This window comes from Intrasporangium sp. (assembly GCF_035280925.1).
Lineage (GTDB): Bacteria > Actinomycetota > Actinomycetes > Actinomycetales > Dermatophilaceae > Intrasporangium.
This window is the reverse complement of record NZ_DATEEY010000015.1, coordinates 1-55,843: the sequence shown is the minus strand read 5'-3', so window position 1 is coordinate 55,843 and position 55,843 is coordinate 1. Positions and strand designations below refer to the sequence as shown.

48 protein-coding genes and 1 riboswitch are annotated in these 55,843 nt (G+C 71.1%); of the genes, 19 read left to right on the top strand and 29 right to left on the bottom strand.

Annotated elements, in window-relative coordinates; genetic code table 11:
• A partial coding sequence (locus VJN29_RS01725; RefSeq protein ID WP_324141736.1) for a bilirubin oxidase occupies nt 1-1,429 on the bottom strand: 1,429 nt, incomplete at its 3' end.
• A 176-nt stretch (nt 1,430-1,605) separates the two neighbouring features.
• Here VJN29_RS01725 and VJN29_RS01720 point away from each other — a divergent pair.
• Genes VJN29_RS01720 through VJN29_RS01710 form a run of 3 tightly spaced genes read left to right on the top strand, consistent with a single transcriptional unit; the run spans nt 1,606 to nt 3,613 of the window.
• Nucleotides 1,606-2,331 (top strand): DsbA family oxidoreductase, encoded by a 726-nt coding sequence (locus VJN29_RS01720; RefSeq protein ID WP_324141735.1) that lies wholly within the window; start codon nt 1,606-1,608, stop codon nt 2,329-2,331.
• Between the two features lie 21 nt (nt 2,332-2,352).
• Nucleotides 2,353-2,787, top strand: a complete 435-nt coding sequence (locus VJN29_RS01715) for an MmcQ/YjbR family DNA-binding protein (RefSeq protein WP_324141734.1) — start codon at nt 2,353-2,355, stop codon at nt 2,785-2,787.
• Complete coding sequence (locus tag VJN29_RS01710) at nt 2,780-3,613, top strand: 2-phosphosulfolactate phosphatase (RefSeq protein WP_324141733.1); 834 nt, start codon at nt 2,780-2,782, stop codon at nt 3,611-3,613. Before VJN29_RS01715 ends, VJN29_RS01710 begins: the two co-directional genes overlap by 8 nt.
• Before the next feature lie 152 nt (nt 3,614-3,765).
• Here the strand turns inward: VJN29_RS01710 and VJN29_RS01705 are convergent, their stop codons facing one another.
• Nucleotides 3,766-5,160, bottom strand: coding sequence for an FAD-dependent oxidoreductase (locus VJN29_RS01705; RefSeq protein ID WP_324141732.1), 1,395 nt, complete (start codon nt 5,158-5,160; stop codon nt 3,766-3,768).
• Nucleotides 5,161-5,310: 150 nt separating this feature from the next.
• Between VJN29_RS01705 and VJN29_RS01700 the strand changes: the two genes are divergently transcribed.
• Nucleotides 5,311-6,696 (top strand): aspartate aminotransferase family protein, encoded by a 1,386-nt coding sequence (locus VJN29_RS01700; protein WP_324141731.1) that lies wholly within the window; start codon nt 5,311-5,313, stop codon nt 6,694-6,696.
• Nucleotides 6,697-6,808: 112 nt separating this feature from the next.
• The gene (locus VJN29_RS01695; RefSeq protein ID WP_324141730.1) at nt 6,809-7,183 is read left to right on the top strand and encodes a nuclear transport factor 2 family protein; all 375 of its coding nucleotides are present in this window, start codon (nt 6,809-6,811) and stop codon (nt 7,181-7,183) included.
• Nucleotides 7,184-7,285: 102 nt separating this feature from the next.
• Here VJN29_RS01695 and VJN29_RS01690 read toward each other — a convergent pair whose 3' ends face one another.
• From VJN29_RS01690 to VJN29_RS01680, 3 genes are all read right to left on the bottom strand, one after another.
• A complete protein-coding gene (locus VJN29_RS01690) occupies nt 7,286-8,767 on the bottom strand; it encodes a nitronate monooxygenase (RefSeq protein WP_324141729.1) in 1,482 nt (493 codons plus the stop codon).
• Between the two features lie 231 nt (nt 8,768-8,998).
• Complete coding sequence (locus VJN29_RS01685; protein WP_324141728.1) at nt 8,999-9,760, bottom strand: NAD-dependent deacylase; 762 nt, start codon at nt 9,758-9,760, stop codon at nt 8,999-9,001.
• A gap of 153 nt (nt 9,761-9,913) precedes the next feature.
• Entirely contained in the window at nt 9,914-11,923 is a 2,010-nt protein-coding gene (locus VJN29_RS01680) for an ABC1 kinase family protein (RefSeq protein ID WP_324141727.1), read from the bottom strand.
• A gap of 148 nt (nt 11,924-12,071) precedes the next feature.
• Here VJN29_RS01680 and VJN29_RS01675 point away from each other — a divergent pair, with 148 nt between their 5' ends.
• Complete coding sequence (locus VJN29_RS01675) at nt 12,072-12,722, top strand: TetR/AcrR family transcriptional regulator (protein ID WP_324141726.1); 651 nt, start codon at nt 12,072-12,074, stop codon at nt 12,720-12,722.
• A gap of 70 nt (nt 12,723-12,792) precedes the next feature.
• Here VJN29_RS01675 and VJN29_RS01670 read toward each other — a convergent pair whose 3' ends face one another.
• Nucleotides 12,793-13,092: an antibiotic biosynthesis monooxygenase family protein gene (locus VJN29_RS01670; RefSeq protein WP_324141725.1), complete on the bottom strand. Its 300-nt coding sequence runs from the start codon at nt 13,090-13,092 to the stop codon at nt 12,793-12,795.
• Nucleotides 13,093-13,151: 59 nt separating this feature from the next.
• Between VJN29_RS01670 and VJN29_RS01665 the strand changes: the two genes are divergently transcribed.
• Entirely contained in the window at nt 13,152-13,988 is an 837-nt protein-coding gene (locus VJN29_RS01665; RefSeq protein ID WP_324141724.1) for a thioesterase family protein, read from the top strand.
• Nucleotides 13,989-14,021: 33 nt separating this feature from the next.
• Here the strand turns inward: VJN29_RS01665 and VJN29_RS01660 are convergent, their stop codons facing one another.
• From VJN29_RS01660 to VJN29_RS01650, 3 genes are all read right to left on the bottom strand, one after another.
• Nucleotides 14,022-14,498 carry an OsmC family protein gene (locus VJN29_RS01660; RefSeq protein ID WP_324141723.1) on the bottom strand — a complete coding sequence of 159 codons (477 nt, stop codon included), beginning with the start codon at nt 14,496-14,498 and terminating at the stop codon, nt 14,022-14,024.
• 31 nt (nt 14,499-14,529) lie between these two features.
• A complete protein-coding gene (locus VJN29_RS01655) occupies nt 14,530-15,546 on the bottom strand; it encodes an LLM class flavin-dependent oxidoreductase (protein ID WP_324141722.1) in 1,017 nt (338 codons plus the stop codon).
• 81 nt (nt 15,547-15,627) lie between these two features.
• Nucleotides 15,628-16,086, bottom strand: a complete 459-nt coding sequence (locus VJN29_RS01650; RefSeq protein ID WP_324141721.1) for a hypothetical protein — start codon at nt 16,084-16,086, stop codon at nt 15,628-15,630.
• A 27-nt stretch (nt 16,087-16,113) separates the two neighbouring features.
• On the opposite strand from VJN29_RS01650, the gene VJN29_RS01645 reads away from it, so the two are divergent.
• Nucleotides 16,114-16,377 carry a hypothetical protein gene (locus VJN29_RS01645; RefSeq protein WP_324141720.1) on the top strand — a complete coding sequence of 88 codons (264 nt, stop codon included), beginning with the start codon at nt 16,114-16,116 and terminating at the stop codon, nt 16,375-16,377.
• Between the two features lie 91 nt (nt 16,378-16,468).
• Here the strand turns inward: VJN29_RS01645 and VJN29_RS01640 are convergent, their stop codons facing one another.
• From VJN29_RS01640 to VJN29_RS01615, 6 genes are all read right to left on the bottom strand, one after another.
• Nucleotides 16,469-17,683 (bottom strand): pyridoxal phosphate-dependent aminotransferase, encoded by a 1,215-nt coding sequence (locus VJN29_RS01640; protein ID WP_324141719.1) that lies wholly within the window; start codon nt 17,681-17,683, stop codon nt 16,469-16,471.
• A 113-nt stretch (nt 17,684-17,796) separates the two neighbouring features.
• On the bottom strand, nt 17,797-19,932 hold the full coding sequence (mptB, locus tag VJN29_RS01635) for a polyprenol phosphomannose-dependent alpha 1,6 mannosyltransferase MptB (RefSeq protein ID WP_324141718.1): 2,136 nt from the start codon (nt 19,930-19,932) through the stop codon (nt 17,797-17,799).
• The gene (locus VJN29_RS01630; RefSeq protein ID WP_324141717.1) at nt 19,910-20,506 is read right to left on the bottom strand and encodes a histidine phosphatase family protein; all 597 of its coding nucleotides are present in this window, start codon (nt 20,504-20,506) and stop codon (nt 19,910-19,912) included. The genes mptB and VJN29_RS01630 overlap by 23 nt, the downstream gene beginning before the upstream one ends.
• A 2-nt stretch (nt 20,507-20,508) precedes the next feature.
• A complete protein-coding gene (locus VJN29_RS01625) occupies nt 20,509-20,988 on the bottom strand; it encodes a hypothetical protein (protein ID WP_324141716.1) in 480 nt (159 codons plus the stop codon).
• Between the two features lie 41 nt (nt 20,989-21,029).
• On the bottom strand, nt 21,030-23,414 hold the full coding sequence (locus tag VJN29_RS01620; RefSeq protein WP_324141715.1) for an ATP-binding cassette domain-containing protein: 2,385 nt from the start codon (nt 23,412-23,414) through the stop codon (nt 21,030-21,032).
• A gap of 6 nt (nt 23,415-23,420) precedes the next feature.
• Complete coding sequence (locus VJN29_RS01615; protein WP_324141714.1) at nt 23,421-24,068, bottom strand: ECF transporter S component; 648 nt, start codon at nt 24,066-24,068, stop codon at nt 23,421-23,423.
• A gap of 92 nt (nt 24,069-24,160) precedes the next feature.
• Nucleotides 24,161-24,278: riboswitch (TPP riboswitch) on the bottom strand.
• Between the two features lie 61 nt (nt 24,279-24,339).
• Here VJN29_RS01615 and VJN29_RS01610 point away from each other — a divergent pair.
• A complete protein-coding gene (locus VJN29_RS01610) occupies nt 24,340-24,756 on the top strand; it encodes a DUF4235 domain-containing protein (RefSeq protein WP_324141713.1) in 417 nt (138 codons plus the stop codon).
• 50 nt (nt 24,757-24,806) lie between these two features.
• Here VJN29_RS01610 and VJN29_RS01605 read toward each other — a convergent pair whose 3' ends face one another.
• Both VJN29_RS01605 and VJN29_RS01600 read right to left on the bottom strand, forming a co-directional pair.
• Nucleotides 24,807-25,493 carry a response regulator gene (locus VJN29_RS01605; RefSeq protein ID WP_414654308.1) on the bottom strand — a complete coding sequence of 229 codons (687 nt, stop codon included), beginning with the start codon at nt 25,491-25,493 and terminating at the stop codon, nt 24,807-24,809.
• Entirely contained in the window at nt 25,490-26,731 is a 1,242-nt protein-coding gene (locus VJN29_RS01600; RefSeq protein WP_324141712.1) for a sensor histidine kinase, read from the bottom strand. Before VJN29_RS01600 ends, VJN29_RS01605 begins: the two co-directional genes overlap by 4 nt.
• Nucleotides 26,732-26,874: 143 nt before the next feature.
• Here VJN29_RS01600 and VJN29_RS01595 point away from each other — a divergent pair, with 143 nt between their 5' ends.
• Both VJN29_RS01595 and ppdK read left to right on the top strand, forming a co-directional pair.
• Nucleotides 26,875-27,084, top strand: a complete 210-nt coding sequence (locus VJN29_RS01595; protein WP_324141711.1) for a DUF1918 domain-containing protein — start codon at nt 26,875-26,877, stop codon at nt 27,082-27,084.
• A 125-nt stretch (nt 27,085-27,209) separates the two neighbouring features.
• Nucleotides 27,210-29,957: a pyruvate, phosphate dikinase gene (ppdK, locus tag VJN29_RS01590; RefSeq protein WP_324141710.1), complete on the top strand. Its 2,748-nt coding sequence runs from the start codon at nt 27,210-27,212 to the stop codon at nt 29,955-29,957.
• A 78-nt stretch (nt 29,958-30,035) separates the two neighbouring features.
• On the opposite strand, the gene VJN29_RS01585 is transcribed toward ppdK, so the two are convergent.
• A complete protein-coding gene (locus VJN29_RS01585; protein WP_324141709.1) occupies nt 30,036-30,713 on the bottom strand; it encodes a response regulator transcription factor in 678 nt (225 codons plus the stop codon).
• Nucleotides 30,710-32,491 (bottom strand): GAF domain-containing sensor histidine kinase, encoded by a 1,782-nt coding sequence (locus VJN29_RS01580; RefSeq protein WP_324141708.1) that lies wholly within the window; start codon nt 32,489-32,491, stop codon nt 30,710-30,712. Before VJN29_RS01580 ends, VJN29_RS01585 begins: the two co-directional genes overlap by 4 nt.
• Nucleotides 32,492-32,625: 134 nt before the next feature.
• Between VJN29_RS01580 and VJN29_RS01575 the strand changes: the two genes are divergently transcribed.
• Nucleotides 32,626-33,198: a dsRBD fold-containing protein gene (locus VJN29_RS01575; RefSeq protein WP_324141707.1), complete on the top strand. Its 573-nt coding sequence runs from the start codon at nt 32,626-32,628 to the stop codon at nt 33,196-33,198.
• A 33-nt stretch (nt 33,199-33,231) separates the two neighbouring features.
• Here VJN29_RS01575 and hutI read toward each other — a convergent pair whose 3' ends face one another.
• Genes hutI through VJN29_RS01560 form a run of 3 tightly spaced genes read right to left on the bottom strand, consistent with a single transcriptional unit; the run spans nt 33,232 to nt 37,033 of the window.
• On the bottom strand, nt 33,232-34,428 hold the full coding sequence (gene hutI / locus VJN29_RS01570) for an imidazolonepropionase (RefSeq protein WP_324141706.1): 1,197 nt from the start codon (nt 34,426-34,428) through the stop codon (nt 33,232-33,234).
• Nucleotides 34,425-35,762 carry a formimidoylglutamate deiminase gene (locus VJN29_RS01565; protein WP_324141705.1) on the bottom strand — a complete coding sequence of 446 codons (1,338 nt, stop codon included), beginning with the start codon at nt 35,760-35,762 and terminating at the stop codon, nt 34,425-34,427. Before VJN29_RS01565 ends, hutI begins: the two co-directional genes overlap by 4 nt.
• Nucleotides 35,759-37,033, bottom strand: coding sequence for an allantoate amidohydrolase (locus VJN29_RS01560; RefSeq protein ID WP_324141704.1), 1,275 nt, complete (start codon nt 37,031-37,033; stop codon nt 35,759-35,761). Before VJN29_RS01560 ends, VJN29_RS01565 begins: the two co-directional genes overlap by 4 nt.
• A 32-nt stretch (nt 37,034-37,065) precedes the next feature.
• Here VJN29_RS01560 and VJN29_RS01555 point away from each other — a divergent pair, with 32 nt between their 5' ends.
• Nucleotides 37,066-37,554: a YbaK/EbsC family protein gene (locus tag VJN29_RS01555; RefSeq protein WP_324141703.1), complete on the top strand. Its 489-nt coding sequence runs from the start codon at nt 37,066-37,068 to the stop codon at nt 37,552-37,554.
• Nucleotides 37,555-37,639: 85 nt separating this feature from the next.
• Here VJN29_RS01555 and hutU read toward each other — a convergent pair whose 3' ends face one another.
• Together hutU and hutH are read right to left on the bottom strand one after the other, a co-directional pair.
• Nucleotides 37,640-39,295 (bottom strand): urocanate hydratase, encoded by a 1,656-nt coding sequence (hutU, locus tag VJN29_RS01550; RefSeq protein ID WP_324141702.1) that lies wholly within the window; start codon nt 39,293-39,295, stop codon nt 37,640-37,642.
• 170 nt (nt 39,296-39,465) lie between these two features.
• Entirely contained in the window at nt 39,466-41,037 is a 1,572-nt protein-coding gene (gene hutH, locus VJN29_RS01545; RefSeq protein WP_324141701.1) for a histidine ammonia-lyase, read from the bottom strand.
• Between the two features lie 91 nt (nt 41,038-41,128).
• On the opposite strand from hutH, the gene VJN29_RS01540 reads away from it, so the two are divergent.
• Together VJN29_RS01540 and VJN29_RS01535 are read left to right on the top strand one after the other, a co-directional pair.
• Nucleotides 41,129-41,890, top strand: coding sequence for an IclR family transcriptional regulator (locus VJN29_RS01540; RefSeq protein WP_324141700.1), 762 nt, complete (start codon nt 41,129-41,131; stop codon nt 41,888-41,890).
• 63 nt (nt 41,891-41,953) lie between these two features.
• Nucleotides 41,954-42,931 carry an NAD(P)H-quinone oxidoreductase gene (locus VJN29_RS01535; RefSeq protein ID WP_324141699.1) on the top strand — a complete coding sequence of 326 codons (978 nt, stop codon included), beginning with the start codon at nt 41,954-41,956 and terminating at the stop codon, nt 42,929-42,931.
• 71 nt (nt 42,932-43,002) lie between these two features.
• On the opposite strand, the gene VJN29_RS01530 is transcribed toward VJN29_RS01535, so the two are convergent.
• Nucleotides 43,003-44,469 carry a PhoX family protein gene (locus VJN29_RS01530; RefSeq protein WP_324141698.1) on the bottom strand — a complete coding sequence of 489 codons (1,467 nt, stop codon included), beginning with the start codon at nt 44,467-44,469 and terminating at the stop codon, nt 43,003-43,005.
• A gap of 256 nt (nt 44,470-44,725) precedes the next feature.
• Between VJN29_RS01530 and VJN29_RS01525 the strand changes: the two genes are divergently transcribed.
• The 3 genes from VJN29_RS01525 (at nt 44,726) to VJN29_RS01515 (ending at nt 48,052) form a co-directional block, all read left to right on the top strand.
• On the top strand, nt 44,726-45,325 hold the full coding sequence (locus tag VJN29_RS01525; protein WP_324141697.1) for a hypothetical protein: 600 nt from the start codon (nt 44,726-44,728) through the stop codon (nt 45,323-45,325).
• A 147-nt stretch (nt 45,326-45,472) separates the two neighbouring features.
• Nucleotides 45,473-46,111, top strand: a complete 639-nt coding sequence (locus tag VJN29_RS01520; protein ID WP_324141696.1) for a proteasome activator — start codon at nt 45,473-45,475, stop codon at nt 46,109-46,111.
• 141 nt (nt 46,112-46,252) lie between these two features.
• Nucleotides 46,253-48,052, top strand: coding sequence for a metallophosphoesterase (locus VJN29_RS01515; RefSeq protein ID WP_324141695.1), 1,800 nt, complete (start codon nt 46,253-46,255; stop codon nt 48,050-48,052).
• Here the strand turns inward: VJN29_RS01515 and VJN29_RS01510 are convergent.
• Entirely contained in the window at nt 48,042-49,826 is a 1,785-nt protein-coding gene (locus VJN29_RS01510) for an AMP-binding protein (RefSeq protein ID WP_324141694.1), read from the bottom strand. The two genes, VJN29_RS01515 and VJN29_RS01510, sit on opposite strands and share 11 nt — an antisense overlap.
• Nucleotides 49,827-49,916: 90 nt before the next feature.
• On the opposite strand from VJN29_RS01510, the gene VJN29_RS01505 reads away from it, so the two are divergent.
• Nucleotides 49,917-50,324 (top strand): VOC family protein, encoded by a 408-nt coding sequence (locus tag VJN29_RS01505; protein ID WP_324141693.1) that lies wholly within the window; start codon nt 49,917-49,919, stop codon nt 50,322-50,324.
• A gap of 19 nt (nt 50,325-50,343) precedes the next feature.
• Here the strand turns inward: VJN29_RS01505 and hcaB are convergent, their stop codons facing one another.
• The 3 genes from hcaB to VJN29_RS01490 all read right to left on the bottom strand — a co-directional run bounded on the left by hcaB (nt 50,344) and on the right by VJN29_RS01490 (nt 55,800).
• Nucleotides 50,344-51,150 (bottom strand): 3-(cis-5,6-dihydroxycyclohexa-1,3-dien-1-yl)propanoate dehydrogenase, encoded by an 807-nt coding sequence (hcaB, locus tag VJN29_RS01500; protein ID WP_324141692.1) that lies wholly within the window; start codon nt 51,148-51,150, stop codon nt 50,344-50,346.
• Nucleotides 51,151-51,167: 17 nt separating this feature from the next.
• Complete coding sequence (locus tag VJN29_RS01495) at nt 51,168-54,413, bottom strand: adenylate/guanylate cyclase domain-containing protein (RefSeq protein ID WP_324141691.1); 3,246 nt, start codon at nt 54,411-54,413, stop codon at nt 51,168-51,170.
• 808 nt (nt 54,414-55,221) lie between these two features.
• Complete coding sequence (locus tag VJN29_RS01490; RefSeq protein WP_324141690.1) at nt 55,222-55,800, bottom strand: GNAT family protein; 579 nt, start codon at nt 55,798-55,800, stop codon at nt 55,222-55,224.
• Between the last annotated feature and the right edge of the window lie 43 nt (nt 55,801-55,843).

The window sequence follows — 55,843 nt, the reverse complement described above, 5'->3', positions numbered from 1 at the left end:
CCAGGACATGGCTGCCCACGGGGACATCGGTGAAGTCGACGATGAGGTCCGCCCGCTCCGCGAGCCCCATGAGGAGTTGGTTGCGGTTGTCCGCCGTGAGGTTGACCGGTGCGGCCAGGAAGCCGCCCTCGTTCCCGATGGTCCAGACCTGCACGCCCGGGATCGAGCTGAAGTCGAGGATGAGGAACCGGGACTGGCAGCCGTTGAGGAACCGGAGACGGTACCGCCGCTGCTCGACCGTCTGGTACGGCCAGGTGTTGCCGTTGACCATGATCGTGTTGCCGAAGAACTCGGGGTTCCACATCGGCGACAGGTCGGTGTCGGGAATGAACCCGGGGTCCTCGGCGGTGGCGCCGTCGAAGTACTCACGACTGTCGGGGTAGAACAGCGACCCGTCGTCGTTGAAGGCCCGGTCCTGGATGGCGATCGGGATCTCGTGGTACGTCTTGTTGGAGGGGAAGGCATCTCCCTCCATCGGCGCCGGGCCGGGCAGCACCGCGGTGGCGCCGGAGCGGCTGTCGAGGATGGCCTTGTCGCCCTCGGGGCCACCCCGGACGAGGAAGAAGCCCGCCGGGCCGGCATACACGTTGAGGCGAGTCATGCCCAGCGTGTGGTCGTGGTACCAGAGGGTCGACTCGCGCTGGTTGTTCGGGTACTGGAAGATGGCGAACCCCGGACCCCAGGTAGCGCCGTAGCTGGCCGCGGCCTTGCCCTTGAAGAAGTCGTACCACGTGCCTTCCGTCGCATACCCCGAGGAGAGGTTGTTCGCCGCCGGCAGGTACCACGCCTCCGCGTAGCCGTCGCTCTCGTCACCGACCCCGACAGCACCGTGGACGTGCGTGATGATCGGCACCGGCCCGGTGTACGCATCGGGTGTCGAGTCGAAAGTGGGCCGTGAGTCACGACCGGTCGTGCCGCCGGGCGGGTTCGCCCAGTGCAGGGTCGGGTCCACGGGCAGCAGGTGGGGTAGATACCCACCCGACTGGTCCACCAGGTCGTTGATCCACTTGATCCGCACGGGCCGGTTCCACGTCGTCTCGATGGTCAACGACGGCGCGTTGTGGACCAGCAGACCCCTCTTGCTCGCTGACGCGATGGCGCCGTAGCCCCAGACCGTGGTGGCGGGCATCCCGGCCGGGAGGATCTGCTGCGAGAACTGCTTCACCGAGATCTCGTAGTAGTCGATCGGCTTGCCGCCCTTCGCCCTGATCGTCCCCGCCCGTGGCATGACGGGCGGGATGAGCAGCGGCGTGACGAACTTCTGCACACCGGCCGGGTCGAGCGTGTCGCCGGGTATGGCGGCAACCGCCCGTTTCGTGCCTCCCGGCGCGTAGGCGTAGAGGACGAAACCGGCCCCCGCCACACCCGCTGCCTTGATGAATGCTCGCCGGCCCAGCGGTCGACGCACCTCATTGCGGAACTCTTTCATCTCGGTCACCACCCAGTGCGATTGACCGATGGCTCGCGTGGCCCGGCGCCCCACGTGCCTCCATCGTGACGGAACTCTTCGACGTGCCGCGACCCCTGACGTTCGCCTGCGTCAACAGCGTCTCACCGGTGGTCCCGGCGTGTGGGTGGATCGCGAAAACGCTACGTTGTCGAGTTGTGAGGATCGACATCTGGACCGACATCGTGTGCCCGTACTGCTACCTCGGGCGCCGCCGCTTCGAGGAGGCGCTCGAGCGGTTCGAGCACCGCGACGAGGTGGAGGTCCAGTGGCACAGCTTCGAGCTGGACCGCACCGCGGACCCGGTCTCCGAGCACGACCTGCCCGGGCTCATCGCGGCCAAGTACGGCACGTCGCGAAAGGAGGCAGTGGCCCAGCACGAGGGCCTCGCCGCGCAGGCCGCCGAGGTGGGTCTCGAGCTCAACTGGCAGGCCGCCCGATCCGGCAACACCTTCGACGCGCACCGGCTCGTCCACCTGGCTGCCGATGTGGGCGGCCAGGCCCTCGCCGGCCGCACCCACGAGCGCCTCCTGCGCGCCTACTTCAGCGAGGGCCGCGCCATCGGCGACCGCGACACCCTCGTGGCCCTCGCCGCCGAGGTCGGACTCGACCCCGAGGCCGTCCGGGACGTGCTCGAGTCGGACGACTACGGCAACCACGTCCGCAGCGACGAGGCGACCGCCAAGATGCTCGGCATCACGAGCGTGCCGTTCTTCGTCCTCGACCGCCGCTACGGGGTCCCCGGCGCCCAGCCCATGGAGGTCTTCGAGCAGGCCCTCGCGCAGGCATGGGCGAGCAAGGACGAGGACCGCGAGCCGGCCATGGCGGCGGGAGGCTGTGGCGGATGCGGTCCGGGCGGCTGTGGCGGCGTCTGCAGCGCCTGAGCCTCACATAGCGTTGGGGCCATGTCGCATCCACTGATGTTCGACGAGAGGGATCCCTACCTCGCTCGCGTTCGGGAGATCTGTCTTGCCTTCCCGGGCGCCGACGAGAAGATCTCGCACGGTCGCCCGAACTTCTTCACCCGCAAGGTCTTCGCCACCTTCGGCGGCTCGCTGAAGGGCGACCACTTCTCTCCCCTCGCGCGCAGCTCGCTGCTCTTCCTGCCCGACGCCAGCGAGCGGGAGGCGCTGCTCGAGCGGGAGCCCTTCTTCGTGCCGGCCTACTTCGGACCCTCCGGCTGGCTGGGTTTGAGCTTCCACGTCGTGGGCGCTGTGGACCGGGTCGACTGGGACGAGGTCGGCGAGCTCGTCGACGCCTCCTACCGGCTCACCGCGCCCGCCCGCCTGGTCAAGGAGCTGGACGCCCGCCTGGTCAAGGAGCTGGACGCCCGTGCGTGACTGCTGGAGTCAGGACGACGGCACGATCCGTGTCGAGTGGGGTCCCGTCGGGGCCGAGTCGTTGGTGTCGTATGCCGCTGAGCGCGGTCCCGTCGTCGCGGTCGTCGTCGACGTGCTGAGCTTCACGACTGCCGTGTCCGTCGCCGTCGACGGGGGGATGACGGTGTGGCCGTACCGGTGGCAGGACGACTCGGTGGCGGAGTTCGCTCGCGGACACGACGCCGTGCTCGCACTTGGTCGCCGGGCAGCGGCCGCGCAGGGCGGGATGAGCCTGTCCCCGAGGTCGATCCGGGAGTCGGGCGGGTCGGTGCAGCGCCTCGTCCTGCCGTCTCCCAACGGGTCGACGATCAGCGCCCTGCTCGACCGCGCCGGTGCTGTCGTCGCGGCTGGGTCGCTCCGGAACCGCACCGCGGTGGCAGGCTGGGTGATCAAGCGGCTCGATGCCCTGGCGGCCGCGGCCGGCCGTGAAGGGCCGCTCGGCGATCCGGCGGTCGTCATCGTGCCGGCCGGGGAACGGTGGCCGGACGGCACGCTGCGGCCCGCGGTCGAGGACCTCTGGGGCGCCGGCGCCGTGGTCGACGCCATCGTCTCGAGGCTCGAGCACCGGGCCGGGCCCATGCTGCTCAGCGCGGAGGCGGCCGTTGCGCTGGCTGCGTGGTCGTGGGTCGCGGACCGGGTTGGCCCGTCGCTCGAGGCCTGCGCGAGCGGACGCGAGCTGATCGACGGGGGCTTCGGCGACGACGTCCGCATCGCCGCGGAGGTGGACGAGAGCGACCACGTGCCCGTTCTCGTGGCGGGCGCCTTCGTCAATGCCGTGATCGGGTGAACAGCTTCGGGGCCCACCACGTGATCGAGTGAACAGCTTCGGGGCCCACCACGCGATCGAGTGAACAGCTTCGGGGCGCACCACGCGATCGAGTGAACAGCTTCGGGGTCGTTCTCTCCCCAAAAGCTGTTCACTCGATCGGTCGGTGGTGGCTACTGGCCCATCGCGCTCCAGAACGCGGCGGCCGCGCGAGACGGTCGCCCGGAGCGGCGCTCCGATCGATCGGCGGAGCCCATGAGCGCGGTGACGGCATTGACGCCGAGCCACCGCAGCGGCTCCGGCTCCCACTGTCGGGACGTCCGTCCCGCCCACGGGAGCGACGTGAGGTCCTCGGGGTCGTCGTCGCGGATCATCGCGGCGAGCGTGCGGCCGGCGAGCGCGGCGGTTGCGACGCCGTCCCCGACGTAGCCGCCGGCGAAGGCGAGTCCCGTGCGTCGGTCATGGCGCACGGCTGGGTACCAGTCACGCGGCACACCGAGGTTGCCACCCCAGCAGTGCGTGAACTCCACGTCGCGAAGCATCGGGAAGAGCTCGACGAGGATCCGGCGGAGCATCGTGTGGACGCGCTCGTCCCGTTCGTAGGCCGGCGACACCTTGGACGCGTAGTGGTAGGGCGCGCCGCGGCCCCCGAACGCGATGCGACCGTCGCGGGTGCGCTGGCCGTAGATGACCAGGTGCCGGTTGTCGGCGAAGGTCGACCGCTCCCGGAGCCCGATCTGCTCCCACACGTCGTCAGCCAGCGGCTCGGTTGCCGTCATGAGGGAGTAGACCGGAGCCAGGCTCCTGCGTCGTCCGGCGACGGTCGCGGTGTACCCCTCCGTCGCGAGTACGACGTGCTCGGCGCGAACCGTCCCGTGCGGCGTGATCACCCGGCGGCTGTGCACGTCCACGGCCTCTGTCTGCTCGTAGATCGTCGCCCCCCGTCTCTCGACGGCGTCCGCGAGCCCGCGCACGAGCCGAGCAGGGTGGATCGCGGCACAGTGCGGGGTCCAGGCGCCGCCGAGGGCCCCGTCGACGGCCGCGATCTCCTGCACGCCGTCCGCGTCCAGGAGCTGGTGGTCCTCCTCGCCGAACCCCCAGGCTGCATAGTCGGCGACCTGGCTCCGGAGCCGCTCGAGCTGGGCCGCGTTGCGCGCCACGGACAGCGACCCGCCCTGGTCGAAGTGGCAGTCGATGCCCTCGACCGCGGCGATGCGGCCGACCTCGGGGACGGTGTCGTTGAGGAGGCGCTGCATCCGTACTGACGCCTCCCGGCCGCGTTCGACCGCCATCCGTCGCAGCGAGGTCGGGAACAACGCGGAGCACCAGCCCCCGTTGCGCCCTGATGCCCCGTAGCCCGCAATCTCCTTGTCGATGACGACGATCCGCATCGTGGGATCGGCCACGGCGAGGTGGAAGGCGGTCCACAGCCCGGTGTACCCGGCCCCGATGACCACGACATCGGCGTCGACGTCGCCGCCGAGGGCCGGCCTCGGAGTCAGGTCATCCGGCGTGGTGTCGTGCCACAGGCTGAGCTCTCGGTAATGCGACGAAGCCGACGGGGGCATGAGCCGCAGTATGCCCCGATTCGGTCGAGTTGACGATGGGTAGGTTCACCGATCTCAGACTTCAAGGGGGGATGACCTTCGGAATCAGTGGCGTCGGGCTGTTGAAACGACCCCTTCCGTATGCGGTCGGCGACTGTGCACGATGGGGCCATGCCCGAACGCGCCACCATCGACCGCGTCACCATCGACCGCGCCCGCCTCGCCCAGCTGCACGGGCGTGAGCTCGCCTCGTTCCGGGCGGCCCGCCCGCGATCCGCCGCCCTCGCCGAGCGCGCCCGAGCGCATCTGCCGGGAGGGGTGCCGATGTGCTGGATGGTGAAGTGGCCGGGAGAGTTTCCCGTCTTCGTCGAGCAGGCCGCGGGTGCGCACTTCACGTGCGTCGACGGGATCGACCACATCGATCTCTGCCTGGGCGACACCGGCGCGATGATGGGGCACTCGCCAGCGCCAACCGTGGAGGCCGTGACCGCCCAGCTCGCCCGCGGGATCACGACGATGCTCCCGACCGAGGACGCGATCGCCGTCTCGACCGGCCTCTCCGAGCGGTTCGGCTTGCCCTACTGGCAGTTCACGCTCACGGCCACCGACGCAAACCGGCACGCGATCCGCTATGCCAGGCATCTGACTGGCCGGCCCACGATCGTCGTGCACAACCACTGTTACCACGGCTCGGTCGACGAGACCTTCGCGACGCTCGACGACGCCGGACGAACGGCCAACCGCCGCAACAGCATCGGCCCGCCGGTGGACACGTCGGAGACGACCCGCGTCGTCGAGTTCAACGACGTGGACGGCCTCGAGAAGGCGCTCGCCGAGGGTGACGTGGCGGCCATCCTCGTCGAGCCTGCCCTGACGAACATCGGGATCGTCCTGCCGGACGACGGCTACAACGAGGCGGTCCGCGAGCTGGCGACGAAGCACGGCGTCCTCCTCATCAACGACGAGACGCACACCATCTGCGCCGGCCCCGGTGGCATCACTCGCCGCGACAACCTGCACCCTGACCTCCTCGTCATCGGCAAGTCAATCGGTGGCGGGGTGCCCTGCGGCACTTTCGGATTCACCCAGGACGTGGCGGACCGCATCACCCGTTCGGTCGAGCTGGAGGACATCGACGTGGGCGGCATCGGTGGCACCCTCGCCGGGAACGGCCTGTCGATGGCGGCCATGAGGGCGACCCTCGAGCACGTCATGACGCAGGGCGCCTTTGACGGCATGATCCCGCTGGCGGACGCCTGGGCGGACGGCGTCCAGGCCGGTATCGACGCCGCCGGAGCGCCCTGGCACGTGACCCGTTTGGGCGCGCGAGCCGAGTACAACTTCGCTCCCGAGCCACCACGGAACGGGCAGGAGGCGCACGCCGCCGACGACTTCGAGCTGCAGCAGTACCTCCACCTCTACGCGCTCAACCGGGGCATCCTTCTCACGCCGTTCCACAACATGGCCCTCATGTCGCCCGCCACGACGCGCGCTGACGTCACCGCCCACACCGCGATGTTCGACGAGTGCGTGCGCGAGCTCTTCAGCCAACCCTAGCCGAGCAGGCTTGCGCTGGAAGTGAACTCAGCGGCATACGCGATGCTGTCCGTATGCCGCTGGGCTGGCGTCCGCTCGTGAGCCGGCCCCGTCCTTGGGTACCCTGACAGTCATGTCGTTCCTCTCGATGGACGAGCTGCTGGCCGTGGAGCACGCCGGGTGGCGGTCCCTGTGCGAGGGCCAGGGGGGCGCCTTCTACGGTGAGCTCATGACCGCGGACGGCCTCATGGTGCTCGTCAACGGCATGGTGCTCGACCGCGAGCAGGTGGTGGAGAGCCTTGACCAGAGTCCGCCGTGGGACTCCTACGAGGTCGACAGGCCTCGGTTGGTGTCGCTGTGCGACGAGGGAGCCGCGCTCGTCTACCGGGCTGCGGCGGTGCGCGGTGAGGAGGAGCCGTTCACAGCCTTGATGTCGAGCGTGTACCGCTTGGTCGGTGGGCGGCCGCGACTGGCCCTCTACCAGCAGACGTCGGCTCCCCGCGGCTAGGAGTCACCTGTGAAGCTCGGTCGATGAGGGGTGGTCGACGGTGGCTGGGCACTGGATGACGACCCTCACCCTTCTGAACCTGCTGGGATGACTCGGGAGTTCTCACGCACCAGTGGAAATCGACTGCTGGACCGGCGCGGCCACTCTCCGGACGTGTTCCTGGTCCCCGGAGAGGAGCCAGTCGACCGCCTGCGTGGCCGACCATCCGTCGGGGTGATCTGCCAAGAGCCGGCGGGCGCCCTCGAGATCCTGTCCCAAGGTGACGGCCGGCAGCTCGTCGTAGCCGTCGCGGCGGTGCTGCCCCAGCCCGACGTCCGCCATGAGCGCGTTGCAGAGGCACTTGCGGCCCACCGTGGCCTCGATGGTCCCGCCCTTGCGGACGTAGGCGTCGATCGGCTCGGCCGCACAGCGGTAGCCCACCGACCCATCTGCCCGCTCGAACGGCTCGCGGAGGTAGGACAGGTCGCAGAGCCGCTCCCGCGCCTGATAGAGCTCCTCGTCAGCCAGGGTGCCCGGGAGGCCGGCGACCTTGAACGGGAATCCCGTCGGTGAGGCGGCCGCGTCGTTGCGGACGGCCAACGTGCCGGCGGCGAGCTCGGCCAGGGTCTGGCGTCGCAACGGTTCAGCGATGCCCGACTCCGTGCAGAGCGCGAAGATCGTGCCGCACTGCACGCCAGCGGCACCGGCCTCGAGGGCGTCAGCCACCCGCTCGGGCGTGCCGTAGGCCCCCGCGAGCCAGAAGGGCAGACCGAAGCGCGCCATCGCCGCGAGATCCGCGAGGTCACGGTCGCTGTAGATCGGCTGCCCCGCGTCGTCGAGCGTCAGGCGGCCACGCGGGGGCGCACTGTGGCCTCCCGCGGTGGGCCCTTCCACGACAAAGCCGTCCGGCCGGATCGACGGGTCCCGGTTCAGGTAGCCGGCCAGGCTGTGCAGGGAGATGATCGCGAGGAAGAGCGGCCGCGTCAGCACCGGCAGGTGCGCGCCGAGCACCTCGACCGGGTCGATCGTGCCCGTGTGGGCCCTCGTCGACTCGTGCACGTCGATCGAAAGGGTCCCGGCCCTTCCGGCGGCGAGGTCCGTCAGCAGCTGGGGGATCTCGCGCGGGATGCCCGCACCCATGAGGACGTAGTCGACGCCGGCGACCATGGCGCCGAGCGCCGCGGAGGGCGTGGCCATCTGGACCTTCTCGAGGAAGTTGATCCCGACGAGCCCCTCATGCCCCTCCTTCGCGAGCCACACATGGGCGAAGTTGCCGAGGACGGAGAGCTCGACGGCGCCGCGGCTCGGCCTGATCGTCAAGGTCGGGTTGGGACGGTAGGGGACGTCAGGTGCACGTCCGCCGGCGATGAAGTAGCGGTCGAGGGCCCGCTGGGCCATGTCCCGGTCCGGGAATGCGCCGAGCGCCCGTCGCAGGTGGCCGCCAGGGTCGCCGTCCTGGAGGCCGCGCGCCAGCACCGCGTCGAGGGCAGTGCCCGACACGACGCCGAGCTGCCCGTGCCGCGAGACGGCTCGGGCCAGCTGCCAGGACGACACGTTGACGCCCATCCCGCCCTGGATGACGACCGGGACCCGGTGCTCGTCCATCTAAACCTCCGCTACCGTAACCTACGCTTCCGTAGGTAACGGTACGCCTGTTTCGGACCCCACCGGGCCACGCGGTGTCACTCGGACACTGACCAGGACACCTCGTCACCGACGCTGATGGTTACGGAGCCGAGCAGACCGAGCACGGTCCCGGCCCCTGCCTCGATGCTCGGCACCGATCTGGTGGGGAGGCGCCGTCCGGGGGCGACGTGGTGGACACCACCGTGGGAGTCATGGCGTGGTCGCCTCCGCGACGAGGCGGGGCATCGCGACCGCGGCGGTCTCGCGCCACACCTGATGGGCGATGTGGGACACCTCGGTCTCGAGCGGGTTCACCTCCACGACGACGGCACCGCAGCCGCGAGCGATGGCGGGCAGCCCGGCGGCAGGGTGGACGATCCCCGACGTCCCCACGACGAGGACGAGGTCGGCTTTCTCGACGAGCGCCACGGCCTGGTACCAGTCGCCCATGGGAAGTGGCTCACCGAACCAGACCACCCCCGGCCGCACTGCCGCAGTGCACTCGGGACACCGCGGCGGCTCAACCCGGTCGGCCCCTTCGTCCACCGTCGGGAGCGCACCCCGGTAGGGCGTCCCGCACTCCTCGCAGCGCCAGTTCGCCAGCGCCCCGTGCAGGTGGACGACGTCGGCGCTGCCGGCCCGTTCGTGCAGGTCGTCGACGTTCTGCGTCACCACCGAGACGCGCGGGCCGCCGAGCACCCGGGCCCACCGAGCGATCGCGACGTGGCCGGCGTGTGGCTCGACCTCCGACGCGAGGCGGAACCGCCAGAGATACCAGGCCAGGACGAAGGCGCGGTCCCGGCGCCAGGCCTCCATCGTCGCCAGGTCCTCTGCCGCGAACCGCTCCCAGAGCCCGGTCTGCGCATCCCGGAACGTCGGCACCCCACTCTCCGCCGACATCCCGGCCCCGGACAGCACGACGACGCGGCTCGCTGAGCGCGCGGCGGCAGCGACCGCCTCGGGCACCGTCATGCGCACAAGGGTGGCACAGCACCCCTGGACCCGTGTCCCGGCTGTGACGCGTCACCGCCCTCGGGCTTTACCACTTCCACGGCGTATGCCGCTGAGCTGGCTTCCAGCGCAAGCGCGCTCAGCGGCATACGACTTCCTGTTCCGCAGGCGGGGTCACGCAGTCCAGTCGGAACGGAGGGCGTCGGCCGTGGTCCGGTGCTGGTGGAAGATGAGGACGAGGACTCGGCTGCCGAGGACGAAGCCGAAGAACAGCAGGGTGAAGCCAAGGAAGGCGTTGAGCGGGACCGTCTCGGTCATCATTGGTCCGCCCTCGGCGGCGACGAGCAGGATGCCGCCCAGGACGCACGCGGCTGCCAGCGCTGTCAGGACGAGCTGGTGGACGATCCCGGTGATGAACGCGCGGTCGCGCAGGTCTGCGAGGGCACGGACGTTGACCGTGAGGCGCCCGGCCTCGATGTCCTCGGTGATCTTGTTGATCCGGCGGGGCAGCCGCTGGATGACGGGCAGCAGGTTCGCGAGCTGCGCCTCGAGGGTCTCCCGGGCTGCCGCGGGAGTGATCCGCTGCGTGACCAGGCCCCGGCCCTGCTGGCGAGCGGCCTCGACGAGGTCCAGCCCGGGGCAGATGATCCGCAGGCTGCCCTCCAGGGAGCCGAGGGCGCGGAACGCCGCAGCCACCTGGGACGGCACGGCGAAGCCGTGGTCGAGCACGAGCCGGAAGAGGTCCACGAAGAGGGCTGCGCTCCCCGTGGGCGACAGCCCCGAGCCGTGACGGAGGATGAGCTGTCCGATCTCCCGCTCGAGCTTCCGGTCGTCGAGGTAGTCGCCGCGGTCGAGCAGGTCGAGGAGAGCATCGGCCGCAGCGAGGGAGTCCTGGCGGTCGACCGCGGCGAGGAGCAGCCCGATCGAGGTGCGGGCGCCCCGGTCGAGCCGGCCCACCGCGCCGAGGTCGAGCAGACCCAGCTCTCCCTCCTCGGACACGAAGATGTTGCCGGGGTGCAGGTCGGCGTGAAAGACCCCGGTCACCACGACCTGGTGGAGCACCACAGCGAGCAGGTCCTCGGCCATCGACCGTCGTTCGGCGGCACTGAGGCGGCCCAGGAGCTCGTCGGCCGCCGACACGGACCGACCGGGCATCCGCTCCATGACGATGACCCGCGCTGACGACAGGTCCTCGCGCGCACGAGGAACGTGCACGCGGGGGCGGCCGGCATGGGAGACGCCCTCCGCGACAGCACGCATGTTGCCGAGCTCCACCCGGTAGTCCAGCTCCTCCTCGAGCGAGCGCGCGAACCCCTTGGCCAGGGACTCGACACCGAGGCGCCGGCCCCAGCTCGTCCTCCGTTCCAGCCAGGCCCCGAGCCGCAGCACGATGTCGAGGTCTGCGAGCGCCTGTCGACGGGCATCCGGCCGCTGGACCTTGACGACGACCTCCTCGCCGCCGACGAGCCGGGCGAGATGGACCTGGGCGACGGACGCCGCCGCCACAGGAACGTCGTCGATGTGCTCGAAGACCTCGTCGATGGGCCGATCGAGCTCGCGCTCGAGCACAGCGCGGACCCTCGGCCACGCGGCCGGCGGCACGTTGCTCTGCAGCTGCGACAGCTCCCGGACGTAGGCCTCGGGCAGCAGGTCCGGTCGCGACGAGAGCATCTGGCCGAGCTTGATGAAGGTGACCCCACCGTCGGTCAGAGCCTCGCGCAGCGACCGGGCCACCTTGGAGTCGGGCACGTCAGTGCCGGTGCGCGTCGGGCGGAGGTAGGCGCCGAGGCCATGCGCAGCGGCGATGCGGACAATGGCTGTGTAGCGCGCCGCCCGCCTCCGCCTGGTCGGCAGCGAACGAAGCAGCGAGATCGGGCCGGGCAGGGTGCCCGTGGGGACCATGGCCTCGAGGATCGCGAGCACCATGACCTGGGCGGCGAGAAGCCAGGCCGTCGCCAGGATGACGATGGCCCCCGTCGCGGCCACGGACGGACCCGTGGGCCGCAGGTCGAGGTTCAGGGCCGTGCTGATCCAGTTGAGCAGGCCGGTCCCCACGCTGATCATCGTCAGGCTGACGATGATCGTGCGCGGCCACCCGACCGGCACCCCAAGCAGGCGACGGGTGACCACCGCGACGACGGCGACGTTGACGACGGTCGCAAGTGCGTAGGCCAGGAAGTCCATCGGTCCCCTCGGGCGGTGGGTCGCTGTCGCGCCCTACTCTGCCCCACCAGCCGCGCGGGCGGACCGCCGTTGGGCGGAGATGCGGTTGTGGGCGACGCCACGGCGCCGACCGGAAGTAGGTCGCCACGCGGCGGGCCATCATGAGGGGGTGAGCATCGCGCGTGCGACCTACCACCACGGGGATCTGCGCCGGGCCCTGCTGGAGGCCGGGCTCGAGCTGGCCCGCGAGGGCGGGCCGGACGCGGTCGTGCTGCGAGAGGCCACGCGCCGGGTGGGCGTGTCCGCCAACGCCGCCTACCGGCACTTCGCCGACCGCGATGACCTCCTCGACGACGTCGTCTCCCTCGCACAGGGGCGCGCAGCCGACGTCATCGAGCAGGCGATGGCCGAGGTGGAAGACGGTGGCGACCCTCGGGCACAGGCGCGGGCGCGGTTCCGGGCCGTCGGAGTCGGCTACCTGCGTTTCGCCCTGACCGAGCCGGGCCTGTTCCGCACGGCGTTCGCGGTGCCGACCGACCTGAGCAGGGCCGCGTCGGCCGACGCGGCAGGCGCCGGCGGCCGGACGCCCTTCCAGCTCCTGTCCGACCAGCTCGACGAGATGCTGGAGACGGGCGCGCTGCCCCCCGGTCAGCGGGAGGGCGCCGAGCTGCTGGCCTGGTCCGCGGTCCACGGCCTCGCCATGCTCGCCATCGAGGGGCCGCTCCGGGACCTGCCCCGCAGCGCCATCGAGGCACTCGTTCCCCGGCTCGTCCGGATGGTCGACCTGGGCCTCGGCCTCGTCAACCCCGCCGACTCCTAGCCGACTCCCAGCCGACTCCCAGCCGACTCCCAGCCGACTCCCAACCTGGCGTCGCCCAGCTGGCCGAGTCCTACCCGCTGGAACCCTCAACCAAGAGGGTGCCACCGGCAGCCAGCGGCTCCATTGCCGCGTCCAGGTCCGCGTAGGCCAGTTCCCAGCGGTCGATGAACTGCTGCCAGGCCGCCTTGCTCCTCCACCCGTCCACGGTGATGAACCGGGTAGGACTCCCAGCGCTGCGGTACAGCTCCGTCCGCACGAACCCATCACCCCGAGCGAACAGCCTCGCCCAGTCACCGGTCGGACCGTACGCCGCGACGAAGCCGTCGACCCGGTCGGCGGGCACCTCGTACTCCCAGACGCGAAGGAACACAGCGCGCAGCCTGCCATGGTCGGCGAGGCCGGATCCATCAGGGGTCATAGGGTTGACGGGTGGGCACGACGAACGTCTCTCCGGAACAGCAGCCCGACCCCGAGTTCGCGCTCGAGGACGTGCCCGCCTTCTACCGGCGACTCGACGATGCCGTGTTCGCGCCCACCGTCCACGTCCAGGGCGCTTGGCGCGACGACGAGCAGCACATGGCCCCGGTCGGCGGCCTCCTCACGCATGTCATCGACCTCCACGAGCCGCGCGACGACATGCAGCTCGCGCGAGTGAGCTTCGACATCCTCGGCGTGATCCCGGCTCGACCGAGCCACGTGTCCGTGCGGACGACCCGGCCGGGGCGCAGCATCGAGCTGCTCGAGGCGACGCTCTCCGTCGACGATCGCGCCGTCGTCCGAGCGAACGCCTGGCGCCTGGCCGCCCACGACTCGTCACCGGCGGCCGGCATCGAGTTCGAGTCGATGCCCGGCCCCGAGTCCTTCCCGGCTTGGCACGCCACCGAGGTCTGGGAGGGCGGCTACATCCGCGGCGTGGAGTTCCGCGCCGACCCCGAGCGCCGCCCCGGCCGCACTCGCACGTGGATCCGCAGCCCCCACCCCCTGGTCGAGGGTGAGGCCTGCTCTCCCACCGCCGACCTCATCCGCCTCGTCGACACGGCCAACGGCATTGCCGTGCGAGTCTCGCCGCAGGAGTGGATGTTCCCCAACGTCGACCTCACGATCCACCTCTTCCGCGAGCCCGTGCGCGGCTGGGTCGGCTTCGACACCAAGGTGACCATGGGCACGACGGGGATGGGCCTGACCTCCACGACCCTGCATGACGAGCTCGGGCCGGTCGGCCGGGCAGAGCAGCTCCTCACCGTGCGCCCGATCGGCAAGACCTGAGGTGTGACCCGCGCAGGACCAGCCCGAGACGGATCACTCGATGCGGGCGGTCACCTCGGCGCCGAGCATGACGGTCCGGCTCACGGTGCAGAACTCCTCGTGCGACCGCCTGACCAGGCTCGGCAGGATCTTGCGAGCGGCGTCGCCGCCGTCGCCGTCCGGGAAGCGGATCCGGAAGGTCACCTCGATGTCCTTGAGGTGGTTGCCGTGCTCGTCCTTGACCTTGTCTGCGGTCACGTCGATCTGGAAGCTGTCCGGCTCCGCACGGCGCGTCGTCACGGTGTCGACGTCGACGGCCGTGCAGGCGGCGATCCCGGCGAGCAGGAGCTCGACCGGTGAGAGCTCCTCGGTGCCCGAGCTCGTCGTGATGGAGCCGCCACGGTCGTTACGGACGGTGTAGCGGCCCACGCTGTCCCGGGTCAGCGTGACGTGACGCACGTCCGCAGCTCGGGGACCGGAGGAGTCCGTGGCGCGTGGGTCACGGGTGTGATCAGAGGTCTGCTCGGACATGGGCCCAGCCTTCCAGACGGTGGATCGGGGGTCAGGACCACACGTCCGCGAGCAGCTCCAGCGAGCGCTTGCGGATCTCGGGGTCGAAGGCGCCGCACGTCACGATGACCTCGTCGACGCCGGTGGCCTTGGTGAACACCTCGAGGTCCTCGCGCACCTGTTCCGGCGTGCCCACGAACGAGACCCGGGTCATCTCCGCGACGGCGGCCCGCTCGGCCGGCGACCAGGAGGCCAGCAGCTCGTCCGGGGTGGCGTCGGCCGGAGGCAGCAAACCGCTCCTTCGGTTCGTCACGATGCTGCGGAACCGCTCGAGCACCGACGTGAACTGCCGCTCGGCCTCTGCCTGGGTGTCAGCGACCATGACATTGGCGCCGGCCATGGTGTGGGCCGCGTCGAGGCCACCGGTCAACGGGGAGGGCTGGAAGCCGCGCCGGTACACCTCCAGGGCGCTCATCAGCGCTGCCGGCGCGAAGTGCGACGCGAACGAGTACGGCAGCCCGAGGGCGGCGGCCACCTGCGCGCCGCCGTGGCTCGACCCGAGGATCCAGATCGGCACGTTGGTCCCCTCACCGGGGATGGCCCGCACGGCCGCGGCGGGGTCCGGGTCGCCGAGGTAGCCCATCAGCTCCCGGACCTCGGCGCCGAAGTTCATCGCGGCGGCTTCGTTCCGTCGCAGGGCCCGCGCCGTCGCAGGATCGGTGCCCGGGGCTCGTCCGAGGCCGAGGTCGATCCGACCCGGGTGCATCGTCGCCAGGGTGCCGAACTGCTCGGCGACGACGTAGGGGGCATGGTTCGGCAGCATGATGCCGCCGGCCCCCACGCGGATCGTCGTGGTGTGGTTGGCAACGTGGCCGATCAGCACGGCTGTGGACGACGACGCAACCCCACGGAAGTTGTGGTGCTCGGCCATCCAGTACCGGCCATAGCCCCACTGCTCGGCGTGCTGGGCGAGGTCGACGGTCTGCTCGATCGCTTCGGCCGCGGCGCCGCCCTCCGCAATCGGGACGAGGTCGAGGATGTTCAGCTGGGCACGGTTCGCATCGGTCACGTGGGTGCCAACCGGATCGGGCCGGGACTTCTTCCGGGCCTCTCACCCGAAAGCTGTTCACTCGATCGGGAGAAGGGGAGGTCAGGGGAGGTTGAGCTCGGCGACCTGGTCCGTGTAGTCGGGGCACAGCGAGTCGACGGCCGCTGCCATGAGCTGCTTGGTCCGCAGCTGCTCGCCCTCGTTGCCGAGCGGCTGGTCCGCATCGTTCCTGGCGATCTCGCCCAGCGTGACGCCGCCGTTCTGGAGCGCCCAGCAGACGGTGGTCGCGGTCTCGAGGTCGTCGGCGACCGTCGCGCCGGTCACCGCCGCCCCACGCTCGCGCGCGGCCAGCACGAACTCCGCCTGCTCGGCCGAGATGGTCGGCATCGCGGCCACGACGTCGGACGGCAGGTCCGCGCGCCTGGGAGCCGAGCTGCAGCCGGCGAGGCCGCCTCCGAGCAGACCCACGACGAGCCCCGTGGCGAGCACCTTGGCGAGCACCGTGGCGAGCACCGTGGCAGACCTGGGGGGACGGCGGACGTGCAGCGAGCGACGTGGCATTCGGTTCTCCATCGTTAGGCTGAACGCGTGGGTCCAGCTGATCATCCCCGCCTGGCGTCCGAGGCGCCGCTGGCGAGGTCCGCTCTCGCGGTCGCCGTCGCGGGAGTGATCTTCGGTTTCTGCTTCGTGCCGCAGCTGCTCGGGATCGCCCTCGGCGGGATCAGCCTCACCCGGGAGCCGAAGGGACGCCGCCACGCCACCCTCGCCATCGCCCTGTCGCTCGTGCTCACCGTCGGCTGGGGCATCGTGCTCGGCGCCCTGCTGAAGTGGTGGGCCACCTCCCAGATCTGAGCATCCGGGTCAACCAACCGGATGTCCAGGGCGGCTCCCGCACAGTTGGCGGCCGGAGCGCGCCTACTTCCGGTTGGTTGACCCGTGCCCCTCACTGGGAGTAGGTGGACAGGAAGCGCTCGAGGCGTCCGACCGCGTCCTCGAGGTCCTCGATCCTGGGCAGGAAGACGATCCGGAAGTGGTCATGGGTCGGCCAGTTGAAGCCGGTGCCGTGCACGACGAGCAGCTTCTCCTCGCTCAGCAGGTCGTAGGCGAAGCGCTCGTCGTCGAGGATGCGATGCACCTTGGGATCGAGCCTCGGGAACAGGTACAGCGCACCCTGCGGCTTGGTGCACGACACACCGGGAACCTGGTTGAGCAGCTCCCACGCCCGGTCTCGCTGCTCGACCAGCCGCCCGCCCGGGAGGATCAGCTCGTTGATCGACTGGTAGCCCCCGAGGGCGACCTGGATCGCGTGCTGGGCCGGCACGTTCGCGCACAGGCGCATGTTGGCCAGGATCTCGAGGCCCTCGATGTAGCTGCGCGCGTGCTCCTTGGGGCCGGTGAGCACGAGCCAGCCCGCCCGGAACCCGGCCACCCGGTAGGCCTTGGAGAGGCCGTTGAACGTGAGGCAGAACAGGTCACGTGCCAGCGAGGCGATCGACGTGTGCTTCGCGTCGTCGTAGAGGATCTTGTCGTAGATCTCGTCCGCCATGATGATCAGCTGGTGCTTGCGGGCCAGCTCGGCAATCCCCGCCAGCACCTCGGTCGGATACACCGCTCCCGTCGGGTTGTTGGGGTTGATGACGACGATGGCCTTGGTGCGGTCGGTGACCTTGCGGGCGATGTCGTCGAGATCGGGTGCCCAGTCGGCCTGCTCGTCGCAGAGGTAGTGGACCGGCGTCCCACCCGACAGCGACGCGGCGGCAGTCCACAACGGGTAGTCCGGCGCCGGGATGAGCACCTCGTCACCGTTGTCCAGCAGCCCCTGCATCGCCATGACGATCAGCTCGCTGACGCCGTTGCCGAGGTAGATGTCCTCGATGTCGACACGCGGGAAGGCGCGGACCTCGTAGTGCTGCGCGATGGCCCGTCGGGCGCTGACGATCCCCTTGCTGTCGCTGTAGCCCTGCGCGGTCGGCAGGGCCTGGATCACGTCGACGAGGATGTCCTCGGGCGCCTCGAAACCGAAGGGCGCCGGGTTGCCGATGTTGAGCTTGAGGATGCGATGCCCCTCGTCCTCGAGTCGCTTGGCCTCGGCGAGCACCGGTCCGCGGATCTCGTAGCAGACCGTCGCGAGCTTCTTCGACTGGGAGACCAAACGCATTCGTACAGGTTCTCAGGTGGTCGCCCCAGCGGCGCCGTGATTCTCGTCATGTGGCCTTCCCGCGTGGCCGAGGCGGCAGGAGTGGCCGTATGCCGCTGAGCTCGCCGGGTGCCTCAGTGCAGGAGGCACGCCAGCGAGTTGGCCTCACTCGTGGCCGTGAGTCGGACGCCGACGTCACCGCTTGGCGGGCTGACTCGTGCCGTGAGCTCCCGGCCGCCCTCGAACGCATGCAGCACCGCCGTGCCGCCCTCCTGCTGCCCCCGTGCCCAGCCGAAGGCTCGGAGCCACGTCTCGACGTCGTCGACGGACGGTCCGGTGAGCGAACCCCACGTGAGCTCGGCCCACCCCTCGTCGGTGATGCCGCACGGTGACCGAGAGCTCGCTCCGAGCGGTGGGAACTCCCGTCCCACGTCGCGGATGCGGGCCATCATCGCGTCATGGGCCGCGACGTCGTCAGCGGCGACCCTGGCCGTCCACGCCCAGACGACGAAGCCGATCAGCACGAGGAGTGGCAGCGCGAAGAGGAGCCAACCACGGCCGCCGCGTCGCCGTGGGACGGTCGTCGTTGTCGTCGCCCATCCCGAGCCGGCTCCCTGGAAGGCCGATCCGGGCTCGGAGGGTGAGGGCCGCGCGCGCACGCGGCCATCATTCCGCACGGGGGCGGATGTCAAGGGCCGGTTGAGGTCGAGGATTCCTGACCACTCGACCCGCCGGGCCCAGCGCAGGCCGCTCCACGCCAGGAGCACCGCGGCGACGACGGCGACGGGAACTCCGATCGCCGTGGTGGTCAGGCCGAGGCTGTAGCCGTCGGGCAGCTGTGCAAAGCACAGGACGGTTGCCACCACGGGCAGCCAGCGCTCGAGACGATCGGAGGACGACGCTGTCCCAAGGGTGGCGGCGAGCAGGGGCAGCGCCCAGAGGAAGTACCAGCCGAGGAAGACCGGCGCGAGGATGATCAGGGCGAGGAAGGCCCAGCCGGCCGCCCGCACCACCCGGGCGCGCTCTGCCTCGACGCCCTCGACCGTCCCGGCCGGCTTGGCCACCCCGAGCCAGACGAGGACGAGGATGACCACAAGCAGGACGAGACCGAGGGCGCGTGCGACGGAGATCGCGGGGTCACGCCACTCGGGTCGACCGAGGACGTGGCCGACGGCTCCGACGGCCATCCCCAGGCTGGTCGGCAGGGAGGTCCACTGTTCGTTGCGCCCGGCCGTGTCGGCCGGGTTGAGCCAGGCGAACCCGAGGCCCGATGCCCGGCTCACGAGGGCCATCGGGATCGCCGCCGCGACAGCGGTGAGCGCCAGGCCGGACAGCACCTCCCGTGGCCGGAGTGCCGCCAGCCACGGCTCGCCGGGGTCGCTGGTGTCGTCCGTCCCCAGCCGGGTCGCGGCCATGCGGCGGGCCCAGATGAGGGCGATGAAGGGCAGTGCGACCACTGCCGTGACCTTGACCATGGCGCCCAGAGCCACGACGAGCGCGGCGCGGACGAGCAGGCCGCGCAGGGCCAGGGCGAAACCGGCGACGACCGCGGCCACCATGACGGCGTCGTTGTGGGCACCGCTGACGAAGTGAGCCCCGACGAGCGGTGCCGCCACGGCCAGCCACGCGGCGGTGCGTGGCGACGTGCCGACGCGACGCGCCAGGTCCGAGACCGCCCACGCCATGACGACGACCCCGAGGACGGCGACGAGGCGGAGCAGGAGCAGGGCCACCCACAGTCGGTCACCGGCCAGGGTGGCCGCACCGCGCGCGATGAGCAGCCACACCGGTCCGTAGGGTGCCGGCGTGTCGAGCCAGGTGGGAGCGGTCGACGCCGCCCATTCCGACTCCAGGTCACGCACGCCGTGCTCGTAGGGGCTGAGGCCCTCGGCCCACAGCGCACCCTGCGCGGCATAGGAGTAGAGGTCTCGGCTGTAGAGCGGGACCGATGCGAGCAGCGGCGTGAACCACAGCGCCGCCGTCACCCACCACCACCGCTCCGTGAGCGGCGCCGCCCGCAGCCGCCACCACGCGAGGACGAGCACCGCCATGGCCACGATGGAGACGGTGGCGGCCAGCGGCGATCCACCGGTCTCGGCGGTGGGCGAGAGGCCGGGCCAGAGGATCCGCGAGTGCAGCTCCGGCCTCGAGCCGGACCCCCAGGAGGATGCCGCGAGCGCGACCGCCGCTGCCACGCCGACGAGACGCCACGCAGTGGACCGTCGAGTGGATGACGGCTCTGGCGCCTCAGCCATGGGTGATCGGCTCATCACCCCATGCGAGGAGCCGCCAGCCGGCGTCGGGGTCGCCTTCGAGCGTCAGGACCAGGGTGTTGTCGACCCGGCGCGCCTGGAGGAAGGCCGGCTCGAGGCGGACCGCCGCCGCGACCCAGACCCGCATGGCCGCGCCGTGGCTGACCGCGACGGCGGACTCGTGCCCGTCGCCGGCGATCCGTCGGATCGCGGCCTCGTAGCGAGCCATGAACCGGATGCCCGAGTCCCCGCCCGGGATGGTGTGCTCGGGGTCGTCGCGCCACCGCTGGACGGCGTCGACGAAGGGTCCCCACTCCGTCGCCATCTCGTAGTCGCCGGCCTGGATCTCCCGCAGACCGGGGAGCACGACCACGCCGAGCCGGAGCGCGGATGCCAACGGCTCGGCCGTCTGCTGCGCGCGGACGAGGTCGGACGTGTAGATCGCGCCGAGGTCCTCACCGGAGAGCCGCTCGGCGAGCGCCCGAGCCTGGTTCCGGCCCGCATCCGTCAGGTCCAGTCCCGGCACGGCCGTGTCGAGCTGGCGGGCCACGTTGGCGTGGGTCTCGCCGTGCCGGACGAGGAAGAGCCGCATGGTCATTCGTCCTTGTCGGTGACGCCGGTGAGGCACTGGACGGTGGCCGGGTCGACGTCCTCGTCGGAGTAGAAGCTGGCCGCCTCGACCGGCACGGTTTCGCCGGCAGGGACACGGAGGTCGAGCTCATGGACGGTGAGCAGCGTGGCGTCGGCGGACGAGACGAGGGAGATCGCGATCGTGACGTCGAGCTCCTCGCCCGTCTCGTTGGCGAGGGTGCCCCGATAGCTCCACACACCGCCCGACTCGTCGCAGGAGGTCGTCGTGAGCAGCTCGCCGAGGTCGAAGAGGCCGCCCGTCCCCGCGGCCGAGGTGCCCACCGACTCCGGCTCCGTCCGAAGCGGAGTGATCGTCGGCTGGATCGGAACGCTGACGGTGCCTTCGTCCGTCGGCCCCGGGTCGGGCTGACCGCAGCCAGCCACCCCGAGCAGGGTGGTGGCCGCGAGAGCGAGCCCAGCGGCATACGTCATCGGCGTGCGCACGTGGCCATTCTGCACTGTGCCGACCCTCCCTCCTGTCGGCGTCAGGCGGGCAGGAGGACGCGAGCCGCGACCCCTGAGACGATGATGACCACCCCGGCGAGCAGGGCGAGGTTGTCGGCGCGGCCCCACGGCGCGTCGGACGCCCACGTGCGGCGGCGGGCCTCGGCGAAGCCGCGGGCATCCATGGCCAGGGCCAGGTTCGCGGCCTGGCCGAGCGCACCGACGAGCAGCCCGCCGGTGACGACGACGGCCTCGCGGAACCGGGCGACGACACCACGGTCGGCGCGGATGCCACGGACCCGCCGCGTCCTCGTCAGGTCATCCCAGAGGGCGTCGAATGCCTGGACCCGCTGTAGCGCGGCCGTGGCAGCGACCACGGGCCGAGCCGGGAGTCGGAGCCGCTGGGCCAGCTGGTCGCCGAGGCGCTCGGGGTCGATGTAGCCGACGACGAACGCTGAGGGCACGACAAGGCAGAGCACCCGAAGGGCGGCCCCGGCGGCGACCTCGAGGTCGCGTCCGCCGAGCAGCCACGCGGACCATGCGACACCGACGACGGCGAGGCCCGCCGGGGCGAGGCGGGCGAGGACCCGCCGGATCCGGCCAGTCGGGCGGCGTCCCGGGCCCGGCGCGATGAGTGCGAGGAGGCCGAGGATCACCTCGACGCCGAGTACGGCGAGGCCCTGGCGCCAGGTCTCGAGGACGGCGGGCAGCGGGAGGACGCTGAGCCCGACCGCGAGCAGGGCCAGCGGTCCGGCGCGGGCCACGAGCGGCAGGCGCTCTGGCTCCGCGGGAGCCGGTCCGGGCTGGGGTGCGCTGAGTCGGAGCGTCTGGTCCGCTCGGTCGATGGCGCCGTCGTCGTGGGTCGTCACGACGAGGGCGGCCCCCTCGTCGCGCGCGGCCTCGAGCACCCCCACGACGGCGGCCCAGGTGAGGCGGTCCTGCCCTACGGTCGGCTCGTCGGCGAGGAGGAGCGCCGGGGCGTGCAGAATCGCCGAGGCGACGGCGAGGCGACGCTGCTCACCCCCGGAGAGGTGTCGTGGATCCACCTCGGCGAGGCCACTCAGGCCGAGGGCGGCGAGGACCTCGTCGGCGCGTCGCTCGCCCACCTGCGGGTCCAGGCCGAGCGCCCGCGGGGTGGTCAGCACGTCGTCGCGGACCGTGCGCCCGACGAGGGCGGACGCGGCCCGCTGCGGGACCCAGGCGACGACTCGGGCGAGTTCGGTTGAGGACCATTCGTGCGGAGGCGTCACCCGCTGCTGCGGCGTCGCCTCGCCACCGGAACCCGCCGGCGTGAGCGGCAGCGCGAAGTCGACCCGGCCCGACGACGGCGCCGTCAGCCCGCCGAGCGCTCCCATGAGGGAGGTCTTCCCGGAGCCGCTCGGGCCGACGAGCGCGAGGACCCGGCCGGCCCGGACATCGACGTCGAGGTCGCGGACCGCCGTGGTGGTCCGGCTCTCTGCGCCGAGCAGGCGCGAGCGGTGCTCGATCGAGACGTCCCGCGCCGCGACGACGACGTCGGCCGGGTGAATGCTTCCCGCCGCGACGCCGGAGTGGTCGTGCCAAGCGGTGAGCCGCAGGTCGAGCGGCTCGGGCTCGTCGACTCCGGGCACCCAGATCCCTTCGGCCACAAGCCGATTCCCGTGTGCAGCGAGCACGGAGGCCGGCGGACCGTCGGCGATGACGGCTCCCCCGGCATCGAGGACGACGAGCCGGTCGACCAGGTCGACCCAGCCGGTCAGGCGGTGCTCGACGACGACGAGCGTCAGGCTGCGGCGGCGGGTCACCTCGTCGACGAGGTCGCGCACGGTGCCCGCTGTCACGGCGTCGAGCATCGCGGTCGGCTCGTCGAGCAACAGCACGCTCGGCTCCATCGTGAGCGCTCCGGCGAGCGCCAACCGCTGGGACTCACCACCGCTGAGCGTCGTCGGGGCGCTGTCGGGGCCCATGGTGAGCCCCACCTCCGTCAACGTCGAGGCGACCCGGGGCGGCATCTCACCACGAGGCACCTCGACGTTCTCCAGCCCGAAGGCGACGTCGCGCCCGATCGTCGAGGCGACCACGCCCGCACCCGGGTCCTGCAGGACCAGGCCGACCGCTCCGGGCCGGTCCTGCGGAGCCCGGCCATCGATGGTCACCTCGCCCGAGAGGTCCCCGGAGTCCGCGGTGAGCAGCAGCCCCGCGATGCCTCGCAGGAGCGTCGACTTGCCGGAGCCGCTCGGCCCGGCGAGCAGGACCCGCTCGCCGGGCGCGATCGTCAGGTCGAGCCCGTCGAGGACCGGCCGGCTCCGGCCGTAGGGACGCCACGTGAGGCCGCTCACCGTGACCTTCCCGGCCTGAACCTCCCCGGCCGGCGCCTCCCCGAGGTTGAGGCATTCGGCCGTGGGTTCCCTCGGCGTGTTCACCTCAGCCGGATTCGGATCGGGCATGGCACATCAGACCGCGTGGCGCTCCCTGGCCTCCTGTCCCGGCGGGAACGCGTTGAGCGCGCCGGCCGCCGCGAGCCCGCGCGTCAGGGCGACCGCGAGGAGCGAGCCGAAGATCGCGACCGACCCGCCGAGGAGGAACAGGTAGGCCCACTTGTACCCCATGCTCCACTCCTGCCAGTACGAGTACCACTCGTAGACGGCCTCCAACGCGCCGCCGAGGAAGCCGCCGAGCAGGAGCGGCCCCCAGCGGAACGTCGCGTAGCCGAAGGCCGCGAAGCCGAGCTCGACGCCGAGGCCCTGGACGATGCCGGAGACGAGCGTCGTCATGCCCCACTGGGTGCCGATGAGCATCGAGACGATCGCCGCGAGCACTTCCGTGAAGATGGCCGCGCCGGGCCGGCGGATGACGAGCATGCCGACGATCCCGGCCACGAGCCACGGCCAGGCGAAGAGCGCGCCGAGCGGTGGGAACCCGGCGGAGACGGCGCTCGACGGCGCCTCGTAGGCCAGGCCCCAGGCCCAGTAGGCGACGCCGAACGCGACGCCGAGGAAGGCGCAGGTGAGCAGGTCGATGGTCCGCCACCGAGTGAGCTGACCCGATGCGTGGATCTCGCGGTTCCCGGTGGGCTGGGTGACCGATTTGGACGTGGTCATGATGGGTGACTCCCGTGGTTTCCGATAAGGGTGGATACCTCGGGGAGGGCACCCAGCGGCATACGTCATCGAAGTGACGAGCCACGTGGGTGTCCTGAGAATTACCGACTCCCTTCGCCGGTGCTAACCGGAGCAGGTTCGAGGGTCTGCGGCCTCCGTGATGTCACCGGGCCGCACTCTCAGCGCTACTGCGCTCCCCTGTCGTGAAAAGGGTGGTGCTGTTCAGTTGTCCTGACGACTCTACCCCGCCGGTGGTGGGTACAGTCACTGCATGGCGAGGGCGGCGAACGAACCGACGCAGCAGGACGAGCAGAAGCAGTCAGCACTCGGCGGAATGGTGTGGGGGGTCTTCAGCTTCGGCTCCACGGTCATGGCGACAAAGCTCGCGACCACCATGGCCTCGAAGGGCTGGAAGCTCGCGACGGGCAGGTCGGTTCCCGTGAAGGGCGACTACGACAACGAGAAGACGCGAGACGTCGTCGCGTACACGGCCGTCTCGGGCATGCTCATGGGCGCCATGAAGGTCGCGGCTGAGCGGAAGGCCGCCGAGTACTTCCGCCAGTCCACCGGCCACCTGCCCAAGGGGCTCGTGCACACGAGGCTGACCCGCAGGGAGAAGAAGCAGCACAAGAAGCTCGAGAGGGCCAAGGCCAAGGCCGAGCAGGGGATCAAGAACCTCACCCGTTGACTCCTGCGCCACGTTCGCGGGCCTTCGAGCGCCGGCGGCCGGCGCCGGGTTCAGTGGTCGCCGACCCGGACCAGCCCGGTCTCGTAGGCGAGGACGACCATCTGCACCCGGTCGCGCAGTCCGAGCTTGGCCAGGATGCGCCCGATGTGGGTCTTCACGGTGGCTTCCGCCACGAAGAAGGAGTCGGCGATCTCGAGGTTGTTGAGTCCGCGGCCGACTGCGACGAGGACCTCGTGCTCTCGCTCGGTCAGGACGTCGAGCCGGGAGCGCGCGGCGTCCGGCGGCGGCGACTCGATGAGCGGCAGGAACTGGTCGAGCAGCCGACGTGTCGGCCCGGGCGCGACGACCGCGTCCCCGGTGTGCACCGCCCGGATCGCGGCGAGCAGCTCCGACGGGCCGGCGTCCTTGAGGAGGAAGCCCGCGGCGCCGGCCCGCAGCGCCGCGTAGACGTACTCGTCGAGGTCGAAGGTCGTGAGGACGAGGACCTTCGGCGCTGGGCGGTCGACCGTGCCGCGGGCCACGATCCGCCTCGTCGCCTCGATCCCGTCAAGGCGTGGCATCCGGACGTCCATGAGCACGACATCGACGTCGCGACCGGGTAGGGCGTCGAGCGCGGCCTGGCCGTCACCCAGCTCGGCGACCACGTCGACGTCCGGTTCCGCGTCGAGGACCATCCGGAAGCCGGCCCGCACGAGGGCCTGGTCGTCGACGATCATCACCCGGATCCGGTCCGTCACCGCTGCTTCTCCTGTGCCGTCCAGTACTCCGTCGGTGCGGGACTGTCGCTCGTCACCGGCAGTGTCACCGGCAGCGTCGCCCGCACCTGCCAGCCACCGCCCGAGCGAGCGCCGGCCGTGAGCACGCCACCGTGGAACGACACCCGCTCGCGCATCCCGGGGAGGCCATGACCGAGCCCGTCGTCGCGAGACGCACCACCGATCCCGTCGTCGGAGACGGTGATCCGGAGTGCGCCGGGAGTCCGCTCGACCGCCACCTCTGCCGCTGCTCCGGGGCCGGCGTGCTTCATGACATTGGTGAGGCCCTCCTGGACGACGCGGTACGCCGCCAGGCCCAGGCCGACCGGGACCGCGCCATGCCCATCCAGCTCCTCCCGCATCGTGACCCGGACGCCGGCAGCACGCACCCGCTCGACGAGCTCACCCACCTGTTCGAGGCCACCCGCGGGGGCGAGCTCGGCCCCCGACGTGGGGTCACGCAGCACCCCGACGAGCCGCCGGGTCTCCGAGAGGGCGTCGCGGGCCGTGGCACCGATCGTCGTGAGGGCGGCCACCGACTGAGGTGCGGTGTCCCGGGGACTGCGCTCAGCGGCATACGCCGCCCCGTCCGCTTGCACGACGATGACGGACAACGCGTGCGCGACGACGTCGTGCATCTCCCGCGCAATGGCCGCCCGCTCCTCCTGGGCGGCGAGCTGCAGCTCGCGTTCCCGCTCACGCTCGACGCGCTCCGCCCGATCCCGCAGGTCGGCGATGCGCTGGAGACGGGTGCGCTTGAGGTCCCCGAGCATCCAGGCCGAGAGCGCGGCGGTCGCGCAGGCGACGGTGGTCGCCACCATGGCGGTCCCGCTCGCGAGCTCGCCGTTGACGCTCGTGAAACGGAGGCCGGCGACCACCGATCCGACCGCCGCCACGCCCAGCCCGGACAGACGCAGCCTGCGGCTCGGCTCGTAGGCGGCGAGCGAGTAGATCGCGACGAGGAAGGCGACGTCTCCCGGTAGGACGTTGCTCACCGGGATGACGCGGAGCGCGAGGGCGAGGCTGACGGCGACGAAGGCGAGGGTGGGCCGCGTGCGCCGCACGACCAGGGTGAGGAGGAGCAGACCGAGAAGAACCCAGTAGCCGGGCAGCGAGCCGGTGTACGGCAGCCAGTTGAGCAGCGCCAGCACCGCGGCCAGCGGGATGTCGAGGAGCCAGGGTCGACGCTGGAACCAGTCGTAGACGGAGCCCTCCTTCACGCCCCGAGCCTAGATGGCCCGGTGAGCGACCGCGTCAGACCAGGGGCTGACACCGGTGATCCGCGCGTACCCCTTCCGGCAAGCCCACCGAGATGATGTGCTTGGACCGGTACATGTCGACCGTCTCGAGGAGGACCGGATCCATGAAGGCAGCCGTCGGAGACCGAATCACCATGGCGGCCGAGCACGTCGGCGAACGCGTCCGTGAGGGCACGATTCGCGAGGTGCACGGCGAGAGCGGGGCTCCGCCCTACCTCGTCGAGTGGTCGGACGGACACACGGGTCTGATCCACCCCGGCCCCGGATCCGTGCTCAAGTGCGAGCCGGCGGAGACCGGCAACCCCACGACGTGACGAACGCCAGGGACCAAGGTCCCTTCTGTCCCCCTGGGGTGTGCGGCGCAGGATGCGAGTAGGCGGGACCCCTCGTCAGCCTGCGCCATGAGGCAGGGCCCGCCGCGCAACAGCTGGAGAGTGCCATGACTGCCTCGGAGACCACCACCGCCCACCGCCCGTTCGTCCTCGAGTTCCACGAGGGCGATCGCACGATGGCCGAGCTGCTCGGCGGCAAGGGCGCCGGGTTGGCCGAGATGACCCGTCTGGGGCTGCCCGTCCCGCCCGGCTTCATCATCACGACGGACGCCTGCCGCGCCTTCCTCGCCGCCGGGGGCGACCCCGAGGGGCTGTGGGACCAGGTCGACGCCGCTCTGGCCGACCTCGAGCAGCGCTCCGGCCTCACGCTCGGCGACCCGGAACGACCCCTGCTCGTGTCGGTCCGGTCCGGAGCGAAGTTCTCCATGCCGGGCATGATGGAGACCGTCCTCAACATCGGGCTCAACGACGACGTCGTCGCCGCCCTGGCCGAGCGCGGGGAGGCGCACTTCGCCTGGGACAGCTACCGGCGCCTCGGCCAGATGTACGGACGCACTGTTCTCGGCGTCGAGGGCTCCCGCTTCGACGACCTGCTGACCCGGGCGCGTGCCGACGCCGGAGTCGCCACGGACGCGGAGCTCGACGTGGCGCACCTCCAACGCCTCGCGAACGACTTCCGGGCGATGATCGTCGAGGAGACCGGCCAGGAGCTGCCGCAGGACGCGCGGGTCCAGCTCCGTGAGGCGGTTCGCGCGGTCTTTCGCTCCTGGAACGGTGAGCGGGCCCGCCTCTACCGAGCCCACGAGGGCATTCCGGACGACCTCGGGACGGCCGTCAACGTCGTCCAGATGGTCTTCGGCAACCGTGGCGAGCGCTCCGGCAGCGGCGTCTGCTTCACCCGCAACCCGGTGACCGGCGAGGCCGGCGCATTCGGCGACTACCTGCCGGACGCCCAGGGCGAGGACGTCGTCAGCGGGGTGCGCAGCCCGATGGACCTCTCGGAGCTGCACCGGCGCGACCCGGAGATCCACGCGGAGCTCTCGCGCCACCTCGAGGCCCTGGAACGGCACTACCGCGACCTCTGCGACGTGGAGTTCACGGTGGAACGCGGCCGCCTCTGGATCCTGCAGACCCGCCTGGGCAAGCGCAGTCCGGCCGCAGCCTTCCGCATCGCGGCCGAGCTCACCGACGAGGGCGTGATCGACCTCGACGAAGCCCTGACCCGGGTGAACGGCCACCAGCTGACGACCCTGCTGCACCCCTCCTTCGGGGTGGGCGAGGCCGCACCGCTGGCGACCGGTCTGGCGGCGAGTCCCGGAGCGGCCGTCGGGCAGCTCGTCTTCGACGCCGCCACGGCGATGGAGTGGGCCGCGCTCGGGCGCGACGTCGTGCTGGCCCGTCCGGAGACGAGCCCCGACGACTTCGGCGGGATGCTCGCCGCCAAGGCGATCATCACCTCGCGCGGCGGGCTCACCTCGCACGCCGCAGTCGTGGCCCGGGGGCTCGGCAAGACCGCCGTGACCGGGGTCGAGTCCATGGCCGTCGACCCGGCAGCTCGGGTGGCCACCTTCAACGGGGACCACGTCCTCGGTGAGGGGGCCGTCGTCTCGGTGGACGGCGGCTCTGGCGAGCTCTTCGAGGGCAGCCGCGAGATCCAGGCGAGCGTCGTCGCGACGGCGATCGAGCAGGCCTCAACACCTGACTCGAGTGACTCGAGTGACATGCTCAGCCGGACCAACGACGCGACGGCTCGCGCCGTGCTGCGACTGCTGGAGCACGCCGACAAGAACCGGACCATGGGCGTCCGGGCCAACGCCGAGACGCCCGAGGAGGCGCGCGCGGCGCGCCGCTACGGCGCGGACGGCATCGGCCTGTGCCGCACCGAGCACATGCTCATGGGCCCCCGCCGGCAGCTCGTCGAGCGCGTCGTGACCGATGAGGACGCCGCTGGCGCCCTGGCCGAGATCGAGGCCACGGCGCTGGACGAGTTCACCACGCTGCTGACCGTCATGGAGGGCCTGCCGGTCGTCGTCCGGCTGCTCGACCCGCCGCTGCACGAGTTCCTGCCCAACCTCGTCGACCTGTCCGTGGAGGCGGCCGTCGCCGCTGCCATGGGCGAGGACGCCGATCCGGTGGCCGAGAAGCGCCTCGCGGCGGTCCGTCGGCTGCACGAGGCGAACCCGATGCTCGGGCTGCGGGGCGTCCGGCTGCTCCTGGTCCACCCCGAGGTCGCCGAGGTGCAGGTGCGTGCACTCGCCGAGGCCGTCGCCCGGCTCGCCGAGCAGGGCCGCGACGTCCGGCCCGAGGTCATGCTGCCGCTCGTCGCCGAGGTCGCCGAGCTGACCAAGGCGCGCGAACGACTCGAGACCGTCATCGCCGGCGTGGCCGCCAAGCACGGCCGGGACGTCGAGATCCCCGTCGGTGTCATGATCGAGCTGCCCCGCGCCGCGCTCACGGCGGGAGACCTGGCCGCCCACGCCGACTTCTTCTCCTTCGGCACCAACGACCTGACGCAGACGACGTGGGGCATCTCCCGGGACGACGCCGAGGCGAGCTTCCTGGCGCTCTACCGGGAGCAGGGCATCGTCGCCAGCGACCCGTTCGAGACGCTCGACGAGGTCGGCGTCGGGGCGCTCGTCCGCGAGGCCGTGGAGCAGGGTCGCCGCACCCGGCCGGACCTCGAGCTCGGGGTCTGTGGCGAGCACGCCGGTGATCCGACGTCGATCGGGTTCTTCGCCAGGGTCGGCATCGACTACCTGTCCTGCTCGCCGCCGCGGGTCCCCGTGGCCCGGCTCGAGGCGGGCCGCCAGGCCGTCCTCACGGCGGGTTCGCACGCCACGTCCGACACGAGGTGATGGGACGACGATGCCGTATGCCGCTGGGCGGGCTTGCCTGGCAAGCCCGCCCAGCGCTGCGGCTGGGTGCGTCGGCTCTCAGCTGGTCGGTCGGCCGTGCTGCTCGCGGTGGGTCGCGGCGTAGACGGCGGCCTGGGTGCGGGTCTCCATGCCCATCTTGCTGAGGACCGACGAGACATAGTTCTTCACGGTCTTCTCCGCGAGGCCGAGGCGGTCGCCGACCTGGCGGTTCGTCAGGCCGTCGGCGACGAGGTCGAGGATGCGACGCTCGACCGGTGAGAGCGACTTCAGGCGCGGGTCCCGCTCCTCGCGGGAGGCCCAGCGCTCGCGCAACGCCTTCGCGTGCGGATGGTCCGACAGGTCCTCGCCCGCGGCGACCCGCCGGATCGCGGCGACGATTCCCTCGCCGCTCAGCTGCTTGAGCAGGTAGCCGGACGCACCGGCGAGCACGGACGACACGAGCGCCTGGTCGTCGTCGTACGACGTCAGCATGAGGGCCCGGATCCGGGGGTCCACCGAGCGGATCTCACGGCACACCTCGATGCCGGACCCGTCCGGGAGCCGTACGTCGAGCACGGCGACATCAGGGAGCAGGGCCGGGATGCGTCGGGCCGCCTCCCGCGCCGAGCCGGACTCGCCGACGACCTCCATGTCCGCACTGCCCTCGACGAGCTCGCGCAGGCCCCGCCGGACTATCTCGTGGTCGTCGAGCAGGTAGACCCTGATGGGCCGCTGGGTGGCCTCTTCCGCACTCATCTGGTTCCCTCGCGTCCTTCCCTCGAGCCGATCCTCGGCACGTGCCAGCGCAGGGCCGTACCAGCGGACCCTCCTGTGCGGATCTCCAACGAGCCGCCGTGCGCCGTGGCCCGGTTTCGCAGGTTGACCAGGCCGCTGCGGGCCTCGGCCGGGTCGAAGCCGATCCCATCATCGACGACGTCGACCGACAGGCCACCAGAGCCACCAGAGCCACCAGAGCCCGCTGAGCCCCCTGAGCCCCCTGAGCCGGCTGAGCTGCCTGAGCCGCGTGAGCCCCCTGAGCCGCCCGAGCCGTCGACGCGGACCGTCGCCGAGCCGGCGTGGGCGTGCCGCGCCACGTTGGCCAGCCCCTCGCGGACGACGGCGACGACGTCAGCGCGGAGCTGCTCGGGCATGGGTGCCAGCCCCGGCGAGACCGTCACGTCGGGCACGAAACCCAGGCTCGCGGCATACGACTCCGCGATGCCGCGCAGGCTGGCGAGGAGGCTCTCGCCGGGGTCCTCCCTGTGCAGCTCGAAGATCGCCTGGCGGATCTGCCGGATGGCCCGGTCCAGGTCGTCGACGGCCTTGCTGACGCGAGTGCGGACGACTGGGTGCTGGGCCAACGGCACCGCCGACTGGAGGGACAGTCCGGTCGCGAAGAGCTGCTGGATGACGTTGTCGTGCATCTCGCGGGCGATCCGCTCGCGCTCCTCGAGCAAGGCGACCCGCCCCCGGTCGGCGTGGGCCTGGGCGGCGAGGATGGCGACACCGGCCTGCACCGCGTAGGCCGCCTGCAGCGGCAGGGCGTCGCGCGCGGTCGACTCCTCCTGCCGCTCCCACCCGGTGATGAGGACGCCGATGCCGCGAGGTCCGGTGCCGAGGGGCACGAGGGCCACCGCAGTCGTGGCGTCGAGCCCGAGGACGGCGCGAGCCTGCTCCGCCGGCCTGGCCCTGGGATCGGCCGGTCCACCGGGCACCTGGAGAAGCGGCTGGCGGGCCTCGAGCAGCTCTTCCCACTGGCGGCCGGGGAGGATGGCTCCGGACGGCTCACCCGACGATGGGACGCTCGACGCCGGTCCCCGGTCGATGGCCCGGATCTCGAGTCGCCCCGCCGGATCGAGGACGGCCACTGCCGTGACCAGGGCGTCGCTCAGCTCGCGCACCTGGGCGGCCATCAGGGCGACCGAGGGGTCATCGGACTCCGACTCGAGCAGGGACTGGACGAGCTCGCTCGTGGCCACGGACCACTGCTGACGGATCTCGCTCTGGGCCAGCAGGCGGGCGTTGTCGAGGGCCGCGCCGGCGGCACTGGCGAGCGAGACGAGCAGTGCCTCGTCGTCGCTCGTGAAGACGCCACCATCGAGCTTCTCGGCGACATAGATGTCGCCGAAGATCCGGTCGCGGATCCGGATCGGGGCACCGAGCAGGGTCCGCATCGGCGGATGGTTCGCCGGGAACCCCACCGACTGGGGATGCGCCGTCAGGTCGTGCAGGCGCAGGGGTCGCGGGTCGGTGAGGAGCAGACCGAGCACCCCGTGGCCCATGGGCGGGGGTCCGATCGCCGCCCCCTCCTCCGGGGTGATCCCGTGCGTGTAGAACCCCGACAGGGACCGTCCGTCTCGTCCGAGCACCCCGAGAGCGCCGTAGCGGGTGCCGAGCAGCTCGCACGCACCGGACACGATCCGGGAGAGGACGTCGGGGAGCTCCAGATCCGCGCTCAGCGGCGTGATGGCGTCGACCAGCGAGCCGAGCCGGTCGTCGACGACCTGCGCGCGCGTCACCGGGCTCGCCTCCATGTGCCGATCGTATGCGGGGCCGTCGTTCTCGGGCCGGTTCCTCCCAGACCGCACCATCGGGACCTTCGGCCCTCGTCGTCCGCCGGCCGCTTTGCTGTGCTGGATCCGTCGGTTCAGGATCCAAGGAGGCCACCATGCGCGCACGAGTCGGAGACCGCATCATTCTCGCTGCCGAGCACATCGACGAACCCACGAAGGACGGCGAGATCCTGGAGATCCGCGGTGCCGAGGGTGCGCCGCCCTACGTCGTGCGGTGGTCGAACGGCCACACCGGACTGATCTATCCCGGACCCGGTGCCGTGCTGAGGATCGGCGCGACGGAGGCCGCGCCGGCACAGACGGCTGCGGCACCACCCATCCCCGCCGCGGCGGCCAGCCCGGCGTCGGCGCCCATCCCCGCGTCGGTGCCAGTGACGGTGCGCAGGAGTCCCGAGGTGGGCCACGTCCGCGAGTGGAACGTGCGCGTGTCGATCTTCGAGTCGGGTGACGAGACGAGCGCGAACGTCGTGCTCATCGCGGACTCGCCGGAGCCCCTCAGCGCGAGGGGCACCGCACACCGGTCATCCCACGACCTGGGGGTGCCCGAGATCGGCGACGAGGTCGCCGTGGCCCGGGCGCTGCGGCACCTGGCCGACAAGCTCATGGAGACTGCCGAGACGGACGTCTCGGTGATGACAGGCGAGGAGGCCCATATCCGGGCCGTCTGAGCCGAGGCCGCGCGACGTCACCTCGGCGAGGCCTCAGGGCTCGTACGCCCGCACGAGTGGGACGCCGGCGCGGTACGACAGGTGCAGGTGGCTCGGGCCGTTGACCACCCCGAGCTCGGCGGGCTCGCCGACAGCGAGACGCCGGTCCAGCGCGAGCGACCTGCCCGATGCGGCCGTCGAGGCGTACAGCGCCTCGGCGGGCGTCATCCCCATCTCCCGCACGGCCAGGGCGATGACGAAGGGGATCGACGACGAGTAGCAGGTGCCCGGGTTGCAGTCCGAGGCCAGGGCGACATCGACCCCGGCCTCGATGAGCCGGCGCGCGTCCGGATAGGGCGACCGCGTGGAGAACTCGACGCCCGGCAGCAGCGTCGCCACCGTGGTGCCGCGCGCCGCCGCGAGCGCCTCGACGTCGTCGTCGGTGAGGTACGTGCAGTGGTCGACGCTCGCCGCCCCGAGCTCGCAGGCGAGCTGCACCCCGGGACCGTGGCCGAGCTGGTTGCCGTGGACGCGCAGGGCGAGGCCGCGGTCCCGGGCCGCCGTGAGGATGGTGCGTGCCTCGTCCCCGTCGAAGGCGTGCTTCGAGTGTGGCTCGCAGAACACGTCGACGTATGCCGCTGGGCTCGCTTCCAGCCCATCGGCGAGGAGGGCGTCGAGCATGGGTCCCGTGACGAGGTCGACGTAGTCCGCCCTGCGGTCGCGGTACTCCGGCGGGACCACGTGCGCGCCGAGGAACGTCGTGTGGGGCGTGAGCTCGCGCGCGATCCGCAGGGACCGGAGCTCGTCCTCGATGGTGAGCCCGTAGCCGCTCTTGATCTCGACCGTCGTCGTGCCCTGGGCCCGCATCTCCGTGACGCGGCCCGCCACCAGGGTGCGCAGCTCGTCGTCCGTCGCGGCGCGGGTCGCCGCCACCGAGACGGCGATGCCGCCGCCGTCGTACGCGGTTCCCGTCATCCGGGCCGCGAACTCGGCGGAGCGGTCGCCGGCGAAGACGAGGTGGGTGTGGGAGTCGACGAAGCCGGGGATGACGGCGCGTCCCCCGAGGTCCCGGCGGTCGTCCGCGTCGGGAGCGTCCGCAGCCCGGCCAACCCACGCGATCACGCCGCCACTGACGACCACGGCTGCCTCGCGGATGATCCCGAGCAGCCGGTCCGCCGGGTCGGCCTGCCCCTCCCCCCACGCCGGGTCGTTGGTGACGAGCTCCGCGATGCCCGTGAGCAGCGTGCTCACGCGCCGACCGCGGCGCTGACGACCCGCTCGATCGACGTCCCGAGCAGCCGGCCGACGTCGCCGAGCCGGTGCTCGCCATCGCGCACGACGATGTCGCCCCCGACGACGACGGCCGATACGTCAGACGCGACGCCGGAGTAGATGATCTGCTCCGGGGCCGAGCCGGCGGTGTTGACCGTGTCGGTCCGCACCGTCACGAAGTCGGCGAGCGCTCCCTTGGACAGGTGTCCCCCGTCGGACCAGCCGAGCGCGCGATAGCCGTTGAAGGACGCCGCCTGGAGCAGGTCGGCGGGTGTGAACCGGTCCCGCTCGTTGGTCACGAGCCGTTCGTGCATCTCGACGCCGCGCAGTTCTTCGAAGGGGTCGATGACCACGTGCTGGTCCGAACCGAGGGAGAGCGGGGTCCCCGCGTCGTGGAGCGCCCGGCCGGGCCCGATGCCATCGGCGAGGTCCCGCTCGGTCGTGGGGCAGAAGCACGCCCCCGTGCCCGTGCCACCGAGCAGCTCGATGTCGTGCTCCGTCAGGTGGGTGGCGTGGATGCTCGTGAGGTTGTGGCCGAGCGCGCCGGCGTCGTCGAGCAGCTCCGTGGGCGTGCAGCCGTAGTACATCTGGCAGGCCATGTTCTCGCCGGGCTGCTCGGACAGGTGGACGTGGAGCGGCATGGTGCCCGATGCCTCGACGACCTTGGGCAGGTCCTCCTTGCGCACCGCGCGGATCGAGTGGATCGCGGCACCGAGTCTCACCCGGTCGTTCTCGACCCGACGGGCCAGCATCCGCTCGGCCCAGGCGTCGACCGACCCGTCGCTGAACCGCCGTTGTCCGGGATGCAGCTCGACGTAGCCGCCGCCGTTGAGGCCACCCTCGAGGTAGCACGTGTCGAGCAGGGTCATCCGGATGCCGGCCTCATCCGCCGCCTGGCGCACGGCGAAGCCCATCGCGTTGGGGTCGCCGAACTTCTTGCCGCCGGGCCGGTGGTGCACGTAGTGGAACTCGCCGACGAGGGTGAAGCCCGCGAGCACCATCTCCGCGAAGACCGCGCGGGCGAGCGCGAGGTAGGTGTCCGGGTTGAGCTGGGCGGCGACCTGGTACATCTGCTCGCGCCAGTTCCAGAAATTGCCTCCGCCGCCGTTGACCCGTCCCCGCAGGGCGCGATGGAAGGCATGGCTGTGGGTGTTGGCCATCCCCGGCAGCGTGACGCCCTCGAGGATGACGTCGCCCGGCTCCGGGTCGGCGTCGACGAACACCTCCTTGAACAGGCCCGACGAGACGACGAGCCGGACCCGCTTGGCGAATCCACCTGTCAGGAAGGCGCTCTCGCACCAGAAAGCCGTCATGCGTGGAGTCCCTCCGTCTGCGTCCCTGCGTCTCGATGGCCCGACGTGCACAGCTCGGTGACGACCGCGGCGAGGGCCGCGACCCCGCGATGGCAGTCCTCAGGCTCGGCGAACTCGGCCGGTGAGTGCGAGACCCCCGTCGGGTTGCGGACGAAGAGCATCGCGGTGGGGATCCCATGGGTGGCGAGGATGCCCGCGTCGTGCCCCGCTCCGGTCCCGAGCAGGGGTGCATCAGGCAGTATGCCGGTCAGCCGGCTCACGAGCGCGGCGTCGAAGCGTGTCGTCGGGGTCCACGACTCCTCCTCATGCGTCCCACCGAGCCCGCTCGCCACGTCGAGGACGCCGGCCACGGTGGCCAGCACTGCGCGCTCCGCCGGGCCACGCGCGTCCAGCCACGCGGTCACGTGACTCGGCACGGCGTTGACCCCTCCCGGCTCGACGCGCACCTTGCCGACGGTGGCCACGCAGCCCAGCTCAGCGGCATACGACCTCGCCTCTTGGACGACGGTCGCGAGACCGAGCATGGCATCGCGGCGGTCCTCGAGGCGCGTCGTTCCGGCGTGGTTGGCCTCGCCCGGGAGCTCGATCCGCCACCGGCCGTGCGGCCAGATGTCCGTCCCGATGGCGACTGCACGCGTCGCGTCGCTGAGGTCGCCGGGAGTCGATCCGTCGGGGTCGAGCGCGAGCGCCCTGCCCTGCTCCACGTGCAGCTCGACGAAGGCGTGCACCCGTCGGAGGGCCTCCTCGTCGGGGCCGAGCGCAGCGGGGTCACGGCCCGCGGCGCGCCAGGCCTCGGCCATCGTGATGCCGTCGGCGTCGGTCAGGCCGCGGGCCCGGTCGGCGTCGAGAGCACCAGTGATGATGCGGGAGCCGGCGCAGGCGATCCCGAAGCGGGCCCCCTCCTCGTCGACGAAGTTGACGACGCCGACGGGCCGGGCCGGTGTGACGCCGGCCGCGCGCAGGGCGTCGATGGCGGCGAGGGCGCTGACGACGCCGAGCGGACCGTCGAAGCCGCCGCCCTCCGGCACCGAGTCGAGGTGGCTGCCCATGACGATGCCGGGGATCGAGTCCGGGTCACCCCACCAGGCCCACTGGTTGCCGGCGCGGTCCTCGGTGAGGGCGAGACCACGCTTCGCGCACTGCCCGGCGAACCACTCGCGCAGGTCGTGGTCCGTGCGGGTCCAGGCGAAGCGCCGGTAGCCGCCGGTCGAGCCGTCCCGACCGAGGGGCGCGAGCTCCGCCCACATCCGGTCGAACCCGGTCGTCACCATCGACTCCACACCCTTCAACTTAGGCTGTCTCCATGACGGACGACGAGCGCACCACACCGGCGATCGAGGCCGTGCGTGCCGCCGGTATTGACCACACGGTGACACGCCACGGCCGGGTTCGCTCGCTGGAGGAGGCCGCCGCCGCGCGTGGGATCGAGCCGCGAGACCTCATCAAGACCCTGGTGGTCCGGGTGTCGGAGGGCGAGCACGTCTTCGTCCTCGTGCCCGGCGACCGGATCTTCTCGTGGGCCAAGGTGCGCGCACTGCTCGGGACCAACCGGATCTCGATGCCCGACGCGGCAGAGGCGAAGTCGGTGACCGGGTACGAGCGGGGGACGATCACGCCGTTCGGGTCGACGACGCGCCTGCCGGTCATCGCGGACACCCACCTGCGCGGCCGAAGCATCTCGCTCGGCGGCGGGGACCACGGCGTGGGGCTCACGGTTGCCGGGGACGACGTCATCCGCGAGTTCGAGGCGACGGTCGCCGACATCTCGGACGAGGAGACCCGCCGCGCCTGACCCCGCAACACACCGAGTAGGTCACAACCCACCGGAACCCGGAGCCGGTGTGTCGTGATTTGCTCGGTGTGTTGCCGCAAGGGGGTCAGGACTCCTTCATCGGGACCCGGACCCCGCGCTCCCTCGCCACCTGCTCGGCCCGCTCGTATCCCGCGTCGACGTGCCGGATGACGCCCATGCCGGGGTCGTTCGTCAGGACCCGGGCCAGCTTCTCGGCCGCCAGCGTGGTGCCGTCGGCGACCGACACCTGCCCGGCGTGGATCGAGCGGCCGATGCCGACCCCGCCGCCGTGGTGGATGGACACCCAGGAGGCGCCCGAGGCCGTGTTGACCAGCGCGTTGAGCAGCGGCCAGTCGGCGATCGCGTCGGAGCCGTCGGCCATCGCCTCGGTCTCCCGGTAGGGGCTCGCCACGGAGCCGGCGTCGAGGTGGTCGCGCCCGATGACGACCGGCGCGGAGATCTCCCCGGAGGCCACCAGCTCGTTGAACCGCAGACCGGCCCTGTCCCGCTCGCCGTAGCCGAGCCAGCAGATCCGCGCCGGCAGCCCCTGGAACGCCACCCGCTCCTGCGCGCCGCGGATCCACTTGTGCAGCCGGTCGTTGTCCGGGAAGAGCTCGAGCACGGCCCGGTCGGTCACGGCGATGTCCTTGGCGTCCCCGGAGAGCGCCGCCCAGCGGAACGGGCCCTTGCCCTCGCAGAAGAGCGGCCGGATGTAGGCCGGCACGAAGCCGGGAAACTCGAACGCCCGGTCATACCCGCCCAGACGCGCCTCGTCCCGGATCGAGTTGCCGTAGTCGAAGACCTCGGCACCGCCGTCCTGGAACTCCACCATGGCCTGCACGTGCTTGGCCATGGACGCGCGGGCCCGGTCGGTGAACTCCTCGGGCTTCTTCTCGGCGTACTCGTGCCAGGCCTCGAGCGCCAGGCCCTCGGGCAGGTAGCTCAGCGGGTCATGGGCCGAGGTCTGGTCGGTGACGATGTCGATCGGCACCCCACGGCGCAGCAGCTCGGGGAACACCTCGGCTGCGTTGCCCACCACTCCGACGGACCAGCCTCGACGGTCGTGCTTGGCGGCCATCGCCTTCTCGACCGCGTCCTCGAGGTTGTCGGCGACCTCGTCGAGGTAGCGGTGCTCGACCCGACGGTGCAGCCGCGCGGGGTCGACGTCGACGATGAGGCAGGCGCCGTCGTTCATCGTCACGGCCAGCGGCTGCGCGCCCCCCATCCCGCCACAGCCACCGGTGAGGGTCAGGGTCCCGGCGAGCGTGCCACCGAAGCGCTTCCCCGCGACGGCCGCGAACGTCTCGTAGGTCCCCTGCACGATGCCCTGCGTGCCGATGTAGATCCACGAGCCCGCCGTCATCTGCCCGTACATCGTCAGCCCCAGGTGCTCGAGCCGCCGGAACTCCGGCCAGGTCGCCCAGTCGCCGACGAGGTTCGAGTTGGCGATGAGCACGCGGGGCGCCCACTCGTGCGTCTGCATGACACCGACCGGCCGCCCGCTCTGGACGAGCATCGTCTCGTCCTGCCTCAGCGTGGTCAGGGTGCGCACCATCGCGTCGAAGGACGTCCAGTCGCGCGCCGCGCGGCCCGTGCCGCCGTAGACGACGAGGTCGTCAGGCCGCTCGGCCACCTCCGGGTCGAGGTTGTTCATCAGCATCCGCAGCGGCGCCTCGGTCGCCCACGACTGCGCGGTCAGCTGCGTGCCGCGCGGAGCGCGGACAGGTCGTGCACCTTCCATGTCAGTTCCCTTCTCGTCCAAAGACTTTCAGATGTGTCCGTATGCCGCTGGGCTGGCTTCTCGTCGAGTGTGCAGTTCGCGCCCGTCAAGTCCTCGTCGAGTGTGCAGTTCCCGCCGCACCCCCTCGACCTGCCCTTCGTCGAAAGGGGCGGGAACTGCACACTCGACCATCAGCGGAGCGGGCCGGTGACCGACTCGGCGGCGCTGAGGTAGGAGCGGTCGAGGACGCCGAGATGGGCAGCGCCAAGCGTGTCCGCGACGACGCGGTCGGGCCCAGTGGTCTCGCCGACGAGGTCCTCGAGCGCACGGATCACCGCCTGCGACGCTGGGCCGGGCTCGAGCGGGGACCGCAGCTGGAGCCCCCGGGCGGCGGTGACGAGCTCGATGGCGAGAACCCGGCCGAGCGCGTCAACCGACGTGCGCAGCTTGCGGGCGGCCGACCACCCCATCGAGACGTGGTCCTCCTGCATCGCCGAGCTCGGGATCGAGTCGACCGACGCGGGCGCCGCCAGCCGCTTCATCTCCGACACCATGGCCGCCTGGGTGTACTGCGCGATCATCAGTCCCGAGTCGACGCCGGGGTCGTGCGCGAGGAAGGCCGGCAGGCCCTGGTTGCGCGCCTTGTCGAGGAAGCGGTCGGTCCGCCGCTCCGACATCGAGGCGACGTCGGCCGCCACGATGGCGAGGAAGTCGAGCACGTACGCCACCGGCGCGCCGTGGAAGTTGCCGTTGGACTCGACGCGACCGTCCTTGGTCACGACCGGGTTGTCGATCGCCGACGCGAGCTCGGCGGCCGCCACCCCCGCCGCATGCTCGATCGTGTCGCGCGCACCACCGTGGACCTGGGGCGCGCACCGGAGCGAGTAGGCGTCCTGCACTCGCGTGCAGTCGTCCGTGCGATGGGACTCGCGGATCGGCGAGTCGGCCATGACCGCCCGGATGTTCGCTGCGGAGAGCGCCTGTCCCAGATGCGGCCTCAGCTCGTGCAGGTCCGCCGCGAAGACGTCGTCCGTCCCGAGCAGCCCCTCGACACTCATCGCAGCAGCGACGTCGGCAAGCTTGAGGAGCGAGCGCAGGTCGTCGATGGCGAGCACGAGCATGCCCAGCATGCCGTCCGTGCCGTTGATGAGGGCGAGTCCCTCCTTCTCCCGCAGCTGGACCGGCTCGATCCCCTCCTGTTCGAGCGCGAAGCGGGCATCCGACATCGATCCGGAGGCGTCGAGGACCGTGCCCTCACCCATCACGACGAGAGCGCAGTGCGCGAGCGGGGCGAGGTCACCCGAGCAGCCGAGCGAACCGTACTCGTGCACGAGGGGAGTGATCCCGGAACTCAGCACAGCGGCATACGCCCTCGCTGTCTCCAGGCGCACGCCGGTGCGCCCCGTGGCGAGGGTCGACAAGCGCAGCAGCATGAGCGCCCGCACGACCTCGCGCTCGACCGCGGACCCGGCGCCGGCGGCGTGCGACCGGATGAGGGAGCGTTGGAGCTGCTCACGCAGGTCCACGGGGATGTGCCGCGTGGCGAGTGCACCGAAGCCCGTCGAGACGCCGTAGTGCGGCTTCTCGTCGTCGGCCAGCGCCTCGACGACCTCGCGGCTGCGGCTGATCTCGGCCTCCGCCTCGGGTGACAGCTCGACGGGCGCGTCGTGGCGGGCGACGGCGATGACGTCCTCGAACGACAGCGGGCCGATGCCGACGGTGACGGGCGCCGCGCGTAGGTCCAGGTCCACGGAATGGGTCATGCCACCCATGGAACCGTGACTGCGCTGGCGGGGCACCCCACCGCGGTGCACAATCGTCTCGGATACGAGACATGCCGATGGAAAGGGCGGGATGACCAACGCTCCGGCCGCAGCCAGCGCGCTCGACGTGCTCGAGCACCTGTCCCGCCATGCCGAGCCGGTGCCGGCCGCCTCGATCGCCCGCGACCTGGCACTCCCCCGGTCGTCGGTCTACCACCTGCTCAAGGTGCTCTGCTCACGGGGCTACGTGACGCACTATGTCGAGGAGCGTCGCTACGGGCTGGGTTCCGCCGCCTACGAGCTCGGCTCGGCCTACCAGCGCCAAGCGCCGCTGGCCCGCGTGGCCCGCGCGGCGATCCGCCGTCTGGCCGACCAGTGCGGCCGGAACGCCCACTTCGCCACCCTGGACGGGCGCGACGTCATCTACGTGCTCGAGGAGCGGGCACCGGGCCAGCCGACCCTCGTGACCGACGTCGGGGTGCGGCTCCCCTCCCACCTGACGGCGAGCGGCGTGGCCATGCTCGCCGCGCTGCCGCCGGCGCAGGTCCGCGCCCTGTACCCGGATCGTGGGTCGTTCGCCCAGCGGCACGGCACCGGGCCCGCCTCGCTCAAGGAGCTACGGACCCTGCTCGCCCGGACCCGCGCGGCTGGCCACGCGCGCGAGGACGGGACCGTCACCCCCGACCTGTCATCCGTCGCCGTGGCCGTCGTGGACCGCGCCGACCGCCCGCTCGCTGCCGTCGCGGTGACCTTCCGGTCCGCCGATGCCGACGCTGACCACGTGTCAGAGCTGGTCGCGCGGGTGAGGACCACGGCCGACGACCTCGCACGCCGCCTCAGCCCGAACCGCTGAGCACGACCACCAGGCCGTATGCCGCTGGGCTCGGTGCCGAGGCAGGGCATTACAGTCCTGCGCATGCGCGCCATCACCATCCCCGAGCCGGGCGGGCCCGACGCCCTTGTCCCGGCGGACGTCCCAGCCCCCGAGGCAGGGCCGGACCAGGTCCTCGTCGACGTGGTGGCGGCCGGCGTCAACCGGGCGGATGTCATGCAGCGCCAAGGTTTCTACGACCCACCACCCGGGGGGTCGCCGTATCCGGGGCTCGAGGTCAGCGGCCGCATCGCCGCGCTGGGCGAGGGGGTCGACTCCTTCACGGTCGGCGACGAGGTCTGCGTCCTGCTCGAGGGGGGCGGCTATGCGGAGCAGGTCGCCGCGCCGGCCGGCCAGGTCCTCCCCAAGCCGGCCAACGTCGACCTGGTGGACTCGGCCGGCCTCGCCGAGGTCACGTGCACGGTCTGGTCCAACGTCTTCATGACCGCCAACATCCAGCCCGGCGAGTGGCTCCTCGTCCACGGCGGCGGCTCCGGCATCGGCACGATGGCGATCCAGCTGGCCAAGGCGGTCGGCGCCCACGTCGCGGTCACTGCCGGCAGCCAGGCGAAGCTCGACTTCTGCCGCGAGCTCGGCGCGGAGGTCCTCGTGAACTACACGGAGCAGGACTTCGACGAGGAGCTGCGCGCCGCCAACAACGGCCACGGCGCCGACGTCATCCTCGACAACATCGGCGCGAAGTACCTCGCCAGGAACGTCCACGCCCTGGCCGTCAACGGCCGCCTGGTGACGATCGGCCTCCAGGGCGGTCGCAAGGCCGAGCTCGACCTGGGCAGGCTGATGTCCAAGCGGGGGGCCGTCATCGCCACCACCCTGCGCGCACGGCCCGCCGCCGAGAAGGCCGCCATCGTGGCCGCCGTCCGGGAGCACGTCTGGCCGCTCATCGAAGCCGGTCGGGTCCGCCCCATCATCAACTCCCGCCACCCGCTCGACCGGGCGGCCGACGCGCACCGCGAGATGGAGGCGTCCACCCACATCGGCAAGATCCTCCTCACCAGCTGAACCGGGGACGACACTGGGCTCGCTTCACAGCGGAAGCGAGCCCAGCGGCATACGGCTGAGTCAGTCCGTGATCACACGCCGTGCTTGTGCCACGGGCCCCAGATCGCGAAGGTCATTCCGCGGCTCGCCTGGATGTTGACGTACAGGGTCTCCCCGTTCGGACTGAACGTGGACCCCGCGAACTCGTCTCCGAAGCGGGGGTCCCCAGTCGAGGACCTGAGCCGGTTGAGTGCGATGTCCCAGAGCTGACCACCGCGGTTGAGGCCGCGCAGGTAGTTGTCGCCGGTGCTGTCCTCGCAGACGACGAGGGTCCCTCGCGCGCTGACGGTGATGTTGTCGGGGAAGTCGAAGACCTCCTTGCCCGGCGACTGGTAGATCAGCTCGAGCTTCTCCGACCGGCAGTGGTAGGCCCAGACCTGCCCGAACCCGTTCCCGTAGCCGTTGACGTTGTCCGACGGCGCAGTCTCGGCCGGGCCGCCGCCCTGGGTCGAGGTGAAGTAGACGATGCCGTTGTCGTAGATCGCACCCTCGAGCCGGGAGAAACCCGCCGCTCCCTGGGCGCGGCCCTGGTTCCCGACGTAGGTGAGCGCCTGGTCATTGGTCGTGGGCGCCGTCTGCCCCGCCGTGTAGGGGAAGGTCGGGTCCGGGTCGTCGATGTCGACCCACTCGACGGTGAAGGTGGCCCGCTGCCGCTGAGCGGCCTCCAGGTGGGCATTGGGCATCCGCTTGACGGCGAGCATCTGGAGCGAGCCGTCGTTGTCGAGGTGCCCGGCCTCCATCGGGTGGTGACTCGGCCGGTATCGGTAGAAGCCGGAGGGAAAGCCGAAGTTGTCCTCGGTGAGGTAGAGGTAACCGTCGATCGGGTCGAGCGCCACCGCCTCGTGCGGGAAGCGTCCGGCACGCGTGATGGGTTCGCCGGAAGCGCGCCCCGTCGTGGGCACCTCGAAGACGTAGCCGTGCGGCCTGGTCAACGGGATGTTGGAGGCGCCGGTGAAGTCGGGCCCCACGTCCGGGCCGTTGACCGTCTCCTCACAGGTGATCCAGGCTCCCCACGGCATCGGGCCCCCGGAGCAGTTCATCATCGTGCCGTTGATGCCGGTATGGGCGGAGTCGACCTCCCCGTCGTGGGACACGTTGACCACGGTGCAACCGCCTTGGGCCATCGGGTCATAGGTCCAGTCACCGGTCGGGCCAAAGGCCGGGCCCGGGTTGTTGACCTCGTGGTTGCGCACGAGTGTGACGAGCCCGTCGGGCCCGTCGAAGGCCGCCATGCCGTCGTGGCGGCCGGGCAGGTTCGTCCCGTCGTCGAGGACGACCGGTGACTCGGTGTCGTGGAACGACCGGTACCTGAACCCTTCGGGCAGGTGGAGGCGAACCCGCCCGTCCCGCAGGTCCGGGATCGGGCGGAGGTTGCGGAAGGCCGGCGAGCCAAGGGCGTTGGCGGGTCCCGCCACGAGCCCCTGGAACGGGCCGCCGAGGGCGGCCGCCCCGGCAACGGCTGCGCTGCCCTTGAGCATGGTGCGTCTGTCGATGGCCACGGTGGTTCTCCTCCTGGTCAGTGAACTGTTGGCCCCCGAGTGTCGTGTAGGTGATCCGGCTCACACTAGGGCCAGCGGTCGCAGGTGTGAACCGATGCGGCCGGAATGATCACTCGCCCGGAGAACCTGCCCGGTTTCCACGTTTTCGGCCCGGTGACGTGCCAGAGCGCACGGCGTAACGTCGACACGTGGACCACTTCGACCTGAAGCGGCCCTCCCAACTCACACAGCGGGAGGTCAAGAGGTGTTCATTCAGGTGATTCAGGGCCAGGGCAACGACGCGGACCAGCTGCACCGTCGCATGGACCTGTGGCGTGAGGAGCTCGAGCCGGGCGCGGTGGGCTTCCTCGGAGGCACGTACGGGCTGACCGACGACAACGAGTTCATCGGCGTCGTCCGCTTCGACTCGAAGGAGTCGGCGATGCGCAACAGCAACCGGCCCGAGCAGGGCGCCTGGTGGTCGGAGACCGAGCAGTACTTCGACGGCCCGGTGACCTTCCACGACTGCGACGACGTGCAGCTGATGCTCGACGGTGGGTCGGACGACGCCGGCTTCGTCCAGGTCATCCAGGGTCGCATCAGTGACCCCGAGAAGTTCCGCATGATGATGGACCAGCCGATGGACATGATGCACCGCGAGCGTCCCGACATCATCGGCGGCACCATCGCGGTCGACGAGGACGGCTTCTTCACCCAGACGATCGCATTCCGTACAGAGGCCGAGGCCCGCGCGGGCGAGAAGAAGGAGATGCCCCAGGAGATGCAGGACCAGATGGCCGGCATGGACGACGCCATGACGGACATCTCGTACCACGACCTGCACCACCCCTGGTTCGCCACCGCGGGCAAGCGCTGACTCGAGGCTGGTGCGCCCCTGCACATCCTGCGTGCGCAATGCCCTCCCCTGACCGCACGCAGGATGTGCAGGCCCCCGTCCGGCCCGGGCTCGATTGATGATCTCCCCACGGGCCCCGCCGTCGACCGGTGGGGCAGGATGGGGACCATGAGTGACAACGCCAGCCAGCCAGTGCCCGGGCAGGACCCCACCGGCGAACAGCAGCGGGAGGACCAGCGCATCGTCGTGCTCACCCCCGATGGCATGGGCGTGGCCGATGCGCCCCGCAGCACGTCGGAGGGCGGCGCGGGCGGCGGCTCCGGTGACGGCGAGCGCGAGCGCAGGAACCCTGCGGACCTCGTCGAGGAGCCGGCGAAGGTCATGCGGATCGGGTCGATGATCAAGCAGCTGCTCGAGGAGGTCCGGAGCGCACCGCTCGACCCTGCCGGCCGCCGCCGCCTCGCCGATATCCACCACCAGTCGCTCGAGGAGCTCAAGGACGGGCTCTCCCCCGAGCTCGTCGAGGAGCTCGAGCGGATCGCGCAGCCGTTCCGCGAGGAGTCGCCGAGCGACGCCGAGCTCCGCATCGCCCAGGCCGCCCTGGTCGGCTGGCTCGAGGGCCTGTTCCACGGGATCCAGACCGCCCTCGTCGCCCAGCAGATGGCCGCGCAACAGCAGCTCCAGCAGATGCGGGCGCTGCCGGGCCCGGGCGCGTCCTACGGCTCGCCACCCGGGGCCGGCCACGGCCACCTGCATGGGCCCGACACCACCGGTCGCGAACCGGGTCCCACCGGCCAGTACCTGTGACCAACCGCGCGTGAGCGCGGGGCGAGCTCAACGGCATACGGCCGAATACCACGATGTCGTATGCCGCTGGGCTCGGTTCCCCGCTCACGCGGGGCGGGAGCGTGGCGAGGTCTCCAGCGGTCCGTGCATAGGGTGGACGCGATGCGACTGAGGACGGATCACCCCGGCTGGGCCCGGGCGGGCCTGGTGGCCCGCTGGGTCGCCATCGTCGTGGCCTGCTACCTCGGCGGTGTGGCCGCGACGAACCTGTCGCCGACCACGGTGGAGACCTCCAACTTCCGCGCGACGTTGCGCCTCGACCCGGTGCCGCGACACACGCCGGTGCTGCACAGCCCGACCATCGTCGGCGACGTTGACCTCGCGTTCCTGTCGCCCGCCCTCGCCCCGGGGCTCGACGTCGCCGTCTCCGTGCGGGAGGAGGTCACCGACCTCCTCAGTGGAGGCCCGGTGAGCGTGCGCTCACTGCAGCCCACGGACGCGGAGATCTCGGCAGCGATCCGGGAGGCCGCCGTGGGGGTGGGCTGGCGTTTCGGCCTGGGGGCGCTCATCGTTGCGGTGGGCCTGTCGGTCGCCGTGCACTACGCCCGGCGGCGGCGCCCCGAGCGGATGCACCTCGTCCTCGTGGCCGGGGCTCTCGTCCTCGTCTCCGGCGGCACGGCGCTGAGCACGGCCCTCACCTATCAACCGGACCGCTTCGCAGCCTTCACCACGACGGGCCTGCTCGGCACGGTCCAGCGCAACGCGGGGCTCCTGGCCGACGTGGAGACCCGCGCCGAGCAGGCCACGCCGTACCTGCGCAACCTGCTCGCGCTCTCGCAGGCGCTGCAGGAGAAGTTCGTCCCCACGGACCTGACCCAGCCGACCGTGTCGGCCCGCTTCCTGCTCGTCTCGGACATCCACGGCGCCAACCAGTACGCCCTGATGCGCACCATCATCGAGGAGGAGGGCGTCGACGCCGTCATCGACACGGGCGACATCATCAACTTCGGCCGGGTGCAGGAGGGCGAGGCGGGGGGCATCTTCCGCGGAATCGAGTCGCTCGGAGTCCCCTACATCTTCACCAGCGGCAACCACGACCAGTCGGCACCGGCCGACCGGGCGCTGCTGCGCCGGATGGCGGCGGTGCCCAACGTCGTGCTGCTCCAGGACCCCGAGGGCGTGCACCGGGAGCTGTCGTTCCATGGCCTGCGCATCACGGGGTTCAACGACCCGCGGTACTTCGGTGACGACAACCAGGACCCCGCGGGCAAGCAGGCACCGGCAGTCGATGCGTTCAACCTGGCGATGGAGGACGAGCCGGAGAGCGACATCGTGGTCACCCACGAGCCCTATGCAGCCACCGAGGTCGACCGCGGTCGGGTCGTCATCAACGGGCACATCCACACGCCGACCATCGACGGGTCCCGGATCCAGGTCGGGACCTTCACCGGCGGCGGCGTCGTGTCGCACTTCATCGCCACCGAGGACGAGGAGCTGAGGGGCCAGCCGTACGCCTTCGACCTGGCCAGCTTCGGCCCGCGATGCGCGCTCACCCAGCTGACCCGCTACACGTACCGCAACCTCATCGAGGGCCGACCGCTCTACGACAACATCCAGGTCATCAACGGCGCGATCATCGACCCGCGCGGGGCCCAGGAGACGAGGGACGCCGAGGCAGCCGCGCCGCCCGAACCCGCTGCGCCCGCTGAGCCAGCGGATCCCGGCGCGCCCGCCGGGCCCGGCCAAGAGGGTGAGCAGCCGCGCTCGTGCAGCCAGTTCAGGGAGACGACGATCCGGGAGATCGCCACCGCGACGCCCGACGACAACAGCACCTCGACCCCCGCCACCGTCAGGACGTCGACCCTGACACCGTCGCCGTCGCCATCGCCGTCGCCGTCGTCGTCGCCGTCGTCGGCGTCGCAGTCGGCCTCGCCGTCGCCCAGCGCGACGGTCACCCCCTGAGGTCAGGGAACTGGTCGTCGCGCCACTCGAGGTCCGGCTGCGCGGCACCGGACGCGTCGAGCTCCTCCTCCCGACCGCGCAGCTCGACCCGTCGGATCTTGCCCGAGATCGTCTTCGGCAGCTCGTAGAACTCGATGCGCCGGACCCGCTGCCAGGGCGCCAGCTTTTCCCGGCAGTGCGCAAGGATCGACCGGGCCACGTCCGCGCTCGGCTCGTAGCCGGCGACGAGGGCGACGTACGCCTTGGGCACTGCCAGCCGCACCGGGTCCGGCGACGGCACGACCGCAGCCTCGGCCACGGCGACGTGCTCGATGAGGACCGACTCGAGCTCGAACGGGCTGATCTTGTAGTCACTGGCCTTGAACACGTCGTCGGTCCGGCCGACATAGGTGATGTAGCCGTCGGCATCGACCGACGCGACGTCGCCGGTGTGGTACCAGCCGCCCGCCATCGCGGCGGCATGGCGCTCCGGATCACCCTGGTAGCCGGTCATCAGCGGCACCGGCCGCTGCGACAGGTCGAGGCAGATCTCGCCCTCCACCTTGCCGCCCGCGTCACGCTGGTTGGCGATCGCGTTGGTGAGCGGGTCGACGATGGCCACGGGCACGCCGGGCAATGGCCTGCCCATCGAGCCGGGCTTGATCCGCGCGCCCGGTGTGTTCCCGATGGCAGCGGTCATCTCGGTCTGGCCGTAGCCGTCACGGATGGTCATACCCCACGCCTTCTCGACCTGGGCGATCACCTCGGGGTTGAGCGGCTCGCCGGCGCCGAGCAGCTCGCGGAGCGCACCGGGGCCGCCCGACAGGTCGGCGTTGATGAGCATCCGCCACACCGTTGGCGGTGCGCACAGCGAGGTCACCTCGTGGGTGCGCAGGACGCGGAGCAGGGCCGCCGGGTCGAAGCGGGTGTAGTTGTAGAGGAAGATCGTCGCCTCGGCGATCCACGGGGCGAAGAAGCACGACCACGCGTGCTTGGCCCATCCCGGGCTCGAGATGTTGAGGTGGACGTCCCCGGGGCGCAGGCCGATCCAGTACATCGTCGACAGGTGCCCGACCGGGTACGAGACCTGGGTGTGCTCCACGAGCTTGGGCTTGCTCGTGGTGCCGGACGTGAAGTAGAGGAGCAGCCGGTCGTCAGGCACCGTTCCCGGGTGCTCGGCCGGCTCCGCATCGATGGCGTATGCCGCTGAGTACCCTTCCCAGCCCGCCGGACCTTCCGTCCCGGCTGGGTCGGCCGTCCCGGCCGGGTCGACGCCGACGGCGATGCGCAGGTAGTCGCCTGGGACGTCGTCGAACTTGTGCACCTCGGAGGCGTTGGTGACCACGGCTCGTGCCTCGCCCCGCTCCATCCGGTCGACAAGATCCCCGGGGCCGACCGCCACCGTCGTCGGCATGATGACGGCGCCGATCTTCATGACGCCGAGCATCGCCTCCCACAGCTCGACCTGGTTGCCGAGCATGAGGATGACGGAGTCACCCTTGCGGACGCCGAGCCGGCTCAGGTATGCCGCGACCTGGTCGGAGCGGCGGGCCATCTCGTCGAAGGTCACCGTCCGGACCGACTCGTCCTGCTCGACGATGGTCAGGGCAGGCCTGTTGTTGCCACGCGCGATGGCGTCGAACCAGTCGATGGCCCAGTTCCAGCGGTCGCCCCCGTCGGGGAAGCTGAACTCGGCGACGGCCCGGTCGTGGTCCTCCCGAAGGTCCACGAGGAGATCCCTCGCGGCCCGGAAACGGTCGGTCACGGACGCGTCGGCAGCGGCACTCGATGTCATGGTCCGACTCTGCCGGACCCTGCCGACCCTGTCACGGGCGGGGCGGAAACCTCATCGACTCCGGCGGCCCGGTCGTACAGGCTGTCCTCCATGACCTCGCGCGTCTCGCACACGTCGATCGACTGCCGCAACGCCTACGAGCTGTCCGAGTGGTGGAAGCAGGTGCTCGGCTATGAGGACATCCCCGACGATCCCAACGAGCCCGGCCACGAGGAGTGCATGATCCACTCCACGACCGACGGCCACCGCGTCCTGTTCATCGAGGTTCCCGAGCCGAAGTCGGTCAAGAACCGCATCCACTTCGACCTGCGCTCCACCGACCTGACCCAGGACGAGGAGTACGAGAGGCTGCTCGGCCTGGGCGCGAGCCTCGTCGCGGATCGCCGCGGCCTCTACGGTCCGGGCACCGGGTGGTACGTGATGGCCGATCCAGAGGGCAACGAGTTCTGCATCCTCAAGAGCGACGCCGAGCGCGCCGCGTCACTGGCCGGGCAGTGAGCCTGTCGCGACTCGCTCGTCACTGGCCGGGAGGCGGTCCCATGCCCCGCACGGAGAAGCCGCCGTCGCACTCGACGACGACGCCGGTCGTGGCGGCCGCATTGGCTCGCGAGGCGAGCTGGACGAAATGACCGGTGTAGTCGGACGGCTCGGGCAGGAACTGCATGGGCAGCACGGCACGCGCCAGCTCGTCGAGATCCGGCATCGAGCCCAAGGTGCGGTCCGCCAGCCCCAGGGCCCGAGGGCCCCGAATGTCAGTGCGCATGAAGCCCGGCGCGACGCCGTTGACGCGAACGTTCGGCGCGAGTTCGAAGGCCAGCTGCTCGACCAGGCCGACGACCGCATGCTTCGATGCGGTGTACACGGCACCGCCGACGCCGGCGTTCCGGGACGCCACCGAGGCGGTCAGCACGACACTGCCGGCGGACTCGATGAGGGCGTCGACTGCGGCCTTGACGCCCAGCAGGTAGCCCTTGACGTTGACCGCGAACAGTTCGTCGAAGCCGCGGCTCAGCGCCTCCATGGGTGTGTCGACCAGGCGCGCTCCGTAGTCGAACAGGCCCGCGTTGCCGACAAACGTGTCGAGGCGTCCAAAGACCGACAAGGCCCGGGCCACCGCCTTCTCGTTGTCCGCAGGAACGGTGACATCGCCCGCGATGCCCGCCACCTGGCCGGGGTACCTGGACTCGACGCTCCTCACCCGGTCAGCGTCACGGTCGAGTGCGAGCACTCGGGCGCCCTCGGCGACGAAGCGGTCCACCAACGCCAACCCGAGTCCCGAGCCCGCGCCCGAGATGAGTGCCACGTCGCCCTCCAGCCAGCCCATGCAGTCCTCCTTGGTTGTCAGTCGGCCCGCGCCGAGCTTGAGCGCTCGATCTCGGCCAGAGCACGAAGCGCGCCATCCACCGCCATCGCTTCAGCCTGGGCCCCTTCCTCCTCCACGACCCGCTGGCGCCCGTCCAGGAGCGCGCGGACCGCCGCGAGGTCACCAGTCTGACGCGGCGTCGCCACTGCGGTGCAGGAGCCGCGAATGCCCTCGGCCTCTGACAAGAGGGCCTCGGCGGTGGACGGGTCCACGCCGGCGATGACGGCCGCCGCGCCGACGAGCGATTCCGCCACGCTGAGCCGATCCCCCATGCTGTGGCGCAGCCCCAGTGCCTGTCGATGCAGCCTGGCAGCCTCCGGTGCATCGCCCGCGGCGAGGCTCACGCGCGCCAGACCCCACCTGCTGTTCGCCAGGTGACGCGGTGCGGCGGTGGCAGCGTTTCCGACACCGACCCGGAACTGGATGTCGGCCTCATTCAGGTCACCACGCTCCAGAGCCACCACACCAAGGACCCACTGCGGGAAGGTCGTGCGCATCGGGTATCCCAGGGCCCCGAGGGCGAGGGCGGATTCCGCCAGCTGTGCCGCGGCGCTGTGGTCTCGCTGCTCGAGGGCAGCGTGGGCCTGGGTGCACCTGACACCCGCGGTCTCGGCGGGGGCACCCAAGCCCTCGGCCACGCTGAGCGCGTGCTGCAGCTCCGCGTCCGCGTCCGCGAATCGGCCCCGTCGCAGCGAGGACTCGGCCATGAGCCGCAGGGCGCTGGTCATCGCCCTCCGGTTACCGAGATCCTCCGCCACCTCGAGCGCCGCACCGGCCAACCGCGCTGCTGTGGGCAGGTCACCGGTGAGCAGGGAGACCCAGCCCAGCTCGCAGAGCAGCAAGGCACGCGCAGAGACGTCACCGATGGCCGAGGCGATGCGGAGCGCCTCCCCGTAGAGATCCATCGCGTAGTCGTACCGGCCGAGCCAGAGGTCCATCTCGGCCCTCGAGCCGAGGAGCAGTCTGAGCAGCTGGTCATCCTGGACACGCTCGGCAGAGCGAATCGCGTGGTCGATCAGCTCGGCCGCCGCCGTCTGGTCACCGCGGGCGCCCGCGGCGATCGCGAGACTGCGGAGGATGCCTGCAGCAACGCGCTCGTCGCCCGCCCTGTCGGCGTGCGTCAGGGCGTCCCGCCAGTGCGTCTCGGCCCTCTCGAGGTCGGAGCGACGAAAGGCGACATAGCCAAGGCCGGAACGGGACCGGGCGAGCGTGATCTCGTCGTCGCTGCCGGCCGCGATCTCGGCCGCCTGCAGGAAGCACTGCTCGGCGTCGACCGTCTCGCCGCGCAGGATCAGCAAGTTCCCCAACGCAGTCAACGCCCGCCCACGCAGGGCCTCGGCCCCCGGCACGCCAAGCGCCTGGCGCAGGTGGGTGACACCAGCGCTCCAGTCTCCGTGCGATACCCAGAACGGCTCCATCGCGACGGCCATACGCAGCGAGCGGTCACTGTCACCGGCGCTCACGCCGCTGGCGAGAGCCAGACGGATGTTGTCGAGATCCGCCAGCAAGTCGGCCCGCGCCTCGGTGTGACCGCGCAGGCCGAGCTGGCTCCCGAGCGTCTCAGCGCGCCGGGCAAACCACTCACGGTGACGGGCGGCCAAGTCGTCGGACTCGTGTGAAGCGGCCAGCTCCATACTCGCGAGCTCGTGGACCGAGTCCAACATGACCCAGCCATCCACGTCCTCTCGGTAGGACAGCAGGGAGCTGCGGCGCAGCCGCCGCAGGAGCTGCGGGACGACTGCCTCACTCAGCGGCGGCGTCCCGCAGACAGCCTGTGCGGCGACGATCGTGCCGCTCCGGGCGAAGACTGCCAGCCTGCCGAAGAGGAGGCGCTCGTCCGGGGGGAGCAGGTCGAGGCTCCATCCGAGCGCCGCCCGGAGCGTCTGGTGACGAGCCGGCGCCGTACGGCGGCCATGCGTGAGGAGCGAGAACCGATCGGACAACCCGCGCAGGACTCCGGAGAGCGAGTTGTCAGCAAGTGCGGCCGCGGCCAGCTCGATGGCAAGAGGTATGCCATCGAGCTGCCAGACGATCTGGGCCACGATGGCCGCGTTGTCATCGTCAATGCGAAAGCCGTTACGCACCAATGCTGCTCGCTGCTCGAACAGCCGGATGGAGGCCTCCCCCGCTACATCTGCCTCACCGGCGATCGCTGTCGGGTCCGGCACCGGCAGGGGATCCAGCTGCCAGGCGACCTCTCCCTCGATGCCGAGGGGTTCCCGGCTGGTGGCGAGCACCGCGAGCTGGGGACAGCGCTGCGTCAGCACTTCGGTGAAGCCCGCGGCTGCATCGAGCACCTGCTCGCAGTTGTCGAGAATGAGCATGGCTGACTTGGCCGAGAGGTCGTCCAGCAGGACGTCCTCAAGACTGCGTCCAGGCACCTCTGTGATGTGCTGCACGGCGGCCACCGCACTCACAACGGCTTGCCGATCTGTGGCTGAGGCCAGTTCAACCAGCCACGCACCGTCATCAAACTCGTCCATCACGTCGAAGGCGACCTGAACCGCCAAACGTGTCTTGCCGACACCTCCCAGACCGACGACGGTCACCACTCGCGCCTGACGCATGTATTCGGCCAGTTCGCGGCGCTCGTCGGAACGCCCGAAGAATGCCGCTTTGTGGAACGGGAGGTTGTGGCGTGTGACGCCGTGGGCCCGCAGCGGTGGGAACTCCGTGGGCAGTTCAGCGTGACGCACCTGGAAGAGGCGGGCAGGTTCTACGAACCCGCGCAGCTGGAACATTCCCAGCGGGGCGAGGGCGACGTCCGCGGGAAGGTCTGCCGTCACCGCTCTCTCCGTCGCCTCCGACAGAACGATCTGGCCGCCGTGTGCCGCGGCACAGATCCGAGCCGCCTGGTGCAGCCCGAGCGACACGTAGTTGTCACCCGTCGGTGCGGCGTGAGCCGTGTGCACGCCCATCCTGACGCGGATCTGTGCACCGGGTGGCCAGTCGTGCGCCTGCAGGGCGAGCTGACCGGCCACACAGCCGCGAACCGCCTGCCCAGCGTCGTCGAAGGCCAGCACGAGCGCATCTCCCTCGGTGTTGATCTCGGCACCTCGATGAGCCGTGAAGGCCGCTCTCAGGAGGGCGTTGTGCGTAGCAAGGAGGCCGACATAGTCATCGCCCAGCTCGCGGAAGATCCGGGTCGAGGACTCGATGTCCGTCATCACGAACGTGACGATCCCGGCGGGCAACCGACGTGGCGCTTCAGCTGCCTTGTCCATGGGCCAGTCAGCGCCTCCCGCCGGCTTCTCGCATGCACGAACCTCGTCAGACGACGGTGCGGTTGCCCCACGATAAGGCGTCGATGGCGGCGCCGTCCGGGGTTCCGGCGCACTCCAGCAGGCACGGCACATGCCGCGGCGCCGGGACATACAGGAACCGACGGGACCGACCGCGGTGAACAGTTGCCTGTGTACCCACGCGTCGCGGCACTGGGCACCGGGGTCCAGGTCAGTCGTGCTCGGGGGTGCAACACGAAGAAGCCGAGGTCGCGACCGCCCGCTCCTCATGCGCCGTGTATCCGCGGTACCAGCCCAAGCCCGCCTCGCGCACACGGTCCTCCTCGACGCCGTGCACCTGCTCCGCTTGCATCCGGTGCGCGACCCCGTCCACCTGGAGCGAGGTGACGGGGTGGGCGCGAAGGTGGAAGAGCCCGCCGGTTGCCGCCTCGACCCGTAGTTCGACGCGATGACCGCCCAGCCGCTCTCGAGCGTGGTGACCAGTAGGGGCACGGTGGGCGGTTTCCCGGAGCGGGCACCGGTCGTCGTGAGCAGGCCCCCGGGCGCCGCGGCCAGCCACTGGCTTGGCGGGACGCAACCGGGTGCGACGCTGTAAGCGAGCCGGTCGATCCGGTGCAGGGCCCGCTGCGGCTCCCGGGTTGCTGACTTTGGACGTGACCCGGCGGGTGGCCGGCCATCGCTCTCCAGCCCCACCCGAGCGTCCATCGCCCTCCGCGAGAGCCGCCCCACGCGGTTTCCGCCACCTGGTCGGACCATCGAACGACGGAGCGGATGGCGGCACGTCCGGACCTCAGGTGTGGGCGGTCTCTCCGTTCCGCGCAGCCCACTCGTCGTCCAGGAGCGCGTATCCCACCTCGTCCAGCCATCCGCGCTCCCGGTGCCACAGCGCCTTGAGGGCGTGGCGCTCCCGACGCATGCCGGCGCGTTCAAGCACACCTACGGACGCCAGGTTGTCGGCATTCGCCGCGGCTGTGACTCGACGCAGATGGAGCCCGTCGAACGCCGCACGTAGGAGCGCGCGGGCAGTCACCGTCCCGATTCCCTGCCCGGCGGCCCTCGGATCCACGATGTAGCCGATGACACCCTCCGTGCCGGTGGGGTGACCGGGCTGGCCGGCACCATCCACGATCTCGAGGAAACCCATCGCCACGACCTGGCCGTCACGTTCGACGACACAGGAGTAGTCCGTCGGACTGCTCGGCACGGCGAGCCATTCACGATGCAAGTCGTCGGGATCGACGTAGGTGCGCACCATGAAATGGTTGACCCCAGGGTCGTTCCGGAAGGAGACCAGCGCATCAAGATCGGATTCCACGGCCTCGCGGAACAGCAGACCGTCCAGCACCATCGGCCAAGGACTCTCCTTCATGACCCGGAGGGTCCCAGCCCCCGATCTGCTCGGCAATCGGTTT

Bases quoted from the DNA above. Each gene is read 5' to 3' on its own strand.
- VJN29_RS01715 (WP_324141734.1), top strand. From the start codon at position 2,353: ATGTCGCATCCACTGATGTTCGACGAGAGGGATCCCTACCTCGCTCGC.
- VJN29_RS01705 (WP_324141732.1), bottom strand. From the start codon at position 5,160: ATGCCCCCGTCGGCTTCGTCGCATTACCGAGAGCTCAGCCTGTGGCAC.
- VJN29_RS01700 (WP_324141731.1), top strand. From the start codon at position 5,311: ATGCCCGAACGCGCCACCATCGACCGCGTCACCATCGACCGCGCCCGC.
- VJN29_RS01695 (WP_324141730.1), top strand. From the start codon at position 6,809: ATGTCGTTCCTCTCGATGGACGAGCTGCTGGCCGTGGAGCACGCCGGG.
- VJN29_RS01690 (WP_324141729.1), bottom strand. From the start codon at position 8,767: ATGGACGAGCACCGGGTCCCGGTCGTCATCCAGGGCGGGATGGGCGTC.
- VJN29_RS01685 (WP_324141728.1), bottom strand. From the start codon at position 9,760: ATGACGGTGCCCGAGGCGGTCGCTGCCGCCGCGCGCTCAGCGAGCCGC.
- VJN29_RS01680 (WP_324141727.1), bottom strand. From the start codon at position 11,923: ATGGACTTCCTGGCCTACGCACTTGCGACCGTCGTCAACGTCGCCGTC.
- VJN29_RS01660 (WP_324141723.1), bottom strand. From the start codon at position 14,498: ATGTCCGAGCAGACCTCTGATCACACCCGTGACCCACGCGCCACGGAC.
- VJN29_RS01650 (WP_324141721.1), bottom strand. From the start codon at position 16,086: ATGCCACGTCGCTCGCTGCACGTCCGCCGTCCCCCCAGGTCTGCCACG.
- VJN29_RS01640 (WP_324141719.1), bottom strand. From the start codon at position 17,683: ATGCGTTTGGTCTCCCAGTCGAAGAAGCTCGCGACGGTCTGCTACGAG.
- mptB (WP_324141718.1), bottom strand. From the start codon at position 19,932: ATGAGCCGATCACCCATGGCTGAGGCGCCAGAGCCGTCATCCACTCGA.
- VJN29_RS01630 (WP_324141717.1), bottom strand. From the start codon at position 20,506: ATGCGGCTCTTCCTCGTCCGGCACGGCGAGACCCACGCCAACGTGGCC.
- VJN29_RS01620 (WP_324141715.1), bottom strand. From the start codon at position 23,414: ATGCCCGATCCGAATCCGGCTGAGGTGAACACGCCGAGGGAACCCACG.
- VJN29_RS01615 (WP_324141714.1), bottom strand. From the start codon at position 24,068: ATGACCACGTCCAAATCGGTCACCCAGCCCACCGGGAACCGCGAGATC.
- VJN29_RS01610 (WP_324141713.1), top strand. From the start codon at position 24,340: ATGGCGAGGGCGGCGAACGAACCGACGCAGCAGGACGAGCAGAAGCAG.
- VJN29_RS01595 (WP_324141711.1), top strand. From the start codon at position 26,875: ATGAAGGCAGCCGTCGGAGACCGAATCACCATGGCGGCCGAGCACGTC.
- ppdK (WP_324141710.1), top strand. From the start codon at position 27,210: ATGACTGCCTCGGAGACCACCACCGCCCACCGCCCGTTCGTCCTCGAG.
- VJN29_RS01585 (WP_324141709.1), bottom strand. From the start codon at position 30,713: ATGAGTGCGGAAGAGGCCACCCAGCGGCCCATCAGGGTCTACCTGCTC.
- VJN29_RS01580 (WP_324141708.1), bottom strand. From the start codon at position 32,491: ATGGAGGCGAGCCCGGTGACGCGCGCGCAGGTCGTCGACGACCGGCTC.
- VJN29_RS01575 (WP_324141707.1), top strand. From the start codon at position 32,626: ATGCGCGCACGAGTCGGAGACCGCATCATTCTCGCTGCCGAGCACATC.
- VJN29_RS01565 (WP_324141705.1), bottom strand. From the start codon at position 35,762: ATGACGGCTTTCTGGTGCGAGAGCGCCTTCCTGACAGGTGGATTCGCC.
- VJN29_RS01560 (WP_324141704.1), bottom strand. From the start codon at position 37,033: ATGGTGACGACCGGGTTCGACCGGATGTGGGCGGAGCTCGCGCCCCTC.
- VJN29_RS01555 (WP_324141703.1), top strand. From the start codon at position 37,066: ATGACGGACGACGAGCGCACCACACCGGCGATCGAGGCCGTGCGTGCC.
- hutU (WP_324141702.1), bottom strand. From the start codon at position 39,295: ATGGAAGGTGCACGACCTGTCCGCGCTCCGCGCGGCACGCAGCTGACC.
- hutH (WP_324141701.1), bottom strand. From the start codon at position 41,037: ATGACCCATTCCGTGGACCTGGACCTACGCGCGGCGCCCGTCACCGTC.
- VJN29_RS01540 (WP_324141700.1), top strand. From the start codon at position 41,129: ATGACCAACGCTCCGGCCGCAGCCAGCGCGCTCGACGTGCTCGAGCAC.
- VJN29_RS01535 (WP_324141699.1), top strand. From the start codon at position 41,954: ATGCGCGCCATCACCATCCCCGAGCCGGGCGGGCCCGACGCCCTTGTC.
- VJN29_RS01520 (WP_324141696.1), top strand. From the start codon at position 45,473: ATGAGTGACAACGCCAGCCAGCCAGTGCCCGGGCAGGACCCCACCGGC.
- VJN29_RS01515 (WP_324141695.1), top strand. From the start codon at position 46,253: ATGCGACTGAGGACGGATCACCCCGGCTGGGCCCGGGCGGGCCTGGTG.
- VJN29_RS01510 (WP_324141694.1), bottom strand. From the start codon at position 49,826: ATGACATCGAGTGCCGCTGCCGACGCGTCCGTGACCGACCGTTTCCGG.
- VJN29_RS01505 (WP_324141693.1), top strand. From the start codon at position 49,917: ATGACCTCGCGCGTCTCGCACACGTCGATCGACTGCCGCAACGCCTAC.
- hcaB (WP_324141692.1), bottom strand. From the start codon at position 51,150: ATGGGCTGGCTGGAGGGCGACGTGGCACTCATCTCGGGCGCGGGCTCG.
- VJN29_RS01495 (WP_324141691.1), bottom strand. From the start codon at position 54,413: ATGGACAAGGCAGCTGAAGCGCCACGTCGGTTGCCCGCCGGGATCGTC.
- VJN29_RS01490 (WP_324141690.1), bottom strand. From the start codon at position 55,800: ATGAAGGAGAGTCCTTGGCCGATGGTGCTGGACGGTCTGCTGTTCCGC.